Here is a 53,757-nt window from a genome sequence, read left to right on the forward strand (position 1 = left end):
GGGCATTAAATTATTACATTAATAATTCAACTGCTACTGATAGGGGCAATGCCCAGAACTCGGGCCTCTGGGGCACTGCTGTTAACCAGTGCCGCTGTTGGGCCGTCATAGTAAATTCGGCCATCGACGACCAGTAATGTGCGCTCGGCGATGCGGGCGGCATCATCCAGATTATGGGATACCATCAGTAATGTAAGCTGGCGGCTGACACAAACTTGGTCGACTAATTGCAGCATTTCATTACGTAATGCCGGATCCAGTGCAGAAAATGGCTCATCCAGCAGCAAAATAGGCTGGCTGCGCACCAAGCAGCGAGCCAATGCCGCCCGCTGACGTTGACCGCCGGAAAGCTGTGCGGGGAGCCGGTCGAGACACTCCTCCAACCCCACTTGTTGGGCAATTTTGCGCAGCAGCTGCTTTTGCTCAGGATCCAGTTTCAGCCCCGGATGTAAGCCCAACCCAATGTTCTGCTCGACATTCAAATGCGAAAACAGGTTATTTTCCTGAAATAACATAGATACCGGCCTTTGCGCTGGCGGTGTTAGGGTATGGTCTTGATTATTCAACAGCATTTGGCCACTGACCGGCGGCAAAAAACCGGCAATTAAGCCCAGCAGAGTGCTTTTACCCGCGCCACTGGGGCCCAGGATTGCCACTCGCTCACCGGGCTGAATGCGCACATCAAAACGCATCGGTAAGTGGTCGTATAAATAGGTGATTTTCTCAAGCTTTAGCATGGCGGCTCGGCAGTCGTTCAATAAGAGTAAACAGCAGGAAACACAGCAGCAGCAGTAGCAGGGCAGTGACTGCGCCATCCTGGCTGCGATAGGAACCTATCTGCTGATAAAGGTAAAAGGGCAAGGTGCGGAAATGCTCATTACCAAACAGTGCCACCACCCCAAAATCGCCAATGGAGAGAACACAAGCGAAAGCCAGCGCCTGTGCCAAAGGGCGTTTCAGCGCACTTAACTCGATATGACGCAACCGGTGCCAGCCGTGGATATCCAAAGATAAACACAGCGGCGTATAGCGCTCTGCAAGGTCGCGCATCGGGTTATCCAGCACTTTTAATGCATAAGGCACCGCCATCAGTGCATTAGTTAATATCACCAGCGCGTAAGGTGATTGCGGCAAACCCAAGGTGTCGTTAAGCAATAAGAAAAAGCCGGTCGCCAGGACAATGCCCGGCATCGCCAGAATCACCATGCCACTGGCCTCCAGTGCTTGTCCATAGGCGGCGTGTTGGCGCAGTTTCAGCTCGCGGCTGCTCCATAAGAGCATCATGGTTAAAGTGACACACAATAATCCGGCCCCTATGGCGATGGTCAATGAGGTCAAGAAAGCTTGCCACAGTGCCGGTTGCTGTAGCACGGTCAGCATGGTTTTATTACTGCCATCAATCACCACCGCCAACAATGGCGGCACCATCAATAGCAATGCGGCGCTGATTAAGAGAGTATCAGTGAGGCGCGCCCAACCGCTATCTTGCGGATTGCGCCACACTTGCCCTTGAGTATTACCCACCGCGAGCACCGAACTTAGCCGCTGGCTCAGCACCACTAATCCCAGGCAGCAACCCAGTTGGATTAATGCCAGTAATGCAGCGCGCCCCAAGTCATAGTCATAGCTGAGCGCTTGATAAATAGCGAGTTCGATAGTGGTGGCTTGCGGCCCGCCGCCCAAAGACAGCACCGTCGCGAAGCTGGCAAAGCACAACATAAAAATCAGCGCCGCAGTCGGTAAAATTTGGCGGCGCAGGTAGGGCCATTCGACCCAGCGAAAATGTTGCCACCCATTCATGCCCAACTGCGCGGCTAATTGGCGCTGTTCCACAGCAATGCCTTCTAAGGATTGCAATAATAAGCGGGTTGCCAGCGGCATATTAAAGAAAATATGCGCCAGCAAAATTCCTTGCAAACCATAAGGCGAGAAGCGGTAATCCACCCCCAGCCAACTAAACAGCCCCGCCAGCCAACCCTGGCGGCCATAAACTGTCAAAATGCCAAACAGGGCGACCAACACCGGGAGCACCAAGGTCATGGCGCATAAGCGCAGCATCAACTGACGCCCGGGGAAGCGGCGACGGTATAAGGCTCGAGCTAAAAAAATAGCCGGGATGACCGACAGCAAAGCTGACAGCAGCGCCTGCCAAAAAGTAAAGCGGATAACATGCCACAGATAGCTGTCTTGCCACAGGCTATGCCAGTCAGCCGCTGGCGCATGACGCCAAAGTGCAGTGAAGGCCAGCAAGGCGACCCCCACTATCAACCCAGCGGCCAGTAGCCCCGGCCATAGCCACGCGGGGATCAGCGGCTGACGGCGGATTGCCATGTCTGAATCCATTTGCTGCGATTATCTGCCACGTCTTTTGCATCAAATTGCAATGCTGTTTGTGGCACGGTTAGGGTGTCAAAACCGGCGGGAAAATCCATTTTTATCACCGGATACATCCAGTTGCCGGTCGGAATATGATTTTGGAAGGCTGGCGTCACCATAAATTGCATAAAGCGCTGGGCCAGTTCTGGCTGTTTGCTTGAGGCAACCACTCCGGCCACTTCGACTTGCAGATAGTGACCTTCACTAAAGTCAGCCGCTGCGTAATGGTCGTTTTTCTCTTCAATCAGATGATAAGCCGGAGAGGTGGTATAACTCAGCACAAAATCCCCTTCGCCCTTAAGGAATAAACCGTAAGCTTCGCTCCAGCCTTTGGTCACGGTGACGGTTTTTTTCGCCAGTTTTTGCCAGGCTTGTGGGGCTTGGTCACCATAGACTTTTTGCATCCACAGCAGTAAGCCAAGGCCCGGTGTACTGGTGCGTGGGTCTTGATAAATCACTTTCCACGGCTCTTGAGTGTCAATTAATTCTTGCAGGCTTTTCGGCGGATTTTTCACTTTTTCTTTGTTATATACAAAGGCGAAATAGCCATAGTCATAAGGGACGAAAGTTTTATTTTGCCATGCTTCTGGCAAGGTCAGATGACGGGTGTCCACTTGGCTGGGTGCGAATAATCCGGTCTGCTCCGCTGCCTGTACCAGATTGTTATCTAAGCCTAAAACGACGTCAGCTTGGCTATTTTTCCCTTCCATTCGCAGGCGGTTTAGCAGTGAAACCCCGTCTTCCAGCGCGACAAATTTAAGCTGACAATCGCACTCGGCTTCAAAGGCTTTTTTAATTGCAGGCCCTGGCCCCCAGTCGGCGGCAAAGGAATCATAGGTGTAAACCGTCAGTGTCGGTTTTTCAGCAGCAACTGCGGCCGCAGACAGCAAAAACAAGCAGGGAATAATGCGTTTAAACACTTTGCACTCCTTAAAAATAAAGGTGGCAAAGGTATCTGAGGCGGTAGTTAACACCGGAGTCTGTAGGTGCCGGGGTTATCTTTCTCAAATCCCTCCGCCGGTGTTAACCGGATCAGGTTCGACGGGTTTGCTCTCAGCGAAAAAACTTGCTGCGGTTAGGTTTATCCGGTGTTGGGCAGTACTTGTGATCCTCACGTAGCCATAATTTATAAGGTCATGGTGTACGCTCCGGTCACTCCGTGCTGTCCGCCTTCGGTTAAACCTACCTCGCGACGTTTTTGTTTCAGTGTTAATGGAACGAACCAGAATAAATTCCAGGCCCGACCACAACAGTTTTTCCGCACCCCGTTGAGACGGCGCTATTGTAGTGATTAATTTGGGTCGGTGAAAGCAGGTTTATGCTTCCGGCGGGGTAAACCATGCGGATTTGAAATCAAACCAGCCGAGGGTATTCATACGAACTCCGCGCATACTGTGCTGCCCATATAATTCTAGCCAGTGATGGAATAATGGGTGGAATTGATTCTGGCTGACCAGTCGCTGGCTCCAATCCGCCACGGGAAGGGCATTATTACGCCATAATTCAACATCTTGATGTAGTTTTGCATCAAGGCAATATTGCAGCAGCGGCAGTTCATACAAGGTAGCAAACAGAGAAAATTCCAGGGGTAAATAGAAGTTGGCGCTACCAAGCCAGAGATCACTTTGGGCATCCCCTTGATACCATTGCGGGTAATCCAAAATCTGTATTTTTAAGGTCACGCCATGAGCGGCCAGCAATTGAGTCAGTGTCTGGCTGATAGCATCAAACTCTGAATGGTCGCTGTAAAAAGTCAGTGTCAATTCGGCCAGCCCATCGGGTTTGGGTTCCAAAGGGGCGAGCCGATTGTGATGCCAGCGCGGTAACATGCCGTAGGCCGGAGACCAGTAGCGCTGATAAAAAGGGTCAGCATAGCTGAGCAGGGCGACGGGGGTGATGAGTTCACATAGCCAGCGGCGGATCTCTGGGTTACTGGTTTGAGCAGATCGCTGGTCAAACAACAAAAAATAACAGCCTTCTTCCAGCCGACTTTCCAGCTCATTTTTGCTGGTGTCATCTGCCTGCAATTGCACGCCAGAATAAACCAGCTCCTCAGACAGCTCCGGTAATACCCAGATATTTACCTCGTCAATTAATGCGCGGAAACCGAAGTAATTATCAAATGCTTGAATTTTCAATTGGCTGTGGTGATTGCGGATCACGGAATAAGGGCCGGTGCCAATAGGATGGCGGCGAAAGTCGGGTTGATTTTCCCACTCTTGCGGCAAGATCATGGCGTGTACACTGCCCAACAACCAGGGTAGCCAGCTATCTGGGGTGCTGAGATGCACATCAATCACATAGGGGGTTGGTGAGCGCACTGCGGTGATATGTGAAAACAGTGGCTGGGGGATCAAGCGGGTCAAACTGCTAATCACATCCGCCATGTCCAGTTCCCGACCATGATGAAAATGAATCGCCGGGCGCAAATAAAAACGCCAATGCAGCGGGCTCATCGCCTGCCAGTGATGAGATAAATCCGGCTCCAGTTCCCCATTTTCCTCATTTATACGGGTTAGGCCATTAAAAATCTGCCGCACCAGATGGGTTTCTGAGCGGCGCAGAGCCGTGCCGGGTAACAGGTTCTGAAGTGGGCGATAATACAGCACGCGCAGAATATGTTTACCTTGCCGGAAGCTGCGCCCCAGTTGGGATAGCAGCATCTGGCGCACGGCTTTTTTATCGCCGACCAACTGCACTAATTGGTCAACACCCTCTTGCTCCAGTAACTCTTCGGCCCGCTGTTGCTGTAGCGCCAATCCGGAATAGAGGAAGGAAAGTTGTGAGCGCTTACCTCGCCCCGCTTCAGCTTGCCAGCTTAGCCAGCCCTCTTGCTGCATATTGCCCAGTAAGGAACGCACATGCCGACGGGAACAACAGAGTACCTCGGCCAACTCTTGCAAGGTGGTGTCTGTTGGTTGGCCGTTAAAACGTTGCCAAAGGCGAATAAACTGTTGTTGCAGACGAGGGGCTGACATAAAAGAGGAACTCCGCAGCAAATTTCATCAATTTTTCTTTCCCTATATTACGCGGATACTGATTGCCAATGAAAGCGCATTGTTTATCAAAGTCGATTGTTTATCAAAGCCGATTGTTTATAAAAGTCGATTGTTTATAAAAGTCGATTGTTTATCAAAGCCTATTGTTCATGAAAACGTATTGCTCATGAAAACGTATTGTTCATGAAAATAAGTCGCCACCACGATGCCAGTGCCGCCACTGCTTAAGGGAGGAATAAGATGATTTTTAATTTACAGCGCTATTCCACTCACGACGGCCCAGGTATTCGTAGCGTGGTGTTCCTCAAAGGTTGTTCGCTCAGTTGCCGCTGGTGCCAGAATCCGGAAAGCCGCTCACGCAAACCTGAAGTGTTATTTGACTCACGCCTGTGTATTTCGGGCTGTGATTTATGTCAGCAGACTTGCCCACAGGCTATCCAACGCACTGATAATAAACTTGTTATTCAGCGCCAGCGGCTAGATGAAGACGATATTCAGGCGCTGGCAGTGAGCTGCCCCAGTGGCGCAATTACCCTTTGTGGCACCCCGATTGATATTGACGCGACGATGGACACCTTGCTGCGCGATTTGCCATTTTACCGGCGCAGCGGCGGCGGGGTGACGTTGTCGGGTGGCGAACCTTTTATGCAACCGGCAGTGGCCGCTGAATTATTGCAGCGCTGTCATCAACTGGGTATTCATACCGCCGTTGAATCTTGCTTGCATACGCCGTGGCGTTATATCGCGCCTTCTTTGCCGTGGTTGGACTTGATGCTGGCAGATTTGAAGCATACCGATGAAACCCGTTTTCAGCAGTGGACAGGGGGCTCGGCCAAGCGGGTTATGGCTAATTTTCGCCAGTTAGCTGCTGCGGGCACCAACATTACCGTGCGAGTGCCATTGATTCCGGACTTCAATGCTGACCGCCACTCAGTGCGGGGAATTGTCGATTTTGCCGCAGATGAAATTGGCGTAAAAGAAATCCATTTTCTGCCTTATCACACCTTGGGTATCAACAAATATTCACTGCTGGGTGAAGAATACCGGGCAGCAAGCACGCCTTTGGACTCTCCTGACCTGCTGGCCTTCGCGGAAAGTTATGCCCGTGACAAGGGTCTTACTGCAATTTTAAGAGGATGACGCAATGACAACTCTCGATTTGGTAACCTTAAGCGAACGGACAAAACAGCATAAAAACGCGCTAATACATATTGTAAAACCGCCGGTTTGTACTGAGCGGGCTTTGCATTATACCCAGGCTTATCAACAGCATCAGGATAAACCTCTGCCGGTCAGACGTGCGCTGGCGCTAGCTCATCACCTACAGCAACGCACTGTGTGGATTAAGAATGATGAGCTGATTATTGGTAATCAGGCCAGCCAATTGCGTGCCGCACCGATTTTTCCAGAATACACCGTCAGCTGGATTGAGAATGAAATTGATGAGCTGGCCGACCGCCCCGGAGCGGGCTTCTCGGTCAGTGAAGCAGATAAAGCCGTGTTGCATCAGCTGTGCCCTTGGTGGCGCGGTCAGACAGTGCAAGATCGTTGCTATGGCATTTTCACCGATGAGCAAAAAGCCTTACTGGCGACGGGCATCATAAAAGCCGAAGGCAATATGACCTCCGGTGATGCGCATTTAGCGGTTAACTTCCCGCTATTGCTGGAAAAAGGGCTGGATGGCTTGCGGGCTAAAGTCTCCGAGCGCCGTGAACGCCTGCAATTGACCGACTGGAGCGACTTGCATAAAGAGCAATTCCTGAAAGCGATTGATATTTCACTCGCCGCGTTGAGCGAACATATTGAGCGCTATGCGGCGCTGGCACGGCAAATGGCAGTTGAGGAAACTCGCGAATGGCGGCGTGTTGAGTTGCAAGCAATTGCCGAAAACTGCGAGTTAATTGCTCATCAGCCGCCACAAACTTTCTGGCAAGCTTTGCAATTGTGCTATTTCATTCAGCTGATTTTGCAAATTGAATCTAATGGCCATTCGGTGTCCTTTGGCCGTCTGGATCAGTATTTGTACCCCTGGTATCGCCGTGATGTTGAGCTGGAAAATACCCTCAGCCGTGAAAAAGCCATTGAGATGCTGCATAGCTGTTGGCTGAAATTGCTGGAAGTAAACAAGATCCGTTCCGGCTCACACTCTAAGGCCTCGGCGGGCAGCCCGCTGTATCAAAATGTCACTATTGGTGGGCAAAAACTGGTGCAGGGTAAAGCGATAGATGCCGTCAACCCGCTCTCTTATGCCGTGCTGGAATCTTGCGGGCGTTTAAGATCAACTCAGCCCAATCTCAGTGTTCGCTACCATGCCGGTATCAGTGATGATTTCCTTGATGCTTGCGTGCAAGTCATTCGCTGTGGTTTTGGTATGCCAGCTTTCAATAATGACGAAATTGTTATTCCGGAATTTATCAAGCTGGGCGTAGATCCACAGGATGCTTACGATTACGCGGCCATTGGTTGCATCGAAACCGCCGTCGGCGGCAAATGGGGTTATCGCTGTACCGGCATGAGTTTCATTAACTTTGCCAGAGTGATGTTAGCTGCGCTAGAGCAAGGCCGCGATGCTACCTCTGGGCAAGTATTTTTGCCGCAAGAGCTGGGGTTATCTAAGGGTAACTTTGCTGATTTCTCCCAAGTGATGGCGCAATGGGATGCACAGATTCGCTATTACACCCGCAAATCCATCGAAATCGAGTGTGTGGTGGATACCGTGCTGGAAGAAAATGCCCACGATATTGTCTGCTCGGCGCTGGTGGATGATTGCATTGAACGCGGTAAAAGTATCAAACAGGGCGGCGCGCGTTATGACTGGGTTTCTGGTTTGCAAGTTGGGATAGCCAACTTGGGGAACAGTCTGGCGGCAGTGCGCAAGCTAGTTTTTGAGCAACAACTTATTGGCCAACAACAACTGGCGACGGCATTAGCCAATGACTTTGCTGGTGTGAATGGCGAGCAATTGCGCCAGCATCTGATTAATTCAGCGCCGAAATATGGCAATGATGTTGATGATGTCGACCAACTGTTAGTGCGGGCTTACCAAACTTATATTGATGAGTTGAAGCAATATCACAATACCCGATTTGGCCGTGGGCCTATCGGTGGCACCTATTACGCCGGGACGTCGTCGATTTCTGCTAACGTGCCATTTGGTGCGGCAACGATGGCAACGCCAGATGGACGTAAAGCGCATAGCCCGCTGGCCGAAGGGGCAAGCCCGGCGTCCGGTACTGACCACTTGGGGCCGACGGCTGTGTTTAACTCACTGTCGAAGTTGCCGACCGCCTCTATTTTAGGCGGCGTGCTGCTCAATCAGAAACTTAACCCGTCCACACTGGATAACCCGCGTGACCGTGAAAAGCTAATGATGATGCTGCGCACCTTCTTTGAGGAATACCTGGGTTGGCATGTGCAATACAACATAGTATCGCGCGAGACGTTGCTCGAGGCCAAGCAACATCCTGATCGCTATCGTGATTTAGTGGTGAGGGTTGCTGGTTACTCGGCCTTTTTCACCGCGTTATCGCCAGATGCACAAGACGATATTATCGCCCGTACCGAGCACACATTGTAATTTACTGCTGTAGTTAATGTTACAAACGTTCTAAATCTTGCTGAAGTAGAGTGAACCAAAGGACTAAAATTTCTGAGTAATGGTGTTTTTCACCAGCCAGTGGGGCAACCTGCTGGCTTTTTTCTTTTTACTCTGTGGCCTTAGCACCACAGTGTTGTTAGCGGCTTTCACTCACCCGAATCACATACTTATGTATGCTCATCGGGATGAGTTCAATGGCTGCCTGGCTGTGATGCTAATGACTTTGAGTCATACTCTGCGGCCTTAGCACCACAGCTTGTTAGCGGTGATAATTACCTGGGTATAAAATCTCTTCGGCTTGCTATTTATAAAGTTATGTACTTCTGTAGCATAGTCAGTAATCGCTGTTTCTGGCGTTGGAGCCTGGAATGAAATCTGCATTAACATTTTCCCGTCGTATCAATCCGGTATTTTTCGCTTTCTTTGCGGTGGCTTTTCTCTCCGGTATTGCAGGTGCCTTACAGGCCCCGACCTTAAGCTTATTTCTCAGCACTGAAGTCAAAGTGCGCCCGCTGTGGGTGGGGTTGTTTTATACCGTAAATGCAATTGCCGGGATAACCGTCAGTTTTGTGTTGGCAAAACGCTCGGATTTACGGGGTGACCGCCGCAAACTCATTATGGTTTGTTATTTGATGGCGGTGGGAAACAGCCTGTTATTCGCTTTTAATCGTGATTATCTGACCTTGATCACCGCTGGCGTGCTGTTGGCGTCGGTGGCTAACACCGCGATGCCACAGATTTTTGCTTTAGCGCGTGAATATGCCGATAACTCGGCTCGTGAAGTGGTGATGTTCAGCTCCATTATGCGTGCGCAGCTATCATTGGCTTGGGTTATTGGGCCACCGCTGTCATTTATGTTGGCGCTGAATTATGGTTTCACCCTGATGTTCAGCATCGCGGCAGGTATTTTTGTGCTGAGCGCATTGGTGGTGTGGTTTATTTTGCCCTCAGTACAGCGGGCAGAGCCGGTGGCAGATGCGCCGGTGGTCAAGCAGGCCAGTTTGTTTGCGGATAAAGACGTGTTGCTGTTGTTTATTGCCTCAATGTTGATGTGGACGTGCAATACCATGTACATCATTGATATGCCGCTGTATATCACCGCGAACCTCGGGTTACCGGAGCGGCTGGCGGGTTTGTTGATGGGGACAGCCGCTGGGCTGGAAATTCCTATTATGTTGCTGGCGGGTTATTCAGTTAAACGTTTTGGTAAGCGCAAAATTATGTTGTTTGCGGTGCTGGCTGGCGTGCTGTTTTACACCGGCTTGGTGCTGTTTAAATTTAAATCTGCATTGATGTTTTTACAGATTTTCAATGCCATTTTTATCGGCATCGTCGCCGGTATCGGTATGCTCTATTTTCAGGACTTAATGCCGGGCAGGGCTGGGGCGGCAACCACACTGTTTACCAATAGCATTTCCACCGGCGTGATTTTGGCTGGGGTGCTGCAAGGGGTGCTGACCGAAACCTGGGGGCATAACGCGGTGTATATTATGGCGATGGTGTTGGCGATGCTGTCACTTATTATTTGTGCGCGGGTGAGGGAAGCATAGTGCCATGTCGCGCGGCTGATATTTCCCCTGCCAGTATGACAGGGGCGTGACAGTTGCTGTTTATTCAATGGGTTTTAGGCGGGCTACAAAGTGGCGCAGCACTGGGGGCTCGTAGGTGAAGGTTAATCCTTTGATTTCCTCGGCGCGCGATTTGAGTGAAATCAGCGCATCGGCAATATAGTCCATATGGTCATTGGTATAGACCCGGCGCGGGATGGTCAGGCGCAACAGCTCCAATGGCGAGGGTTTCTGTTTGCCGGTTTGCGGATCACGGCCTAGTAGCAATGAGCCGATTTCAACACTGCGGATACCCGCCTCCAGATACCGTGCGTTGTTAAGGGCTGGTGCCGGGAATTGCTCGGCTGGAATATGGGGCAGCAGGATGGTGGCATCAACAAACACGGCATGGCCGCCGGTCGGGTATTGAATCGGAATGCCACCCGCGCGCAGGCGCTCACCCAGATACTCAACCTGGCCGATACGGTAGGTCAGGAAGTCTTCAATCCTGCCCACTGGCGGTCACTCATAGCACCGGTACCGGAGTCGGTCAGTAAATCAATATAGACATCTTCGCTTGGCAGTAAAAAAGGCTTATAACCGGCTTCAATTAAAGCTTTTTCACGATCTTCCCTGTTAGTCATCCGAATATTTTCTACCATTTTAATACGGAAGGGTTCTGGGATACGTTTCATAGTTTATAGCTCCAAATATCCTTTTGATATTTAAAGCCGCAGAGTATTCGCTGCCACTCCAATGACTGGGGATATTAAATTATGGATATAATAGTATTATGGACGATGCTGGCATATATCAGCGAATAATAATCCGCCTTACTATGAAGGCCGCCAAAATAAAAAATAAGTTTTTTAGCCGAAGCTAAATAAGCAGAGGGAAATTAACGCGGGAAATCGTTGGCGAGGCGGTAATCTATATTAAACCCAGCTCGGCTATCGCCGGAGATGCGTGCTTCATAACGCAATATAATGCGTTGCATAGGGCGCCCTCTAAATATGGATGGTGAATTGACAGCATACCGGGGTTTAAAAAATAAAAAGTGACCATCAGCACAAATTATACGCAATAATTTTTATGTTATGGAAACTAATATGCATTCAAATTAATTGGTTGTGAATGCATCATATAACATATTGATTATAATTGAACTTGGTGTTTTTAGAGAAATAACAAAGAAAAAAAGTGGTTTTTTGATTGGGATGTGGGTGGTTTTTTATTGTTAGACCGGAAGCTCCGGCCTAACAATACTTTGCTCACAAAATGCTTTAACCTAATATCGCTAATGATAAAAGTAATTAACGCAGAAATTCGGGCTGTTGTTTTTCGTATGCTGAAATATTATTTTCGTGCTGTAACGTCAGGCCAATACTGTCTAAACCGTTAATCATGCAATGGCGACGGAAACTATCAATTTCGAATGCATAACTTTTCCCACCGGCATTCACAGTTTGCTCTGCCAAATCGACAATAAATTCAATGCCTTCATTGTCTTTAACCAGCTGGAATAAAGTATCAATATCCGCTTCACTTAATGTTACCGGTAATAATTGGTTATTAAATGAGTTGCCGTAAAAGATATCGGCAAAGCTGGGAGCAATGACAACTTTAAAGCCAAAATCTGTCAGTGCCCAAGGCGCATGCTCGCGTGATGAACCGCAACCAAAATTCTCACGAGCTAATAAAATGGTCGCGCCCTGATAGCGAGGTTGGTTTAACACAAATTCAGGATTGGGCACTTTGCCGGCGTCATCCAGAAAGCGCCAGTCATTAAACAAGTGCTGACCAAAACCGGTGCGCGTCACTTTTTGCAAAAACTGTTTTGGGATAATGGCGTCGGTATCGACATTCGCCGCATCTAACGGCACGACCAAACCAATGTGTTGAGTAAATTTTGCCATAGTGGTGTCTCCGGTTAGTGGGTGGCAGCGGGTAAATCGCGGACATCAGCAAAGTGGCCGCTGACAGCAGCGGCAGCCGCCATTGCCGGGCTAACCAGATGGGTACGGCCCCCACGGCCTTGACGCCCTTCAAAGTTACGGTTACTGGTGGAGGCGCAACGTTCGCCGGGTTCCAGACGGTCGTTATTCATCGCCAAACACATGGAGCAACCGGGCAAGCGCCACTCAAAGCCGGCTTCGATAAAGATTTTATCCAAACCTTCGGCCTCTGCCTGTGCTTTTACCGGGCCGGAGCCAGGTACCACAATAGCTTGCACGCCGTTGGCAACTTTACGCCCTTGTGCCACTGCCGCCGCCGCGCGCAAATCTTCAATGCGCGAGTTGGTGCACGAGCCAATAAAGACTTTATCAATTGCCACTTCGGTTAACTTGATACCTGAGCGCAAGTCCATATACGCCAAGGCTTTTTCAGCCGATGCGCGTTCAACCGGGTCACTGAATGATTCTGGCGCGGGGATGATTTGATTAACGGCAATCACCTGACCGGGGTTGGTGCCCCAAGTCACTTGCGGTGCGATATCAGCTGCATCCAAGGTGACGATGGTATCAAATTTGGCGTCAGCATCGGATTGCAAAGTGCGCCAGTAGGCAACGCCTTGTTCCCATTGTTCGCCACTCGGGGCAAATTGGCGGCCTTTCAGATAGTTAAATGTCGTGTCGTCTGGCGCAACTAAACCGGCTTTGGCACCCATTTCAATGGCCATATTGCATAAGGTCATTCGGCCTTCCATGCTCAGCGCTTGAATGGCACTGCCACAGAATTCCACTACATGGCCTGTCCCGCCTGCGCTGCCGGTTTTGCCGATAATCGCCAACACGATATCTTTCGCCGTAATACCTGGGCCGACATCACCATTAACTTCAATTTTCATGGTTTTGGCGCGGCCCTGTTTCAGGGTTTGGGTTGCCAGCACATGCTCAACTTCTGAGGTGCCGATACCAAAAGCTAAAGAGCCAAATGCGCCATGAGTCGCGGTGTGGGAGTCACCACAAACAATGGTCATGCCCGGCAGAGTCATACCTTGCTCAGGGCCAATAACATGTACGATACCCTGAAATGGGTGGTTTAGGTCATACAATGACACACCAAATTCAGCACAGTTCTTGATCAATTCTTGCATCTGAATGCGAGCCATTTCGCCGCTGGCATTAATATCTTTGGTTTGCGTCGAAACGTTGTGATCCATAGTGGCAAAGGTTTTACCCGGCTGACGTACCGGGCGGCCCATGGCCCGTAAGCCATCAAAAGCCTGCGGTGAGGTCACTTCATGGACTAAGTGGCGGTCAATATACAACAATGGGGTTTCATTCGGCGCTTCATGAACAATGTGCGCGTCAAACAATTTTTGATATAACGTTTTACCCATTTTAAACCCCCTCAGCCACGAATTTAGCGATGATATCGCCCATTTCTGTCGTGCCAATGGCTTTGCCATCACCCGCTAAATCAGCAGTACGGTAGCCTTGTTCCAAGGCCTGATTGATTGCGTTTTCAATGGCATCCGCAGCAGTGTCATGACCTAAACTAAAGCGCAACAGCAGGGCCAAAGACAGGATTTGGGCAATCGGGTTGGCAATGTTTTTACCTGCGATATCCGGAGCCGAGCCACCTGCTGGTTCGTATAAACCAAAACCTTGCTCATTTAAGCTGGCTGACGGCAACATGCCCATAGAGCCAGTTATCATGGCGCACTCATCTGACAAAATGTCGCCAAACAAGTTTGAACACAGCAAAACATCAAACTGGGAGGGGTCTTTGATTAACTGCATGGTGGCGTTATCAATATACATATGGGACAGCGCCACATCTGGATAATCTGCCGCGATAGCCGTAACCACTTCACGCCACAGAATCGAACTTTGCAATACATTGGCTTTATCAATAGATGTTACTTTGCCACGGCGTTTACGGGCGGATTCAAAGGCAATGCGGGCAATACGTTCAATTTCAAAGCGGTGATAGACTTCAGTATCAAATGCACGTTCGTGCATCCCTTGGCCTTCACGGCCTTTAGGTTGGCCGAAGTAAATACCGCCAGTTAACTCACGCACACACAGAATATCAAACCCTTTGGCGGCGATATCACTGCGCAGTGGGCAGAAATCTTCTAAGCCCTGATACAGACGAGCTGGGCGTAAGTTGCTGAATAATTTAAAATGTTTACGCAATGGCAATAATGCCCCGCGCTCTGGTTGCTCTGCTGGTGGCAAATGCTCCCATTTAGGGCCGCCCACCGAGCCAAACAAAATGGCGTCAGCTTTCTCACAGCCTTCAACTGTCGTGGTGGGTAATGGGCTGCCTTGGCGATCAATCGCCACACCGCCAACATCATACTCACTGGTTGAAATCTTCATGCCGAAGCGCTGGCGCACTGCATCCAATACTTTATTTGCCTGAGCCATTACTTCAGGGCCAATACCGTCTCCGGGCAAAACGGCAATATGATAAGTCTTAGTCATGTTCACACCATTTCCTGATTATTTTGTTGCAAGCGCTGCTTCTCAATGTCTACCTGATGAGCGCGCCAGATGTTATTTAATACGTTAACCAATGCCTTGGCTGATGACTCGACAATATCAGTTGCCAGACCTACACCATGAAAACGGCGGCCTTTATGGTCAACTACGATATCAACCTGGCCCAATGCGTCTTTACCCTGACCATTGGCCGACAGTTGATATTTCACCAATTCAATTGGGTACTCGGTAATGCGATTGATGGCCTGATACACCGCATCAACCGGGCCATTACCCGTGGCAGCTTCAGATTTGATTTCTTCACCACAAACCAATTTCACTGATGCCGTCGCCATGACGCTGGAACCCGACTGAACACTGAAATAGTCCAGGCGATAATGTTCCGGTTCTTCTTGCTGCTTATTAATGAAAGCTAATGCTTCCAGATCGTAATCAAAGACTTGGCCTTTCTTATCCGCCAGTTTCAAAAACGCGTCGTACAAGGAGTCCAGATTGTAATCTTTATCCTGATAACCCATTTCTTCCATCCGGTGTTTTACCGCCGCGCGGCCTGAGCGAGAAGTCAGGTTCAATTGCACGCCTTTCAAACCGATAGATTCCGGGGTCATGATTTCGTAGTTTTCGCGGTTTTTCAGTACACCATCTTGATGAATACCAGAGGAGTGGGCGAAAGCATTGCTACCGACAATGGCTTTATTTGCAGGTATTGGCATATTGCATATTTTACTGACCAATTGGCTGGTGCGATAAATCTCTTGGTGATTAATGTTGGTATGCACGCCCAACATCTTTTCGCGCACTTTGATGGCCATGATCACTTCTTCCAGTGAACAGTTACCCGCGCGCTCACCCAAACCATTAATAGTGCCTTCAACCTGACGTGCCCCAGCTTGTACTGCGGTGATGGAGTTGGCGACTGACATCCCCAAATCGTCATGGCAATGGACGGAGATAATGGCTTTATCAATATTGGGTACACGCTCATACAAGTCGGTAATGATTCCACCGAACTGATAAGGCGTGGTGTAGCCGACAGTATCAGGAATATTGATGGTTGTGGCACCGGCATTAATGGCGGCTTCTACAATACGGCACAAATTATCAATCGGGGTGCGGCCCGCATCTTCACAAGAAAATTCAACATCGTCAGTATAGTTGCGAGCGCGTTTTACAGAATGTACCGCCATGGCTAACACATCATCAAACGAGCGCTTTAACTTAGATTCAATATGTAAGGTAGATGTCGCCAAAAACACATGGATACGGAATGCTTCAGCAATACGTAAAGCTTCAGCTGCCACATCAATATCTTTATCAACACAACGCGCCAGGGCGCAAACGCGGCTATTTTTGATTTGCTGAGCGATGGTTCGAACTGACTCAAAATCACCTGGGGAGGACACCGGGAAACCGACTTCCATTATATCGACCCCCATTCTTTCCAGGGCCAGCGCGATTTGCAGTTTCTCTTTTACACTCAGACTGGCTTGCAATGCTTGTTCGCCGTCACGCAATGTTGTATCGAAAATAATGACTTGTTGGCTCATGGGTTATTCCTTGTCGTGTTTACATTTGCGCTCAGCGGATAAAAAAAAACCCGCGCATTTGCGCGGGCTTGTTAATCTTGATGACTGAATCAGTTCTGATTTCCATCCACCAACATACCGCGCAACAGAGATGCGTTGAGTAGTAGGCCTAGTAGGAGGGTGGAATTGAACATAATTTTTCAGCTTCTCATTAGTTAAATTATTGCGTTGCCTAAATTGATACGTGAATTCTATGGGTATGTCAACATTTGTTTAAAACGGGGGGTTCAACTGGCTATGACAATACTTGATTCCTTATAACGGCACAAAAAACTTAAAAATTAACTTGTTAAGACTTTTTATCTGCTTAATCAAACTGGGGATTTTGCTTTGTTTGGCATGATACACAAAATGTGGATTATTGTGCTTTTTTGCGATTTTCTGAGCTAACAAACTCTTTACGCCCGGTCTGTTTTGCTATTAGGAGAGATTCTCAGGTTTTCTTATGAGGTGAAAAAAACCGTCATGAAGATTAATAATTAGCCTGATTGACGGTGGGCGAAGTTATTTAAAATCCCACATACAATATATTTATATGTGAATTATTTTTCCTTAGTGGTGACTCTCATTATTTATTTTTATGCTTTAACCACTTTGCCGCTAATTTTTATTAAATTAAGTAAGATATTTGACTTTATTTGTGTTTTTTAAATTAAATTAAGCTCTGATAAGTTTTAAATGAAGAATTTATTATTCATTAATGCCATAGTTGTTAATCTTCTCATTTTGTGATGTGATCATATCCTGAGTTCTATTATTGATTCTTATGATGTGGTGCCTTGGTATTGATAATTTAAATTAATTATATGCATCACGCAGAAAAACATTGCGTATGTTTATTTTTTATATTTTCATCTATGGGTTTTTACTGAATCACCAAATGCATTAAGTGTGTTTTATATTTCACGCTTATACAAGGATGAGACTCTATTTTACCTCTCCGGGGTACTAAAGAGAATATTGGCGTCATTAATAATAAGTATCCAAAGATATTTGAAACAACAATAAGTATCTGTGAGATTTTTATTAATCATGCCATCTGCATAAAGCTTAGTGGAGTTAAGCATGTTTGAACACAACTTAGTAACCGACAATCAAGTCACTAAAAAGGAAGGCAATGATGTTCATCTACGCAGTGTCGACCTCAATTTATTAACTGTTTTCGATGCTGTGATGCAAATGCATAATGTAACACGTGCAGCACAGTCACTTGGTATGTCGCAACCTGCCGTGAGTAATGCGGTAGCGCGCCTAAAAGTGATGTTTAATGACGAATTGTTTGTCCGTTATGGCCGTGGTATTCAACCTACAGCCAGGGCGCGTCAGCTTTTTGGCCCTGTTCGACAAGCTCTGCAATTAGTGCAAAATGAGTTGCCAGGCGCGGGTTTTGAAGCCAAAAATAGTGGGAGAGTATTTAATTTATCTATTTGTAGTCCATTAGATATCAGGTTAGCGGCACAAATAATACAGCGTGTTAAGCAATTAGCCCCCCACGTTCAACTTATTATTAGATCTTATCTTAATGAGAATGTTGAACATCAATTACGTTATCAAGAAACTGAGTTTGTTATAGGTTATACCAAGTTTGAACGTCCAGATTTTCATGATATATCACTGTCCAGTGATGAGTCAGTGTTAGTCGTGGCTAAAAATCACCCGCGCATTGATAATTCAATTACTCAAGAACAACTTCTTTCTGAATTACATGCGGCAGTCTCATTAGACAAAGTGGGTTCTTTCAGCGAACGTTATTATGAATCAGCCATCAGCGCTCAAACTATTGCTTATGAAAGCACTGATATGAACAGTGTACTGAATATTGTATCTCAAACTTGCTTTGTCGCCATTGCTCCCCGCTGGTTGGCAGAAACATACAGTGAGAGCCTTAATCTGAAAATTATTCCGTTACCTTGGGAGGAAGCATGCCGCCCATGTTTTCTCACTTGGCACGAGTCTACTGATAGGGATAAGGGGCACCAGTGGATGAAAGAACTACTTAGCCAATTTAGTACTTCTTCTTAATTATTTTGTTAAGTCCTGTTACTGATATATTATTATGCTCAGTAGCAGGCAATCATGAACACTAAATTTAAAGTTGTCTTTTATATTCGCTTGTTACCTCTTTTAAGCTAAAGATGATTCTCTGCGTTAATTCTCTCCTTAGAAGACTCATTGCCGTATTTTTCACCAAAATCTATTTCAGCTCACACTTCTATACTGAATTTTATTTGCCATAACTCACAGAGTGGGTAGACTGCGCGAAAAAAAGTGAACACATGTAAGCTGAATGCTAACAGGCAGAAAATAGCGATCCACTTTGATGAATAATCTATACCCATAGACTCTAAGGTGCGGGAAGGCGGCAAAAAAAGATAATACCGATGAGCTGACTCAACTCAATGATTCGGATAACAAATCTGCTTACGGCAAATTTGAACACAGTCGATTTATGGGCCGTGTAATGAGAACAGCCAACACACCTGCGTTTGAAAGATATAAGGGTATATAGCGAGCGGCGATTTTATGACACCAGAATTAGATAGATATCACCTTGTGCGCCGTTTGCGCCAACAAATAGGCCAGAGAGCTGACCACATTGCATTTCGTGAATGGTCGCCAGAAGGCGAAAAACAACTTAGTTGGCAGCAAGTTGATACACATGTTACGCAGATTTCAGCTGCATTGTTGTCCTTAGGGGTAGCAATTCAAGAGCGTATTGGGATTTTTGCTAATAACAGTATGGCTTGGTCGTTGGTCGATTTGGCTATTTTACAATTACGTGGTGTGAGTGTGCCTTTGTATGCCACTAATACTACGGCTCAAGCTGCTTATGTTGTTAATGATGCAGATGTGCGTATTTTATTTGTCGGTGGGCAAACGCAATTCGATGTTGCTATTAAGTTAAAGTCGCTGTGCCCGCAACTGATTAAAATTATTGTGTTAGATCCCCTAGTCGATCTCCGTGGTTGTGAGTTCGCCCAGCATTTGGCTGATTTTGAGCAACAACCAGATGCTGTCCAACAGCATCTATTGAGCGCGCGTATCGATGCTTGTGATTTAAATGACTTATTCACACTGATTTACACCTCTGGCACCACGGGTGAGCCTAAAGGTGTCATGCTGGATTACCGTAATATGGCTGCCCAGCTCTATTTACATGACCAGCGCTTAACGCTAACAACAGACGATATTTCTCTGAGTTTCCTGCCATTATCCCATGTGTTTGAGCGCGCCTGGAGCTTTTATGTGATGCACACCGGCGCGCAAAATGTGTATATCAGCGACACCAATTGGGTGCGCCCCGCAATGCAGGCGGTACAACCGACAGTAATGTGTGCGGTTCCCCGCTTCTACGAAAAAGTCTTCAGTGCCATTAATGACAAAGTTGCCCTGGCAAAATGGCATCGGCAAAAGTTGTTCCGTTGGGCTGTCGGTTGTGGCGAACGTAAATTCAAAAGTGTGCAAGATGGGCAAGCATTATCGCCGTTATCCGAGCAACTGTATAAGCTGGCTAATCGCCTGGTATTGAGCAAGTTACGCGGCATATTGGGCGGGAAAGTGCGCTTTTTACCGGCAGCTGGCGCGCGATTAGACGACAATATTATTCTGTTCTTCCAAGCGATTGGCATTAATATTAAGTACGGTTATGGCATGACTGAAACTTGCGCCACGGTTTCTTGTTGGGAAGAGAAAGACTTCCGTTTCGGTTCTATCGGTAAGCCATTACCAGGGATAGAGGTGCGTTTGGGCGCTGAAAACGAAATTCAGGTGCGCGGCCCAATTGTGATGCGTGGCTATTTTAATAAGCCGCAAGAGACTGCCGAATCCTTTACCGAAGATGGTTGGCTCAAAACCGGCGATGCTGGAGCTTTAGATTCTCAGGGTAATTTATTTATCACTGAGCGATTAAAAGATTTGATGAAAACTTCCGGCGGGAAGTATATCGCACCGCAAATGATTGAAGGCACATTGGGTCAGGATCGTTTTATCGAGCAGGTCGCTATTATTGCCGACACCCGCAAATTTGTTTCGGCGCTGATTGTGCCGTGCTTTGAATCACTGGAAGAATATGCCCGCTCAATCAATCTGAAATACCACGACCGGTTTGAACTTTTGCGCCATAGTCATATTGTGAGTTTATTTGAGCAGCGGCTCAAAGATATGCAAAAAGAGTTGGCTAAATTCGAGCAAGTTAAGCGTTTTACTCTGTTACCGCAGGCATTCACTATGGAAACCGGTGAATTGACGCCAACGATGAAATTGCGCCGTAAAATCATTCTCCAGCGTTATCAGAATGAAATTGATTCTATGTACCGCGAGTAATTATCGACATTTAGCCGTGAGGTTGATGACAAACCGATATTTTCAATTTTTTTCAGCCGGGGCGGCGGTATTGATGTGTGCTTCGGCCGCTTACCCTCTAGTCAGTATTGTCAGTAGCCTGAGTGACGGCGTGTCGCTATCCGAAAATACACGCCGTCGCTGCCTTTCTAACCAACGCCGCTTGGTTTTTACCTCTTTCTGCGTAGTCGCCATTATTTTACTGTCATTAATGAATAAAAAAATCCGGCCTGATTTAGTTCTATATTTATCTATTAATGCGACGTTAAGAGCGCGGTTATTAATGTTTAGGCAGTGTTTTATTTTATTTGATGGGAGAAATTCAGAGTGTGTCCCGCCGAATTGCCTTTAGTGTAGAGAATTGCTGTTTGCCTGCCAGAAATTCTGACGTTATGTTAATAAGTTAGTTACATTAATAAACATTCGAACTATAACAAACAAACAAAGAATAGGAATAGGGTGCGAAGTGCCTTTCCTACCGGGTTTCGTGGAAATGATTTCCCGTTATCTAATGAGCAAACTTAGCCTGGAGGCAAAACCCATGGAGATGTTGTCAGGAGCCGAGATGGTTGTCCGATCGTTAATCGATCAGGGCGTTAAGCATGTATTCGGTTATCCCGGCGGGGCCGTACTTGATATCTACGATGCCCTGCACAGGGTCGGTGGTATCGATCACGTGCTGGTGCGCCACGAACAAGGTGCGGTTCATATGGCCGACGGTTATGCGCGAGCCACTGGCGAGGTGGGCGTTGTATTAGTGACTTCTGGCCCCGGTGCGACCAATGCGATTACCGGTATTGCGACGGCGTATATGGATTCCGTGCCTATGGTAGTGCTGTCTGGTCAGGTACCTAGCTCATTAATTGGCTACGATGCATTCCAAGAATGTGACATGGTGGGGATCTCCCGCCCGGTCGTCAAACACAGCTTTTTAGTCAAACGCACTGAAGATATTCCGACTGTGTTGAAAAAAGCCTTCTATTTGGCGTCAACCGGTCGCCCAGGCCCCGTCGTTATTGACCTACCAAAAGATATTGTTGGCCCTGCGGTCAAAATGCCTTACGCCTATCCAGAACAGGTTAGCTTGCGCTCTTATAATCCGACGGTGCAAGGCCATCGCGGGCAGATTAAACGCGCACTGCAAACTATTCTGGCGGCTAAACGGCCTATTATGTATGTCGGTGGTGGGGCGATTAATGCCGCCTGTCATGAAGAATTACTGACATTGGCTGAAAAGCTGAATTTACCGGTAACCAGTTCTCTGATGGGATTGGGGAGCTTCCCTGGCACCCATCGCCAAAGCGTCGGGATGCTGGGAATGCATGGCACATTTGAGGCCAATATGGCCATGCATAATACGGATCTTATTTTTGCTGTTGGCGTGCGTTTTGATGACAGGACGACCAATAATCTGGCGAAATACTGCCCAGATGCGACCGTGCTGCATATTGATATCGACCCGACTTCAATCTCTAAAACTGTGACGGCAGATATCCCGATTGTCGGCGATGCCAAACAAGTATTAACCCAGATGCTGGAGTTGTTGGCGCAGATTGATTGCGTGCAAGATTTTGATAGCCTGCGTGATTGGTGGCAATCCATCGAACAGTGGCGCGCCCGTGATTGCCTGAGTTACAGCAAAGACAGTGGCAAAATCAAGCCACAGGCCGTGATTGAAACACTGCACCGTCTAACCAAAGGTGATGCATATGTCACATCGGATGTTGGCCAGCATCAAATGTTCGCGGCACTTTATTATCCGTTTGATAAGCCGCGTCGTTGGATAAATTCCGGCGGGCTTGGCACTATGGGCTTTGGTTTGCCGGCCGCACTGGGGGTTAAACTGGCTCTACCGGATGAGACCGTGGTGTGTGTCACCGGAGATGGCAGTATCCAGATGAATATTCAGGAGTTATCAACTGCACTGCAATATAATCTGCCGGTATTGGTTTTGAACCTGAATAACCGTTACCTCGGCATGGTGAAACAGTGGCAGGATATGATTTATTCGGGCCGCCATTCACAGTCTTATATGGATTCTCTCCCCGATTTCGTCAAATTGGCAGAAGCCTACGGCCATATTGGGGTGTCTATTCGTACGCCGGATGAGCTTGAAAGCAAACTGGCCGATGCCTTGAAACAATTATCCGAGACTAACCGTCTGGTATTTGTGGATGTGACTGTTGATGAAACCGAGCATGTTTACCCGATGCAAATCCGCGGTGGTGGCATGGACGAAATGTGGCTTAGTAAAACGGAGAGGACATAATTATGCGCCGCCGGATTTTATCAGTTCTGCTGGAAAACGAATCAGGTGCCCTCTCAAGAGTTGTGGGCCTGTTTTCTCAGCGCGGTTATAACATTGAAAGTTTAACAGTAGCGCCGACCGACGATCCCACGCTATCTCGAATGACCATCCAAACCGTTGGGGATGCTAAAGTTCTGGAACAGATTGAAAAACAACTGCATAAGCTGGTGGATGTTTTGCGCGTGAGTGAGTTGGTTGCCGGTTCACATGTCGAGCGCGAAATCATGCTGGTGAAACTGCAGGCCAGCGGCTATGGGCGTGAAGAAGTGAAGCGCTGCGCGGAAATCTTCCGTGGGCAAATTGTTGACGTCACCGCCACACTTTATACCGTCCAGCTTGCTGGCACGAGCGACAAACTGGATGCATTTTTAAATGCAGTCCGTGAAGTGGCTGAAATTGTTGAAGTTGCTCGATCTGGTATTGTCGGTGTTTCCCGTGGTGACAAAATAATGCGTTAACCAAGGCAATTATACCGACTTGTCTCAAATTATCAGGCTCAGCAGCTATGTTGAGCTTTTTTTTTCTTATTATTTAACCTGAATAGCGTTATGTGGCGGTTAAAGCGGTTGCTCAATAGCAAATTCTGCTGTTAGATCATATTCATGGTTAAATTATGTCTATATGCTTCTAGACCTAGCCTACAACATCATTTTATTAGGTTTATAAGGGGTTAATGTGAAACTGGATGAAATCGCGCGTCTTGCGGGCGTTTCGCGTACAACGGCCAGTTATGTCATTAATGGCAAAGCGAAACAATACCGGGTCAGCGATAAAACAGTAGACAAAGTTATGGCCGTTGTCAGGGAACATAACTATCACCCAAATGCCGTTGCGGCAGGATTACGTGCGGGCAGAACTCGGTCGATTGGTCTGGTTATCCCGGATCTGGAAAATACCAGCTACACCCGCATTGCTAATTATCTGGAACGTCAGGCCCGCCAGCGTGGTTATCAACTATTGATTGCCTGCTCTGAAGACCAACCTGATAATGAAATGCGCTGCATTGAACACTTGCTACAGCGCCAGGTGGACGCCATCATTGTTTCCACGGCCTTGCCCCCTGAGCATCCTTTTTATCAGCGCTGGGCTAACGACCCACTGCCAATAATTGCCCTCGATCGGGCGCTTGATCGTGAGCATTTCATCAGTGTAGTGGGGGCTGACCAAGAAGACGCCCAGATGTTGGCACAAGAGCTGCGCTCTTTCCCTGCGGAATCCGTTTTGTATTTGGGTGCGCTGCCAGAGCTCTCGGTCAGCTTCCTGCGGGAGATGGGATTTCGTGAGGCGTGGAAAGATGATCCCCGCAAAGTCGATTATCTGTATGCCAACAGCTACGAGCGCGAAGCTGCCGGAGTGCTGTTCGCTGAATGGTTGAAGAGCCACCCAATGCCACAGGCTTTGTTCACAACCTCATTCCAGCTATTACAGGGCGTTATGGATGTCACTTTAAAACAAAGTGGGCGTTTGCCGAGTAATCTGGCGATTGCCACTTTTGGTGATAATGAGTTGCTGGACTTCCTCGAATGCCCTGTGCTGGCGGTTGCACAACGCCACCGGGATGTTGCCGAGCGCGTGCTGGAACTGGTATTAGCCAGTTTGGATGAGCCCCATAAACCGAAACCGGGATTGACACGGATTCGCCGCAACCTGTTCCGCCGTGGCAGTTTGAGCCGCAGATAAGCCCTGTATTCAAGAGCCAGAGCCTAAGATTATTGTTATTTAAGCTTTATACCCAATAATTTCAAGGTGTAGAACAGCGCTTGCGCTAGCCCGCAGGGTGAACCTCAGGGATGAGGTTCATTAATCCCGATGAGCTTACTTCAGTGATTCGGGTCATTACGCGTCGCCAACACGCCTGCGCTTTGCAACATGACGGGTATATCAAACATAGCCCGCGACACGAAACAACCTCCGGCAATACTCAAGAAAATAGCCATAAGCCACCCCCATTGCCATTGAAACTACGGCGTTACTCGCGACCGCTGTGGTTATTTGCTCTATATCCGCCCCGACAGACCATAAAATAATGGCATAAACTGGCGACTGGAAGCTGACATAGGCCAGTAAGTCAGCCAGGTTTCTTGCCCAACTATGCTTACCCGCATAGCGATGTGCCGCACGGATGAATGCATCCCGGTACAAGCCGTAGGGCCAGGCAATAAGGATGTTGACTGGAATTGAAACCAGCCGGGAAGACAGTGACTGCTGGAATGTCATACCAGAGACAACTATTTCAATTATCATGCCGATGACAAAGCAATACACCACAAGTGCAAAAGTATCGGCTGCTGCACTACGCAGACGGGACCCAGTTGAAAACATTGTCATTAACTCCCTCATTGGGGGAAAAATCTGTTAAAACGCCTGCTCGCAAGATTATTAGCAGTGTTTATATGCTGATCATTATTTAAATTTCAGGTGATTGTATTGTTGTTTTGCTTTCTTGCTAGTTTACAGTGCTATTGTTTGTAATATAACCAGCTCGAAATTTTTATTTTTAACATTTGCTCGGTTTTTATACTTTGTCCTGCGAGGAATTGGGCTTTTCGTGGTTTTTTAAATGGCGCTTAAGGTGATTTTCATTTAAAAACAAATAGTTGTGTTTTTGTGTATGATGACGGAGAAGTCCGATGCAATCTAAGGCGCTATTTATAATTGCAGGTAAGAAAAATACTAATTTGTAGTATTTTTCTAATTTAAGATTTATCTGTCTGAAGATATTCATATTTCAGTTATGTCTGAAATATGCGCCAATAATTTATTTCAAAATAGATTAATCCTGACCGCTTAATTGAAGTAAAATGTTCCGCCGATAACGCTTGTTAGCGTTAAGGGTATTATTGTGTTGCTATGAATTTTGCTGCCGATTTCCTCTGCTTTTCCTTAGGATACGCCAGTAGCCGTGGGTTTTGTGCTCAGGCTGTCTAATTTTAAGTCGTGCAATTTTTATACTGAAAATGAGACATTCCTTGCAGAAGGAAATAATGGGTCATTTAATTTATTATTTATTATTTATTTAAGTAGCTAGATATTAGTGGTGGAAAAATAGCCCGTTTATCATGACGTTAATTTCTATTTCAACCGCGAAAATTGCCTCTTATACGAGATATATCTCAAAAACGGCCCATAAATATTGTCAAAGCGCATCCGCTCTGGCTTGACAAGGTTTTCATACCATCCGTAAACTCTTTAAAGTGGGAATTTGTGGGGTAAAGTGGCAAATTAGGTCATGAAGGGGTAACTCAGTCATGTTTCGTGGGGCAACGATGGTTAACCTCGACAGCAAAGGGCGGCTCGCCGTACCTACCCGATATCGGGATTTGCTGAATGAGGAATCGCACGGCCAGATGGTCTGTACCATAGACCTTCACCAAGCATGCCTGTTGCTTTATCCACTCCCTGAATGGGAAATCATTGAACAAAAACTCTCCAAGCTGTCGAGCATGAACCCAGCCGAACGTCGAGTTCAGCGTTTGCTGTTAGGGCATGCCAGTGAATGTCAGATGGACAGTGCCGGGCGGTTATTGATTGCAGGGACATTGCGTCAACACGCCGGGCTAAATAAAGAAGTGATGCTGGTTGGGCAGTTCAACAAGTTTGAACTGTGGGATGAACAGACCTGGTATCAACAAGTCAAGGATGACATTGACGCAGAACAGTCCACTCAGGAACCTCTATCTGAGCGGCTACAGGACTTATCGCTATAAGCATGGTTAATAACAACAAAGTGGTTGATAACAACTACAAACACACAAGCGTATTGCTGGATGAGGCGGTTAATGGCCTGAACATCCGTGATAACGGCATCTATATTGACGGAACTTTTGGCCGTGGTGGCCACTCGCGTCTGATTTTGTCCCAACTTGGGCCAGAAGGGCGCCTGATTGCAATTGATCGTGACCCACTCGCAGTTGAAGCTGCAAAGTCCATTACCGATCCCCGTTTTTCTATCGTACACGGCCCCTTCTCTGAGTTGGCGCATTATGTGCGGGAGCTGGATTTAGTTGGCCGCATTGATGGAGTATTGCTGGATTTAGGTGTTTCATCGCCGCAGTTAGATGATCCTGAACGTGGGTTTTCTTTCATGCGCGACGGGCCGCTGGATATGCGGATGGATCCTACGCGTGGGTTATCTGCCGCCGATTGGCTGATGAAAGCCAGTGCTGAGGATATTGCTTGGGTGCTAAAAACCTTTGGTGAAGAGCGTTTTGCCAAGCGTTTGGCCAGGGCCATTGTTGAGCGTAACCTCACGCAACCTATGACCCGCACTAAAGAGCTGGCTGACTTGATTGCTAATGCCAGCCCATTTCGCGATAAGCACAAGCATCCGGCAACCCGTAGCTTCCAAGCTATTCGTATCTATATCAACTCCGAATTAGAAGAGATCGAGCGCGCGCTTGATGGTGCACTTGAAGTTTTGGCACCTGAGGGCCGTTTATCTGTTATTAGCTTCCATTCGCTTGAAGACCGCATTGTGAAAAACTTTATCCGTCATCACAGCCGTGGGCCACAGGTTCCGGCCGGGTTGCCATTGACGGAAGCACAATTACGAAGCATGGGTGGGCGCACTTTAAAATCTGTCGGCAAAATGATGCCACCAGATGCAGAAGTCGCCGAAAACCCACGGGCGCGTAGCTCGGTTTTACGTTTTGCCGAGAGGATTAAAGAGTGATAGGCAATGAACGCCACGGTCTGGTTGGGGTCATCGGCGGAGATTTACTTCGCAATTCGAAGATCCCGCTAATTTTACTGATTGCGGTGTTGGTGTCTGCCATTTTTGTTGTAACCACCGCTCACCGTACTCGCTTGCTGACTGCGGAGCGCGAACAGTTGGTTCTGGAGCGGGATGCGCTGGATATTGAATGGCGCAACTTGATTCTGGAAGAGAATGCACTGGGTGACCACAGCCGTGTCGAAAGTATCGCAACCGACAAGCTGAAGATGCAACATGTTGATCCGTCACAAGAAAATATTGTGGTTCAGCAATAGGTTTTTCTAATAAATAAAGGAATTTGTCGCCACCATGACTCTGAGTAGCCAAGGTAACGCATGAAAGCAGCGCGCCCCGGGAAGTTAAAGCGCCAGGAAGAACAAGCCAGCTTTATAAGCTGGCGTTTTGCGTTGCTGTGCGGCTGTATTTTGCTGGCATTGGTCGGGTTGATGCTGCGTACAGCATATCTGCAAGTGATTAACCCCGATAAGCTGGTGCGTGAGGGCGACATGCGCTCGTTAAGGGTGCAGGAAGTCCCAACTGCACGAGGCATGATAAGTGACCGCTCCGGTCGCCCACTGGCTGTCAGCGTGCCGGTCAATGCGGTTTGGGCGGATCCTAAAGAGCTCACCGAACGCGGCGGTATTACGCTAGATACGCGCTGGAAAGCCCTGTCTGATGCATTAGATATCCCGCTAGACCAATTGGCCACCCGCATTAATGCCAATCCAAAAGGGCGTTTTGTTTATTTGGCTCGTCAGGTCAACCCCGCCATTGGCGACTACATCCACAAGCTGAAATTACCCGGCATCTATTTGCGTCAGGAATCTCGTCGTTACTATCCGGCAGGTCAGGTGATGGCGCATATCATTGGTGTGACTAACATTGATAGCCAAGGTATTGAAGGCGTTGAAAAAAGTTTTGACCGCTGGCTCACGGGGCAACCGGGTGAGCGCACGGTACGTAAAGACCGCTATGGGCGCGTTATCGAGGATATCTCCTCAGTTGATAGCCAGGCGGCTCACAATTTGGTGTTGAGTGTCGATGAGCGCTTACAGGCGCTGGTATACCGCGAACTGAACAATGCGGTGGCATTTAACAAAGCAGAATCGGGCACCGCTGTATTGGTAGATGTTAATACCGGCGAAGTCTTGGCGATGGCGAATAGCCCGTCTTACAACCCGAATAACTTGACCGGAACGCCGAAAGACGCCATGCGTAACCGGGCGATAACCGATATTTTTGAACCCGGCTCGACAGTTAAGCCAATGGTAGTCATGACGGCATTGCAGCACGGCGTAGTGAAAGAAAATAGCGTGCTGAATACCTTGCCGTACTTTGTTAACGGCCATCAAATCAAAGATGTGGCCCGTTATGCAGAGCTATCTGTGACCGGGATTTTGCAGAAGTCGAGTAACGTCGGTGTTTCTAAGCTGGCGTTAGCGATGCCATCCTCAGCCCTGGTAGATACTTACTCAAGGTTTGGGTTTGGGAAAGCGACCAATTTGGGGTTGGTCGGAGAAAGCAGTGGCTTATATCCTAAAAAACAACGGTGGTCTGACATAGAGAGGGCCACCTTCTCTTTCGGCTACGGGCTAATGGTAACACCGTTACAACTAGCGCGAGTCTATGCAACCATCGGCAGCATGGGGATTTATCGCCCGCTGTCGATTACCAAAGTTGACCCGCCAGTGGCCGGTGAGCGCATCTTCCCAGAACCGCTGGTACGCACCGTGGTTCATATGATGGAAAGTGTGGCATTACCCGGCGGTGGGGGCACCAAAGCGGCCATCAAGGGCTATCGCATCGCCATTAAAACCGGTACCGCTAAGAAAGTCGGGCCAGATGGCAAGTATATGGACAGATACCTCGCTTACACCGCCGGCGTAGCGCCCGCGAGTAACCCTAGATTTGCTCTGGTTGTGGTCATCAATGACCCGCAGGCAGGGAAATATTACGGTGGTGCGGTTTCTGCACCGGTGTTCGGTGCCATCATGGGCGGCGTATTGCGTACCATGAACATTGAGCCAGATGCATTACCCACTGGTGATAAAAGCGAATTAGTGATTAATACAAAAGAGGGTTCAGGTGGCAGATCGTAACTTGCGCGACTTACTCGCTCCTTGGGGGCTAGACGTCCCGGAGCGTGCGCTACGGGAAATGACATTAGACAGCCGTGTTGCCGCTGCCGGGGATTTGTTTGTCGCTATTGTCGGCCATCAGACGGACGGGCGTCGTTATATCCCGCAAGCCATCGCACAAGGTGTGGCGGCAGTGGTTGCTGAAGCCGATGGTGTAGCTCCGGACGCCAGCATGGTCGAGATGCATGGCGTTCCTGTTATTTATCTGCGTAATTTAAATCAGCACTTATCCACCTTAGCTGGGCAATTTTACCATCAGCCAGGGGCGGCATTAAGTTTGGTCGGTGTGACCGGAACTAACGGCAAAACCACCACCACCCAGTTGCTGGCGCAATGGAGTCAGGCACTGGGCGAAACCAGTGCGGTGATGGGAACCGTGGGTAATGGTTTATTAGGGCAGGTTATCCCAACAGAAAATACCACCGGTTCAGCCGTTGATATTCAACATTTATTGCGCAATTTGGTTGACCAAGGGGCCACATTCGCGGCGATGGAAGTTTCTTCCCACGGCTTGATTCAAAACCGTGTTGCTGCTTTGCCGTTTGCTGCCGCAGTCTTCACTAACTTAAGCCGTGACCATCTGGATTATCACGGCAATATGGCCAGCTACGAAGCGGCAAAATGGCTGCTGTTTTCCACCCATCAAGCCGAACACAAAATTATTAATGCTGATGACGCAGTAGGTCGCCGCTGGTTAAGTCAGTTGCCGCAAGCGGTGGCTGTCAGCATGGAAGGCAATATACCAACTGGGTGGCAAGGCCCGTGGTTATCTACCCGTGAGGTTCACTATCACGACAATGGTGCCAGCATCGCTTTTGACTCCAGCTGGGGTGAAGGTCAGTTAGAAAGCCGCCTGATGGGAGCGTTTAACGTCAGTAACCTGTTGGTGGCACTGTCAACATTGCTGGCGCTTGGTTACCCGCTAACACAATTACTTGCCGCCGCACCTCATTTGCAGCCGGTGTGCGGGCGTATGGAAGTGTTTAACGCGCCGGGTAAACCGACGGTGGTGGTGGATTATGCTCACACCCCAGATGCCTTGGAAAAAGCGCTGGCGGCTGCCCGTTTACATTGTAAAGGTCAGTTGTGGTGTGTGTTTGGTTGCGGCGGCGATCGCGACAAAGGTAAGCGCTCACTTATGGGCGGTATCGCGGAACAGTTGGCTGACCGAGTCGTGGTCACTGACGATAATCCGCGCAGCGAAGAGCCTCAGGCGATTGTTGCCGATATTCTTAGTGGTTTACTGGATGCCGGGCGCGCGCAAGCCATTCATGGCCGAGCCGAAGCCGTGACCAGCGCCATCATGCAAGCCAAAGAAGACGATGTCGTGCTGATTGCTGGCAAAGGACATGAAGATTATCAACTTGTTGGCAATCGCCGTCTGGATTACTCCGACCGTGTGACTGTCGCCCGCTTGTTGGGGGTGATGGCATGATTAAGGTCTCCCTGCCATTTTTGTCCACCTTGCTTAATGCTGAATATATTATTAGCGATACACAGCGCAACAACATAGAAATAACCGAAGTAACGATTGATACCCGTCAAGTCACTGGGGGGTGTTTGTTTGTGGCGCTGAAAGGCGAGCGTTTTGATGGACATGATTTTGCAGAAAATGCAGTTGCCGCAGGTGCCGGAGCTTTGCTGGTAAGTAAACGCTTACTGGTGGGGGCGCCACAACTGGTGGTTAAAGATACCCGTCTGGCGCTGGGGCAACTGGCTGCCTGGGTTCGTCAGCAAGTGCCTGCTCGGGTAGTTGCTTTGACCGGCTCTTCGGGAAAAACCTCGGTAAAAGAAATGGTGGCCGCGATTTTGCGCCAGTGCGGCAAGGTGCTGTATACCGCCGGTAACTTCAATAATGATATCGGTGTGCCACTAACCCTGCTGCGTCTGACTCCCGAGCATGATTTTGCTGTTATTGAACTGGGTGCTAACCACGTGGGCGAAATTGCCTACACCACAGATTTAAGCCGTCCAGAAAGTGCCTTGGTGAATAATTTATCTGCCGCACATTTGGAAGGCTTTGGCTCGCTAGCCGGTGTAGCGCAAGCCAAAGGTGAGATTTTTGCCGGATTGCCCGCTAATGGCACTGCCATCATCAATGCTGACAGTAACGATTGGCCGCATTGGCAGGAAACTTTGCATCATAAGCGGGTGTGGCGTTTTTCATCTCAAGCTGGAGAAGATATTGATTTCTTTGCCAGCGAGGTGCGCATTACTGCGCAAGCGACACATTTTACCCTGCATTCACCTTTCGGCACCCAGGCCATCGAACTGCCACTGCCGGGCCGACATAACATTGCCAATGCCTTAGCCGCAGCGGCGTTAGCCATGTCGGTTGGCGCAGATTTAGCCGCAGTTCGCCAAGGTCTGACACAGTTACAGGCTGTGCCGGGTCGCTTATTCCCCATCCAACTTGCGGTTGGCAAGCTGTTACTGGATGACAGCTACAATGCCAATGTGGGCTCCATGACGGCCGCCGCCCAAGTGCTGGCCGAAATGCCGGGTTACCGAGTTATGGTGGTCGGCGATATGGCAGAGCTGGGCGATACCGCGATTGATTGCCACCGTCAGGTGGGAGAAGCGGCAAAACACGCGGGTGTCGATAAAGTGCTGAGTGTCGGCAAATTAAGCCAAACCCTGAGTGATGCGAGCAGTTGTGGCGAACATTTTCAAGATAAAGATACCTTGGCAGCCCGAGTGAGTGAATTGCTGCTCGAACATCCCATTATCACTGTTTTAATTAAAGGTTCACGTAGCGCCGCCATGGAAAATGTCGTGCGTGCGTTACAGGAGAAAGCATCATGTTAGTTTGGTTGGCTGAATACTTAGTGAAATTTTACTCGGGCTTTAACGTCTTTTCCTATTTGACGTTCCGCGCCATTGTCAGTTTGTTGACGGCATTGATTATTTCATTGTGGATGGGGCCGCACCTGATTTCTTACTTACAGAAATTACAGATTGGCCAAGTAGTACGTAATGATGGGCCAGAGTCACATTTCAGCAAACGCGGCACGCCAACGATGGGCGGCCTGATGATTCTGTTCTCCATCACTATTTCGGTTCTGATGTGGGCGTATCCCTCCAACCCGTATGTCTGGTGCGTGCTATTTATTCTGGTGGGTTATGGGATTGTTGGTTTTATCGATGACTACCGCAAAGTGGTTCGCAAAGACACTAAAGGCTTGATTGCCCGCTGGAAATATTTCTGGCAGTCAGTGATTGCGTTGGTGGCCGCTTTCGCCATGTACAGCATTGGTAAAGATACTCCCGCCACTGAGCTGGTCGTGCCCTTCTTCAAAGACATTATGCCGCAGTTGGGGCTGCTCTATATCCTGCTGGCTTACTTCGTGATTGTCGGTACCAGTAATGCGGTTAACCTGACTGACGGGCTGGATGGCTTGGCAATTATGCCAACCGTCTTCGTCGCGGGCGGTTTTGCCTTGGTGGCTTGGGCGACGGGTAACATGAACTTTGCCGCTTATCTGCATATTCCTTATCTGCGCCATGCCGGTGAGCTGGTGATTGTCTGCACCGCGATTGTCGGGGCCGGGCTGGGCTTTTTGTGGTTTAACACCTATCCGGCACAAGTATTTATGGGCGATGTCGGCTCATTGGCATTAGGTGGCGCACTGGGCACCATCGCGGTATTGCTGCGCCAAGAGTTCTTATTAGTGATTATGGGCGGGGTCTTCGTGGTTGAAACGCTGTCGGTAATCTTGCAAGTCGGTTCCTTTAAGTTACGTGGGCAGCGAATTTTCCGCATGGCTCCGATTCATCATCATTACGAACTTAAAGGCTGGCCAGAACCACGGGTTATCGTGCGCTTCTGGATTATTTCGCTGATGCTGGTGCTGATTGGCCTGGCGACGCTGAAGGTACGGTAACTATGATTGATAAAGTGGTTGATTATCAAGGTAAAAAAGTTGTCATCATCGGGCTGGGGCTAACCGGCCTTTCCTGCGTTGATTTCTTTATAGCACGTGGTGTGACGCCGCGTGTCATGGATACCCGTATCAATCCTCCGGGCCTGGATAAGTTACCTGCCAGTGTTGAGCGCCATGTTGGTTCTCTGGATCAGCAGTGGTTACTGGATGCTGACTTGATTGTTGCCAGCCCAGGTATTGCTCTGGCACATCCTGCCTTAAGCGCTGCCACAGAAGCGGGTGTCGAGATTGTCGGCGATATCGAGCTGTTCTGTCGTGAAAATCAAGCGCCGCTGGTAGCAATTACCGGCTCTAATGGTAAAAGCACCGTGACCACGTTGGTCGGGGAAATGGCCAAAGCTGCAGGGTGGCAGGTGGGGGTCGGGGGCAATATTGGCGTTCCGGCGCTCTCATTATTGCAGCAAGAAAACCAATTGGTGGTCTTGGAGTTGTCCAGTTTTCAACTGGAAACCACCTCAAGTTTACGCGCCAGTGCTGCCACTATATTGAATGTTACTGAAGATCATACTGACCGTTATCCGTTCGGTTTGCAGCAATATCGCGCAGCTAAACTGCGAGTCTATGAAAACGCTAAAGTTTGTGTTGTGAATGCCGATGACGCGCTCACCATGCCAATTCGTGGCGCGGATAGCCGCTGTATCAGCTTTGGTGTGGATGTCGGTGATTATCATTTGAATAAGCAGCAGGGCGAAATCTGGCTGCGAGTGCGCGGCGAGAAAGTCTTAAATACTCGGGAAATGAAATTAACCGGGCGTCATAACTACACCAATGCGCTAGCCGCACTGGCGCTGGCTGATGCTGTTGGTATTCCGCGTTCATCCAGTTTGACCGCGTTGACGACATTTACCGGTTTGCCACACCGTTTCCAATTGGTATTTGAGCACAATGGCGTGCGCTGGATTAATGACTCAAAAGCGACCAACGTGGGCAGCACTGAAGCCGCATTGGATGGCCTACAGGTCGATGGCACTTTGCACCTGTTGCTAGGGGGAGACGGCAAGTCTGCTGACTTCTCCGGGTTAACCCGCTTCTTGCAAGGCGACCATATCAAGATTTACTGCTTTGGCCGTGACGGTGAGCAACTGGCGCAATTGCGCCCGGAAGTTTCCCAACTGACCGAAACCATGGAGCAGGCGATGGTGTTGTTGGCGAAAACCGTGATACCGAGGGACATGGTGTTACTGTCACCCGCTTGCGCCAGTTTGGACCAATTTCGCAGCTTTGAGCAGCGCGGTGATGAGTTTGCTCGTTTGGCAAGGGAGTTGGGCTGATGCGTATGCCGGGGCTGGGGCTGTTTAATACCGTAAAACACTATGTGATGGGGTCGCGGGAGAGCGACACCACCAGCATGATACTTTACGACAGAACCTTGCTGTGGCTGACATTCGGTTTGGCGATTATCGGTTTCGTGATGGTGACCTCGGCATCAATGCCAATTGGTCAGCGTCTGGCCAGTGACCCTTTCCTGTTTGCTAAACGTGATGCGCTGTATCTGGCATTGGCATTCTGTTTATCGCTGGTCACTTTGCGTATCCCGATGGCCGTCTGGCAGCGCTACAGTAATGTGATGTTATTGCTTTCAATTGTGATGCTGCTGGTGGTGTTAGTGGTGGGGAGCTCAGTCAACGGGGCATCGCGCTGGATTGCTTTGGGGCCGCTGCGTATTCAGCCCGCTGAGTTGTCGAAATTATCACTGTTTTGTTATCTGGCCAGCTATCTGGTGCGCAAAGTTGAAGAAGTTCGCAGTAACTTCTGGGGCTTTTGCAAGCCGATGGGCGTGATGGTCATTTTGGCCGTGCTACTGCTGGCCCAGCCCGATTTAGGTACCGTGGTGGTGTTGTTTATCACCACCTTGGCGATGTTGTTCCTGGCTGGCGCAAAAATGTGGCAGTTTTTGGCGCTGATCGGCTCCGGTGTTTTTGCCGTGTGTTTGCTGATTGTTGCCGAACCTTACCGTATGCGCCGTGTAACATCATTCTGGAACCCGTGGGCCGATCCCTTTGGTAGCGGTTACCAGCTAACCCAATCACTGATGGCCTTTGGGCGCGGTGAGTTCTGGGGACAGGGTCTGGGGAATTCAGTGCAAAAACTGGAGTATTTACCGGAAGCACATACCGACTTTATTTTCTCGATTTTAGGCGAGGAACTCGGGTATTTCGGTGTGGTTATTGCATTGTTAATGGTATTCTTCGTCGCTTTTCGTGCTATGTCCATTGGGCGTCGCGCCTTAGAGATTGATCAGCGATTTTCTGGCTTTTTGGCCTGCTCGATTGGCGTCTGGTTTAGTTTCCAGGCTCTGGTTAACGTTGGGGCTGCCGCTGGGATGTTGCCGACTAAAGGTTTGACATTGCCACTGATAAGTTACGGTGGTTCGAGCCTGATTATTATGTCAACCGCGATTGTATTGTTGTTGCGTATTGATTTTGAAACACGTTTGGCAAAAGCCCAAGCCTTTGTAAGGAGTGCCCGATGAGTGGCAAGACCAAGCGTTTAATGGTGATGGCGGGTGGCACTGGGGGGCATGTCTTCCCCGGTTTGGCCGTGGCACATCATCTGATGGCGCAAGGCTGGCAGGTGCGTTGGTTAGGCACCGCAGACCGAATGGAAGCGTCATTGGTACCTAAGAATGGCATTGAAATTGATTTTATTCAGATTTCTGGTTTACGCGGCAAGGGGTTAATGGCCCAACTGACCGCACCGGTGCGAATTTATCGCGCAGTGCGTCAGGCGAAGAAAATCATGCGTGATTACCAGCCGGATGTGGTGCTGGGCATGGGGGGATATGTTTCCGGCCCAGGTGGTTTGGCCGCATGGCTGTGTGGCATTCCGGTGGTTTTACATGAGCAGAACGGGATTGCCGGTTTGACTAACCGCTGGCTTGCCAAAATCGCAAAAAAGGTTTTACAGGCGTTTCCCGGCGCGTTTCCCCAGGCAGAAGTAGTAGGAAACCCGGTTCGCACCGATGTTTTGGCATTGCCACTACCGGCTGAGCGCTTTAATGGTCGTCAAGGGCCGGTTCGCGTATTAGTGATTGGTGGGAGCCAAGGGGCGCGAGTATTAAACCAAACTCTGCCGCAAGTCGCCGCAACACTGGGCGAGCAGATAACGCTTTGGCATCAAGTGGGGAAAGGCGCGTTGCCCGAGGTGTTACAAGCTTATCAGCAGGTAGGGCAGGGCGATAAACACCAGATTGTTGAATTTATCGATGATATGGCTGCGGCCTATGCTTGGGCTGATGTGGTGGTTTGTCGTTCAGGTGCTTTGACGGTAAGTGAAGTGGCTGCTGCGGGTTTACCGGCAATTTTTGTGCCTTTCCAGCATAAAGACCGCCAGCAATATTGGAATGCTTTGCCGCTGGAAAAAGCGGGTGCCGCCAAGATTATTGAGCAACCGCAGTTTACGGCGCAAGCGGTTAGCAGCCTGTTGGCGCAGTGGGATCGTGCAACTTTATTGGCGATGGCGGAACAGGCACGGCAGGTCGCTATCCCAGATGCCACTGAACGTGTGGCTGCGGTAGTGGTCGCTGCCAGTAAGTGACAGTGAAATAGATAATGAACAGCTGGCAGTGAATGCGGGCTGTGAATATGTAACAGACAAAAAAGTGAAGAGAAAAGTGAATACACAGCAACTGGCGAAACTACGTACTATCGTGCCCGAGATGCGCCGCGTCCGGCACATTCACTTTGTTGGCATCGGTGGTGCTGGCATGGGTGGTATCGCTGAAGTGTTGGCCAACGAAGGTTATCAAATTAGTGGTTCAGATTTGGCACCCAACCCGGTAACTCAGCATTTGGCTTCATTGGGCGCACAGATTTATTTTCATCATCGGCCAGAAAACGTACTGGATGCCAGTGTGGTGGTAGTTTCAACGGCAATCTCTGCGGATAACCCAGAAATTGTCGCCGCTCGCGAGGCGCGTATTCCGGTGATCCGCCGCGCGGAGATGCTGGCAGAACTGATGCGTTTTCGCCACGGAATTGCGGTGGCGGGTACTCACGGAAAAACAACCACCACCGCAATGGTTTCCAGCATTTATGCCGAAGCTGGCTTGGATCCCACCTTTGTGAATGGCGGTTTAGTGAAAGCAGCCGGCACCCATGCGCGATTAGGTTCCAGCCGCTATCTGATTGCAGAAGCCGATGAAAGCGATGCGTCATTTTTACATTTGCAGCCGATGGTGGCGATTGTCACTAATATCGAAGCCGACCATATGGATACCTATCAGGGCGACTTCGGTAACTTAAAGCAGACATTTATTAACTTTTTGCACAACTTGCCATTCTATGGCCGTGCCGTGATGTGTATTGATGATCCTGTGGTGCGTGAGTTGTTACCGCGCGTGGGCCGCCATATCACCACTTATGGTTTCAGTGATGATGCCGATGTGCAAATTGCCAGCTATCGTCAGGAAGGCCCTCAGGGGCACTTCACACTGAAGCGGTTGGATAAGCCATTGATGACAGTGACCTTGAATGCTCCGGGGCGTCACAATGCGCTGAACGCGGCTGCTGCGGTAGCTGTGGCGACCGAAGAAGGCATCGAAGACGATGACATCTTGCGTGCGCTAGCCGGGTTCCAAGGGACAGGCCGCCGTTTTGATTTCCTCGGCAACTTCCCGCTGGCACCGGTCAACGGCAAAGAAGGCAGCGCGATGTTGGTCGATGACTATGGCCATCACCCGACCGAGGTGGACGCCACCATCAAAGCCGCACGTGCCGGCTGGCCGGATAAACGCATTGTGATGATTTTCCAGCCGCACCGTTATACCCGTACTCGTGATCTGTATGACGATTTTGCCAATGTGTTATCGCAAGTTGATGTTTTATTGATGTTGGATGTGTATGCCGCCGGTGAACCGCCAATCCCAGGGGCTGATAGCCGCTCATTGTGCCGAACTATTCGTAACCGTGGCAAAGTAGACCCGATTTTAGTTTCAGACAGTGAAACTGTGCCAGAAGTGTTGGCGCAAATGCTGGATGGCGATGACCTGATCCTGGTTCAGGGCGCGGGTAACATTGGTAAAATTGCCCGTAAATTGGCTGAGCTTAAATTGCAGCCACAGACAAAAGACGAGGAACATCATGGCTGAGAAAGTTGCTGTACTGCTGGGTGGCACCTCCGCTGAACGCGAAGTTTCATTGCTCTCAGGTCAGGCTGTTTTAGCGGGCTTACGAGAAGCGGGTATTGATGCTCATGGTATTGATACTAAAGACTTTCCGGTAACCGAGCTTAAAGCTCAGGGGTTTGATAAAGTCTTTATTGCGCTGCATGGCCGTGGTGGCGAAGACGGTACCTTGCAAGGTGTGTTGGAGTTTTTGCAACTGCCTTACACCGGTAGTGGTGTCATGGCTTCAGCACTCACAATGGACAAATTGCGCACTAAATTAGTGTGGCAAGCGTCCGGTTTGCCGATTTCGCCCTATGTGGCGCTAAATCGTCAACAGTTTGAAACACTTTCGTCAGAGGAATTATCTGCATCTGTCGCTAAGCTTGGCCTGCCACTAATTGTAAAACCAAGCCATGAAGGCTCCAGTGTTGGCATGAGCAAGGTTGATAAAATCAGTGAGTTGCAAGGTGCCTTGGTTGAAGCTTTCCGCCACGACACGGATGTATTGATTGAGAAATGGTTGAGCGGGCCGGAATTCACGGTCGCTATCCTTGGTGACGAAGTTTTACCCTCTATCCGCATTCAGGCGCCCGGCGTGTTTTATGACTATGAAGCTAAATATTTGTCTGATGAGACTCAGTACTTTTGCCCAAGCGGCCTGAGTGCCGAGCTGGAACAACAGTTGGCGGCATTGTCATTACAGGCTTATCAAGCTTTGGGTTGCAGCGGCTGGGGGCGGGTTGATGTCATGCAAGATAGCGATGGCAGTTTCTACCTGCTGGAAGTGAATACGTCACCGGGCATGACCAGCCACAGCTTAGTGCCGATGGCTGCACGCCAGTCAGGGTTGAGTTTCTCCCAGTTAGTGGCCCGAATTTTGACGTTGGCTGACTGATATGTCGCAAGCTGCCCTGAATGCGCGCGAGCGAGCGGCTGAAAAGAGCGAAGCCCGGCGCAGTAACGGAGGCCAGTTGGCAGGAATGATTTTCCTGTTGATGGTTCTGGGTACCATCCTCTGGGGGGGATGGGTTGTAGTGGGTTGGATGAAAGATGCTAGCCGACTGCCACTGTCGAAATTGGTGTTGACCGGTGAGCGCCATTACACCACCAATGATGATATTCGCCAGGCAATTTTGGCATTGGGCGCACCCGGTACTTTCATGACGCAGGATGTCAATATTATCCAGCAACAGATTGAAAGATTACCTTGGATTCAGCAGGCTAGCGTGCGCAAACAGTGGCCGAATGAGCTGAAAATCCATCTGGTGGAGTATGTGCCCTTTGCCCGTTGGAATGATTTGCATATGGTTGATGAACAAGGCCGGCCATTCAGTGTGCCGTCCGAGCGCATCGGCAAACAAAAATTGCCATTATTGTATGGCCCGGAAGGCAGTGAACAGGATGTTTTGGAAGGCTACCGGGCAATAAACAAGGTGTTAGCGGCCAACAAGTATCAGCTGAAAATGGTGGCGATGAGTGCCAGACATTCTTGGCAATTGGCCTTAGATAATGATGTTCGGCTAGAGCTGGGACGGGATGACCGGATGGGACGTTTACAGCGTTTTATCGAGTTGTATCCGCTGTTGCAACAGCAGCCAGATAAACGGGTCAGTTATGTTGATTTGCGATATGAAACAGGGGCTGCAATAGGTTGGGCTCCGGTATTTATCGGCAGTCAGGGTGGTGAACCACTCATAAATGACCAGCAGAACAGTAATCCGCAACAGAATCAGGCACAGGCAAAACAACAATGATCAAGTCGACGGACAGAAAACTGGTAGTAGGTCTTGAGATCGGAACGGCAAAGGTCTCCGCATTGGTAGGGGAAGTTCTGCCCGATGGCATGGTCAATATTATTGGGGTTGGCAGTTGTCCATCCCGCGGCATGGATAAGGGTGGGGTTAACGACCTTGAGTCGGTAGTGAAATGCGTACAGCGCGCTATCGATCAGGCTGAGTTAATGGCAGATTGCCAAATTTCATCTGTTTATCTGGCATTATCGGGTAAACATATCAGCTGCCAGAATGAAATAGGGATGGTTCCTATTTCAGAGGAGGAAGTTACACAGGAAGATGTAGAGAACGTAGTGCATACCGCGAAGTCGGTACGTGTACGTGATGAGCATCGTATCTTGCATGTTATTCCACAGGAATATGCCATCGATTACCAGGAAGGCATTAAAAATCCTGTTGGACTTTCCGGTGTGCGGATGCAGGCCAAGGTACACCTGATTACCTGCCATAACGATATGGCCAAAAATATCGTTAAAGCGGTGGAACGTTGTGGTCTTAAAGTTGACCAACTGATTTTCGCCGGTTTAGCCGCAAGTTATGCAGTATTGACCGAAGATGAACGCGAGCTAGGTGTCTGTGTGGTCGACATCGGCGGTGGCACCATGGATATGGCGGTTTACACGGGTGGGGCGTTGCGCCATACCAAAGTTATCCCTTACGCCGGGAACGTGGTCACCAGCGACATAGCTTATGCCTTCGGGACTCCGCCAACAGATGCGGAAGCGATTAAAGTTCGACACGGCTGTGCGCTCGGGTCGATTGTCAGCAAGGACGAAAGTGTAGAAGTGCCAAGTGTTGGCGGACGCCCTCCCCGTAGTCTGCAAAGACAGACACTCGCAGAGGTTATAGAACCACGCTACACCGAGTTGCTGAATTTAGTTAATGACGAGATTTTACAATTGCAGGAGCAACTACGTCAGCAAGGCGTGAAGCATCATCTGGCAGCAGGTATCGTGCTGACAGGCGGGGCGGCACAAATTGATGGTTTGGCTGAATGCGCTCAACGGGTATTTCATGCCCAGGTTCGTATCGGTCAACCGCTCAATATCACCGGGCTGACGGACTATGCACAGGAACCTTATTACTCCACTGCTGTTGGGTTGTTGCACTATGGTAAAGAATCTCATCTCAGTGGTGAGTCAGAAGTAGAAAAACGTGCCTCAGTGGGCAATTGGTTTAAACGTATCAATAGCTGGCTGAGAAAAGAGTTTTAATGTTTCAACAAAGAGATCATGCTGAACATATTTTTTGATCTCGAAGCGACAGGCACAAAACGGAGAGAAACTATGTTTGAACCTATGGAACTGACCAATGACGCGGTGATTAAAGTCATCGGCGTCGGTGGTGGCGGTGGTAATGCTGTCGAACACATGGTGCGCGAGCGCATCGAAGGTGTTGAATTCTTTGCCGTTAATACAGACGCTCAGGCGCTACGTAAGACGGCTGTTGGCCAAACCATCCAAATTGGTAGCGGTATTACCAAAGGTTTGGGTGCTGGCGCAAACCCAGAAGTGGGTCGTAATTCCGCTGAAGAAGACCGTGAAGCTCTGCGTGCAGCTCTTGAAGGCGCAGATATGGTCTTTATCGCCGCAGGTATGGGCGGTGGTACGGGTACGGGTGCTGCTCCTGTGGTTGCTGAAGTGGCAAAAGAACTGGGTATTCTGACAGTTGCTGTGGTTACTAAGCCTTTCAATTTCGAAGGCAAGAAACGCATGGCATTTGCTGAGCAGGGTATTGCTGAATTGTCCAAGCATGTAGACTCACTGATCACTATTCCGAACGATAAGTTGTTGAAAGTTCTGGGTCGTGGCATCTCATTACTGGATGCATTCGGTGCGGCTAACGACGTATTGAAAGGCGCTGTTCAGGGTATCGCCGAGCTGATTACCCGCCCAGGTCTGATGAACGTTGACTTTGCTGACGTGCGCACCGTGATGTCTGAAATGGGTTATGCCATGATGGGCTCAGGTGTTGCTTGTGGCGAAGATCGTGCAGAAGAAGCTGCAGAAATGGCGATTTCCAGCCCGTTGCTGGAAGATATCGACCTGTCTGGTGCTCGTGGCGTACTGGTCAACATCACTGCTGGTTTCGATTTGCGCTTGGATGAATTCGAAACTGTGGGTAATACTATCCGTGCATTTGCGTCCGACAATGCGACCGTGGTTATCGGTACATCGTTAGACCCAGAAATGAACGACGAACTGCGCGTAACTGTGGTTGCGACCGGTATCGGCATGGATAAACGCCCTGAAATTACGCTGGTTACCAACAAGCAAACACAGCCTGTAATGGACCATCGTTACCAGCAGCATGGCATGTCTCCTTTACCTCAGGAAGTTAAACCTGCGGCTAAAGTGGTCAATGACCCAACTGCTCAAACTAATAAAGAGCCCGATTATTTAGATATCCCGGCATTTTTGCGTAAGCAAGCCGATTGATTTCTGAAAATATTGGAATCTCCGCTCTTTGTGCTAAACTGTCCCGCCGATCTTATTATAAACTTGGTCGGTAGGATGGATAACATTGCGAGATAAAACGATGATCAAACAAAGGACTTTAAAACGTATTGTTCAAGCGACTGGCGTCGGTTTGCATACCGGTAAGAAAGTCACGCTGACAATGCGACCCGCGCCGGCTAATACCGGGGTCATCTATCGTCGCACTGACTTGAATCCACCGGTTGATTTTCCGGCAGATGCAAAATCCGTGCGTGATACCATGCTCTGTACTTGCCTGGTCAACGAGCATGACGTGCGTATTTCTACTGTTGAGCATCTCAACGCTGCTTTGGCAGGGTTAGGGATTGATAACATTATTATTGAAGTTAACGCTCCCGAAGTACCCATTATGGATGGTAGTGCCAGTCCATTTGTGTACTTGCTGCTGGATGCAGGTATCGAAGAGTTAAACTCTGCGAAGAAATTCCTGCGTCTGAAAGAGACTGTACGGGTTGAAGACGGTGATAAATGGGCTGAATTGTCTCCATTCAATGGATTCCGTTTAGATTTTACCATTGATTTTAATCACCCGGCGATTGACTCAAGTACTCAGCGCTACCGTTTAGATTTCTCGGCTGATTCATTCGTCCGTCAAATCAGCCGCGCGCGTACTTTTGGTTTCATGCGTGATATCGAATATCTGCAGTCCCGTGGTTTGTGCCTGGGCGGTAGTTTCGATTGTGCCATCGTGGTAGATGATTACCGCGTGTTGAACGAAGATGGCCTGCGCTTCGAAGATGAATTTGTTCGTCACAAAATGCTGGACGCCATCGGCGACCTGTTTATGTGTGGTCACAATATTATTGGCGCATTTACTGCGTACAAATCTGGCCATGCACTAAATAACAAGTTATTGCAGGCTGTGTTAGCTAAACAAGAAGCTTGGGAATTCGTGACGTTCCAAGACGAAGCTGAAATGCCATTGGCGTTCAAAGCACCGTCTACAGTATTAGCTTACTAAGTTTATTTATTATCATCACTTTTGGTTGCGTTGGCACTCTCTCCGGCCAACGCAGCCAATCGTTCCAATATTGTCCTCAATTTTTCAGGGCTACGGCTCGCTAATCCTCTTAATTCCTTAGCGCTTTCTAAACTTAACTGACGTAATGGCGGCGATTTCTCAGGATTTTGCGAGGATTTTACGGCATCTTGTGTAATGTTATGCCCCTTCGCCATCAACGACGGATTAATCCTGATGTCGATTGAAGACAATGATGGTAGAATTTGCGCTCGTAGTGCAGAGAGTAAAGCCGGCTGTTCGTAACGTAAGCGCATTAACCAGCTGGCGTTAGCGGTTTCTAGCACTAAAACACTTTGTCGATAGTTAGCGACGCGGCACCACGGCTGCAATTGTGAAGGGAGCAATCCTTTTACCGCACGGTTGAGTTTTAACAGTGCTGTAGCGCGTTGTTGTACGTTATGCAGAGGTCCATTTTCCGCTGCAATCGCATCATCGAACAAAACATCTAATAATTGTGGGCGGTTTACACGCATTGACAAGGCTCCGGCGGATTTTAAACTCGTGATCGGTATTCTAAATCGTTGGCGACAATTTGGCAGACGTTATTTCTGGCCGCATCTCCTGTTGGGGATGGTAGCGGCGAGTCTTGGCGTGCCATCAAATCTGTCTGGCTCTCCTGATCAAGCTGCCATACCGAATACATCATCAAGCCAAAGCCGTCAGAATTACGGTGCGACAAACTTTAACAGTTTGGCATTGTTGCATGATATGCATCGTCGCCCTTCATTCAGCGTAGACTACTGGCAACAGCATGCACTGCGCACGGTTATTCGTCACCTTTCATTTGCACTGGCACCCCAAGCGGCATATGCGCGGGTGCAGGAAGTTGCAGAGACTGAACTGGTCGAGCCATCACAAATTCAGCAGCTTGCTTTACTGGATTCACTGAATGCGCTCCTGACTCATGAGTTCAAGCCACCCACCATCATTCGCTATACTGAGCAGGTTAATCAGCCGGTTCTTTCGTTACATAAACCCGGACTCTGGCTTGCACAAGTGCAAGGTATTCGTGCCGGGCCTGCCAAATTAAGCTAATTATTCTTTTGGTTTACTCCAATTTTATACAACCTTTGGCCGCCGGTTTGGTGGTCTTGTAAGAGATATTAAGAATCATGCTAATTAAATTATTAACCAAAGTTTTTGGCAGCCGTAACGATCGTACTCTGCGCCGTATGCGCAAAGTGGTTGAGCTTATCAACCGCATGGAACCTGAAGTTGAAAAACTGACAGATGCTGAATTACGTGCCAAAACGGACGAGTTCCGTGAGCGCCTGGCAAAAGGTGCAGTGCTGGAAACCTTGATCCCCGAGGCTTTTGCTGTGGTGCGCGAGGCAAGTAAACGCGTGTTTGGTATGCGTCACTTCGATGTCCAGCTGCTAGGCGGTATGGTACTGAACGAACGATGCATCGCAGAAATGCGTACCGGTGAAGGTAAGACGTTGACGGCAACTCTGCCAGCGTATTTGAATGCGTTGAGTGGCCGTGGTGTTCACGTGGTAACCGTCAACGACTATTTGGCTCAACGTGACGCCGAAAATAACCGCCCGTTATTTGAGTTCTTGGGCCTGAGTGTGGGTATCAACTTGCCGAATATGACGGCACCGGCTAAGCGCGCTGCTTATGCTGCGGATATCACTTACGGTACTAACAACGAATACGGTTTTGACTACCTGCGCGACAATATGGCGTTCAGCCCGGAAGAGCGTGTGCAGCGCAAACTGCATTATGCGCTGGTGGATGAGGTTGACTCCATCTTAATCGATGAAGCCCGTACCCCGCTGATTATCTCCGGCCCGGCTGAAGATAGTTCCGAGATGTATATTCGGGTTAACAAACTGATTCCAAAGCTGATTCGTCAGGAAAAAGAAGATTCAGATACCTTCCAAGGTGAAGGCCACTTCTCTGTGGATGAAAAATCACGTCAGGTTCATTTAACTGAACGCGGTTTGATTTTGATTGAAGAGATGTTAGTGGAAGCGGGCATCATGGAAGAGGGAGAATCTCTGTATTCTCCGACTAACATCATGTTAATGCACCACGTAACTGCTGCTCTGCGTGCCCACGTATTGTTTACCCGTGATGTCGACTACATCGTGAAAGACGGTGAAGTTATCATTGTTGATGAACACACCGGCCGTACCATGCAAGGCCGCCGTTGGTCAGATGGTTTGCATCAGGCTGTGGAAGCAAAAGAAGGCGTAGAAATTCAGAACGAAAACCAGACGCTGGCTTCGATTACTTTCCAGAATTACTTCCGTCTCTATGAAAAACTGGCAGGTATGACAGGGACTGCGGATACTGAAGCATTCGAATTCAGTTCCATTTATAAGCTCGATACCATTGTCGTACCTACTAACCGCCCAATGATCCGTAAGGATCTACCTGATTTGGTCTATATGACTGAGCAGGAAAAAATTGGTGCAATTATTGAAGATATTCGTGAGCGTACTGCGAATGGCCAGCCAGTATTGGTGGGGACTATCTCGATTGAGAAGTCTGAAGTGGTTTCTGCGGAGTTAACCAAAGCGGGTATTGAACATAAAGTTCTGAACGCCAAGTTCCATGCCATGGAAGCGGAAATTGTTTCACAAGCCGGTCAGCCAGGTGCGGTAACCATCGCAACCAACATGGCGGGTCGTGGTACAGATATCGTATTGGGTGGTAGCTGGCAGAGTGAGATTGCGCTGCTGGAAGACCCAACCGAAGACCAAATTGCTGCCATTAAAGCGGCATGGCAAATCCGCCATGATGCGGTACTGGCATCAGGTGGTTTGCATATTATTGGTACTGAGCGCCATGAATCGCGCCGTATTGATAATCAGCTACGTGGTCGTGCTGGTCGCCAGGGTGATGCCGGTTCTTCACGTTTCTACCTGTCAATGGAAGATGCTTTGATGCGTATTTTTGCCTCTGACCGTGTGTCTGGCATGATGCGTAAATTGGGTATGAAACCGGGCGAAGCTATTGAGCACCCGTGGGTGACTAAAGCTATTGCAAACGCACAGCGTAAAGTTGAAAGCCGTAACTTCGATATTCGTAAACAGTTACTTGAATATGATGATGTGGCGAGCGACCAGCGCCGGGCTATCTACAGCCAGCGTAATGAACTGTTGGATGTGTCTGATGTTAGCGAAACCATCAATAGTATCCGCGAAGACGTTTTCAAAACGGTAATCGACAGCTATATCCCAACTCAGTCTCTGGAAGAAATGTGGGATGTCGAGGGCTTAGAACAGCGCCTGAAAAATGATTTCGATCTGGATATGCCGATTGCTCAGTGGCTGGAAGATGAGCCACAACTGCATGAAGAAACATTACGCGAACGAATTCTGCAACAAGCTATCGAAGTTTATCAGCGCAAAGAAGAAGTTGTTGGCCTGGAAATGATGCGCAACTTTGAAAAAGGTGTGATGCTGCAAACGCTTGATTCCTTGTGGAAAGAGCATTTGGCTGCGATGGATTACTTGCGCCAGGGTATCCATTTGCGTGGTTACGCGCAAAAAGATCCTAAGCAGGAATACAAACGTGAATCTTTCGCCATGTTTGCAGCGATGCTGGAATCGCTGAAATATGAAGTCATCAGCGTGCTGAGCAAAGTACAGGTGCGGATGCCAGAAGAGGTGGAAGCCCTGGAAGTTCAGCGCCGTGATGAGGCTGAACGTTTAGCTAAACAGCAACAACTGAGTCATCAGTCTGATAACAGTGCTTTGATGTCGCAAGAAGAAGCTAATGTTGCCGCCAGCCTTGAGCGCAAAGTGGGTCGTAATGACCCGTGCCCATGCGGTTCTGGTAAGAAATACAAACAGTGCCACGGTCGCCTACAGTAATATTCTAGGTTAGGGTTGATGCACTAAAAATGAGGGCGGCATAAAAACCGCCCTTTATTTTGGCTCTTTTTTGTCAGTCTATTTTAGGACAATTAAATAGGGGCAGCCTAAATCCGCATTTATGCCCCTTTCAGGAGACAGAGAATTGAAACATTTACAGATTGCTGTGGGGATTATTCGTAATTCACAGCAGGAAATTTTCATTACCCAACGTGCTGCTGATGCCCATATGGCCGGTTTTTGGGAGTTTCCCGGTGGTAAGCTTGAGCAAGGTGAGACACCAGAGCACGCCTTAAGGCGGGAGCTGTTGGAAGAGACGGGGATTGTGGTGCAAACTGCAGTTTTACTTAAAACCCTTGAGCACACTTTTAGTGATCGTCTAGTGACATTGAGTTTCTATATGGTTGAAGCTTGGGAGGGCGAACCTTTTGGCCGCGAAGGGCAACCGATGCGCTGGGTGAAGCAATCTGCATTATTGGCACCCGAGTTTCCACCCGCCAATGCTGCAATTATCGAATTACTAACGGCGAATTGCTAACGACGAATGACTCACGGCGAATGACTAACTGAATAGTAACGCCGTGCCGTGAGGCTGATTGATATTGAGTATGACGGGAATGGAGCAGGTTATTTGCTCCATTCTAGTAAGATAAAGGTAACAGCTCGGTCAGTGTAGAGGGTCTTCTTCACTCCATTCATCACTATCAGATAGTTCGCCACTACTTGGTATACGTTTTTCTTCATCAGCCCACTCACCTAAGTCAATAAGTTGACAACGTTTGCAGCAGAATGGGCGATAAGGGCTTTGTTCACCCCAAATAACAACTTTTCCACATGTAGGGCAGTTAACCTCGATTTCTTCAGTTTCCATGTTTTCTCCTAAAATCTTTCCAACATCAGCTGGCTGATAGCAAACTCAGCAACAGGCTAATTCAAATGACAAACGCGCTGGCACGGTACCATTTTCACTGTCGAGAGGTAAGAAGCGAATAGCGTAGCGTGTTTTATGTCCAGAAATCTGCGGGTAAAGTTGCGGCTCCAGCGGTAGACGTAACCTGAGTAAATCAGCGCCTTCAGCATTGTCTTGAAAGAAGCCATTTAAGCTAATTTGTGCGCGCAGTGGGCCAGATTGGCGGATTAAATCTAAAATCATGGTCAGAGACTGATTCAGTGGGTTCAGGCTTACCAGTAAATTTGCAATATGTTGGTTGCGCTGTTCCTGTGGCTGGTGCAGCCAGGTATGTAAAGTCGGTAAATCAAAACTACAACAGCCACCGGGGATGCTCAGGCGCTGTCGCACCACACTGATTAAACGGTCTTCTTTTAATGATTGCCCAATACGTGGCGCAGACATCAATACTGATGCCCGGCTTTTTAACTGACTACGCAGTGAGTCCACCAGTGACAAATCCACACCGGGGAGATCGGCCCATTGCTGTAATTTTTGTTGTTGGCGCTCTAGCTCTTTCAGCAAATCGGTGCGAACTTCACCGCGCTCAAGGACATCAATTAAATCAGATGCGGTACGGAAAAATGTTAATGCATTGGCAATATTGTCTAACGTACGCTGGTTTTCTAATTGTTGTAATAAAAACTCCATTCTCAGCCAGGTGCGCATTTTTTCATTAAGCGGATGTTCAAAAAGTATTGTTGAGGTGAGGTCACTCATCGATGTAGATCCTGTTGGGCCGCAACTGCTAATTTTAAATACTGTTGGTGTAATGAAGCAACTTGCGGGGCTATCACTAATGGATCGCCGCTATTGTCAATAATATCATCAGCACAGGCCAGGCGCTGTTGCCGCGAAGCCTGTGAGGCTAAAATATATTCTGCCTGTTGGCGAGTAATGCCATCTCTCGCCATTGTTCGCGCGAGTTGTATTTCAGGTGCTACATCTACCACTAACACACGATTGGCACGGTGGTGTAAATCATTTTCAACCAGCAGGGGGACAACCCAAAGTACGTAGGGTTTATCAACACCAGCAATCTGACGCTGGGTTTCCTGTTGAATCAGCGGATGCAGCAAGGAATTTAACCATGCTTTTTCCTGCGACTCACTGAAAATTTTTTCCCGTAACGCTGCTCGGTTCAATGTTCCATCGGCTTGCAAGATAGTTTCACCATAGCGGGACGCGATAGCCGCTAAAGCAGGCATCCCCGGTTCAACCACCTGACGAGCAATAATATCTGCATCAACCAAGGGAACACCGAGATCGGCGAATGCATTTGCTACTGTACTTTTACCGCTGCCAATGCCACCGGTGAGAGCCACAATATAGGTCATTGCCTCGCCTTGCATCCTGTTAATGAGAGCCGAATTGTATCTGAAAGCAGGTGGGGAGGCATAGTATGGTATGCATTCTGTTTGAACTACGAGGGAAAATAAGCGAAGTGGGCACCTTCATAAATGAACTGTCGGCACTCTTCAGCTAATTTGTGGGATTGTAGCGTAAATAAAGGTGTATTCGCAGTCTTGCCGTAGAATTATTCATGCGTATGATAGCTTCACTGGGATGGCGTGATTTACGCCCGATCACTTTTTGCGATCTATCGCCAATAACCAGGAAATAATAAGCCATGCGTATTGAAGAAGGTTTGAAATTAGGATTTAAAGATGTGTTAATCCGCCCTAAACGTTCAACACTGAAAAGTCGTTCTGAAGTAGAACTAGAGCGCCAGTTTACTTTTAAACATTCAGGTTGGAACTGGTCTGGTGTACCTATCATCGCCGCTAATATGGATACTGTTGGCACCTTTCGCATGGCAGAAGTTCTGGCCTCTTTCGATGTTCTTACCGCGGTTCATAAACACTACACTGTTGAACAGTGGGGCGAATTTGTACAACGGGTTCCTGAATCTGTATTACGCCATGTCATGGTTTCCACCGGGACTTCCTCTGCTGATTTCGACAAAATGAAGCAAATTTTGGCGTTATCACCGGCATTAAAATTTATTTGTATCGATGTTGCTAACGGCTACTCAGAGCATTTTGTTTCTTTCCTGCAAAAAGCGCGCGAAGCATGCCCAGATAAAGTCATTTGTGCTGGTAATGTGGTAACCGGTGAAATGGTAGAAGAGCTTATTCTTTCCGGTGCTGACATTGTTAAAGTCGGGATTGGGCCTGGTTCAGTCTGTACTACTCGAGTGAAAACTGGGGTTGGCTATCCACAACTATCAGCAGTTATTGAATGCGCTGATGCCGCACATGGTTTGGGCGGGCAGATTGTCAGTGATGGCGGTTGTTCATCCCCAGGTGATGTGGCTAAAGCTTTTGGCGGCGGCGCTGACTTTGTGATGTTGGGCGGTATGCTGGCCGGGCATGATGAGTGTGAAGGTTCTGTGGTTGAAGAGAATGGCGAGAAGTTCATGCTGTTTTACGGTATGAGCTCTGAATCTGCGATGAAACGCCATGTTGGTGGCGTTGCTGAATACCGTGCCGCAGAAGGCAAGACGGTTAAATTACCATTACGTGGCTCTGTGGATAATACTGTCCGCGATATCATGGGTGGTTTGCGTTCAGCTTGCACTTATGTCGGGGCTTCGCACTTAAAAGAACTGACTAAACGCACAACATTTATTCGCGTAGCTGAGCAAGAAAATCGGGTGTTTGGTAGCAACTAATCCCCAGTTTCTGGCAACGTCGACAACCAAAAAACATGCGGTTAACCGTGCATAAATACGGTTAATCCACTTGCTGGCTCTGCCATAGGTTGGTACTTTTCAGCCTTATAATGCCCGGTGAATTTCATCGGGCGTTTTGTATTGTAGCGACAGATACGCCCGCCTTGTGTTGTAGATATCCACCGATTGTTTGGCCCTCCTTCATGACGGCCCATTATCACCTCCTATCTGCACATGACCAAAAAATACCAATACAGTGTTAAAAACTAAATGGGGCATTTAAGATAAAGTATTCATTGAGTTACTGAGTAACGCATCATGCATATCATCCTCTGAAAACGACTGACTCAGGGCGGAATATAAAAGTAAGAGCAGGTTTAAATAAAAGCATTTAAATTAACGATATTCCATACCTATTCATGTTGAAAAGTAGCTATAAGATTCATAGGCATTATTCTTAGCAAGAATATTTTTCAAATAATATGTAACAAAAAACAGGATGCGATTTATAAGATCAGAATCATCTATATCGAGTGTAATAACAAATGAAATTTCAAAAAAACGAAAAGGAAAAAGGAAGAGGTTGGCTTGAATAAAGTGACTGTGATCTGTTTTTTTAAGGGACTTATTGTTCTATTTTATTTTCCGTTATTCTACTTATCATGAGAATTATCCTACCCGACAAGGGAAATATCCGAACCTTTAATGGCACTAGTATTGGATAAGATACCGGCGTATACCCATTCCTCAGCCTGATGGTAAATTGTAGCATAATCGATACTCCGCTGGGTTCGGCCAATGTTTCCTGCAATATTAGACAGTTGATACCGTGAGTGCTTCTGAGGATAATAATCGCCATAAAAAGGGACATGCTTTGTTCCTTCAACCAATATGAGTTTTTAGTGCATCATTCTGTATTATTTTCAATATCTTAGATTGCATTAACTACTTATATTAATGCAATAAAGCATATTTATTTGGGAAATCTCCTACAGATATAAAGATGTGTCTCATTTTGGAATGTCATTCAACACCATATGATATGAAACTAATAGCTTATTTTAATTATTTTATTATTAATCGCGTTCTTATATTTGATGCTTAATTATTGATTTGGTTTTACTATTTGTAATGATAAGTCATAGGGTGGTTACCCATGACTATCTAAGGTTCTTTTATTACACCAATGCTAGCCCATGCATTATGTTAACAATATAATTCTGGGGGGTGAGAACCGATAACATTAATACAATATAGTGTCTTATCCTACCCATGCCCTTACGCCTGGAAGAGAGATTTTAGCCACATCAAATAAAAGAACGTTCACCAAAGGTGAATATACTTCCATGCTAAATACTAATCGTCATAAACCTCGCAACTATGTTTTGAGGTTTAAACGCCCATTGCTCACTGTAATCCTCAGTTCTCTAACGGCTACGGCCTATGCCGGCTCATGTACCTCAGGCGCTGGTGGAACCTATTTTTGTTCAGACTCAGCAGTAGCCGGAACCGACATAACGCAGGTCTTGGATGGGGGGGCGTCGCCGCTGGATGTGACCACTTTGCCAGATTTCAGCATTGTGACCAGCACGGGCGATGCGTTAACACTAAATGGTACCGGTGGGGTGAACTTTACCGACAATAACTCTGCCATCATCACCGGTGCAGAGGACGGTATTGATGCTCGTAACAACACTTCTGGGGACCTGTCAATTACGACTACCGGTGCCGTCACTGGTTCAAGCTCGGTAGGTATTTCGGCCATGAACACGGGTAGCAACCTGACCATAAATGCCGGTGATGTTTCCGGTGGTTCTCACGGTATTGTTGCTAGCAATTCCGGCAGCGGAGCCTTGTCAATCAGCACTACTGGCGCAGTTACT

Annotated in this window: 44 protein-coding genes and 2 pseudogenes; 29 read left to right on the top strand and 17 right to left on the bottom strand. The window is 48.4% G+C overall.

Features of this window, described 5'->3' with window-relative positions; genetic code table 11:
- Positions 1–26: 26 nt before the first annotated feature.
- The 4 genes from thiQ to sgrR form a co-directional block, all read right to left on the bottom strand.
- Positions 27–737: a thiamine ABC transporter ATP-binding protein ThiQ gene (thiQ, locus tag YROHD0001_RS03285; protein WP_032817794.1), complete on the bottom strand. Its 711-nt coding sequence runs from the start codon at positions 735–737 to the stop codon at positions 27–29.
- Positions 724–2,331 carry a thiamine/thiamine pyrophosphate ABC transporter permease ThiP gene (gene thiP / locus YROHD0001_RS03280; protein ID WP_032817796.1) on the bottom strand — a complete coding sequence of 536 codons (1,608 nt, stop codon included), beginning with the start codon at positions 2,329–2,331 and terminating at the stop codon, positions 724–726. The genes thiQ and thiP overlap by 14 nt, the downstream gene beginning before the upstream one ends.
- Positions 2,307–3,296 (bottom strand): thiamine ABC transporter substrate binding subunit, encoded by a 990-nt coding sequence (gene thiB, locus YROHD0001_RS03275; protein ID WP_032817835.1) that lies wholly within the window; start codon positions 3,294–3,296, stop codon positions 2,307–2,309. The genes thiP and thiB overlap by 25 nt, the downstream gene beginning before the upstream one ends.
- Positions 3,297–3,692: 396 nt before the next feature.
- Positions 3,693–5,354, bottom strand: a complete 1,662-nt coding sequence (gene sgrR / locus YROHD0001_RS03270; protein WP_004716085.1) for an HTH-type transcriptional regulator SgrR — start codon at positions 5,352–5,354, stop codon at positions 3,693–3,695.
- A gap of 261 nt (positions 5,355–5,615) precedes the next feature.
- Here sgrR and YROHD0001_RS03265 point away from each other — a divergent pair, with 261 nt between their 5' ends.
- The 3 genes from YROHD0001_RS03265 (at position 5,616) to YROHD0001_RS03250 (ending at position 10,523) form a co-directional block, all read left to right on the top strand.
- Positions 5,616–6,515 (top strand): glycyl-radical enzyme activating protein, encoded by a 900-nt coding sequence (locus tag YROHD0001_RS03265; protein WP_004716086.1) that lies wholly within the window; start codon positions 5,616–5,618, stop codon positions 6,513–6,515.
- Between the two features lie 4 nt (positions 6,516–6,519).
- Positions 6,520–8,952, top strand: a complete 2,433-nt coding sequence (locus YROHD0001_RS03260; protein ID WP_004716087.1) for a formate C-acetyltransferase/glycerol dehydratase family glycyl radical enzyme — start codon at positions 6,520–6,522, stop codon at positions 8,950–8,952.
- A 389-nt stretch (positions 8,953–9,341) separates the two neighbouring features.
- Positions 9,342–10,523, top strand: coding sequence for a sugar efflux transporter (locus tag YROHD0001_RS03250; protein ID WP_004716089.1), 1,182 nt, complete (start codon positions 9,342–9,344; stop codon positions 10,521–10,523).
- Between the two features lie 60 nt (positions 10,524–10,583).
- Here the strand turns inward: YROHD0001_RS03250 and YROHD0001_RS19370 are convergent.
- The 7 genes and pseudogenes from YROHD0001_RS19370 to leuA all read right to left on the bottom strand — a co-directional run.
- Positions 10,584–11,033, bottom strand: a pseudogene (locus tag YROHD0001_RS19370) (beta-eliminating lyase-related protein); the annotation flags it as partial.
- Entirely contained in the window at positions 11,012–11,215 is a 204-nt protein-coding gene (locus tag YROHD0001_RS20970; protein WP_050413252.1) for a hypothetical protein, read from the bottom strand. The pseudogene YROHD0001_RS19370 and the gene YROHD0001_RS20970, both read right to left, overlap by 22 nt.
- Positions 11,216–11,418: 203 nt before the next feature.
- On the bottom strand, positions 11,419–11,517 hold the full coding sequence (locus YROHD0001_RS0118510; RefSeq protein WP_032817798.1) for a hypothetical protein: 99 nt from the start codon (positions 11,515–11,517) through the stop codon (positions 11,419–11,421).
- A gap of 316 nt (positions 11,518–11,833) precedes the next feature.
- Positions 11,834–12,436 (bottom strand): 3-isopropylmalate dehydratase small subunit, encoded by a 603-nt coding sequence (gene leuD, locus YROHD0001_RS03245; protein ID WP_004716091.1) that lies wholly within the window; start codon positions 12,434–12,436, stop codon positions 11,834–11,836.
- Positions 12,437–12,450: 14 nt separating this feature from the next.
- Positions 12,451–13,863 (bottom strand): 3-isopropylmalate dehydratase large subunit, encoded by a 1,413-nt coding sequence (gene leuC / locus YROHD0001_RS03240; protein WP_004716092.1) that lies wholly within the window; start codon positions 13,861–13,863, stop codon positions 12,451–12,453.
- Position 13,864: 1 nt separating this feature from the next.
- Complete coding sequence (gene leuB / locus YROHD0001_RS03235; protein ID WP_004716093.1) at positions 13,865–14,956, bottom strand: 3-isopropylmalate dehydrogenase; 1,092 nt, start codon at positions 14,954–14,956, stop codon at positions 13,865–13,867.
- 2 nt (positions 14,957–14,958) lie between these two features.
- The gene (gene leuA, locus YROHD0001_RS03230) at positions 14,959–16,521 is read right to left on the bottom strand and encodes a 2-isopropylmalate synthase (protein WP_004716094.1); all 1,563 of its coding nucleotides are present in this window, start codon (positions 16,519–16,521) and stop codon (positions 14,959–14,961) included.
- Positions 16,522–17,625: 1,104 nt separating this feature from the next.
- Here leuA and leuO point away from each other — a divergent pair.
- The 5 genes from leuO to cra all read left to right on the top strand — a co-directional run bounded on the left by leuO (position 17,626) and on the right by cra (position 24,889).
- On the top strand, positions 17,626–18,582 hold the full coding sequence (gene leuO / locus YROHD0001_RS03225; protein WP_004716097.1) for a transcriptional regulator LeuO: 957 nt from the start codon (positions 17,626–17,628) through the stop codon (positions 18,580–18,582).
- A 501-nt stretch (positions 18,583–19,083) separates the two neighbouring features.
- The gene (locus tag YROHD0001_RS03220; protein ID WP_004716098.1) at positions 19,084–20,883 is read left to right on the top strand and encodes an AMP-dependent synthetase/ligase; all 1,800 of its coding nucleotides are present in this window, start codon (positions 19,084–19,086) and stop codon (positions 20,881–20,883) included.
- Positions 20,884–21,442: 559 nt separating this feature from the next.
- Positions 21,443–23,170 carry an acetolactate synthase 3 large subunit gene (gene ilvI, locus YROHD0001_RS03215; protein ID WP_032817800.1) on the top strand — a complete coding sequence of 576 codons (1,728 nt, stop codon included), beginning with the start codon at positions 21,443–21,445 and terminating at the stop codon, positions 23,168–23,170.
- Positions 23,171–23,172: 2 nt separating this feature from the next.
- Positions 23,173–23,667, top strand: coding sequence for an acetolactate synthase small subunit (gene ilvN / locus YROHD0001_RS03210; RefSeq protein WP_004716100.1), 495 nt, complete (start codon positions 23,173–23,175; stop codon positions 23,665–23,667).
- Between the two features lie 217 nt (positions 23,668–23,884).
- A complete protein-coding gene (cra, locus tag YROHD0001_RS03205; RefSeq protein ID WP_004716101.1) occupies positions 23,885–24,889 on the top strand; it encodes a catabolite repressor/activator in 1,005 nt (334 codons plus the stop codon).
- Positions 24,890–25,090: 201 nt separating this feature from the next.
- Here cra and YROHD0001_RS03200 read toward each other — a convergent pair whose 3' ends face one another.
- Positions 25,091–25,531, bottom strand: a complete 441-nt coding sequence (locus YROHD0001_RS03200; RefSeq protein ID WP_032817837.1) for an L-alanine exporter AlaE — start codon at positions 25,529–25,531, stop codon at positions 25,091–25,093.
- A 926-nt stretch (positions 25,532–26,457) separates the two neighbouring features.
- Here YROHD0001_RS03200 and mraZ point away from each other — a divergent pair.
- The 16 genes from mraZ (at position 26,458) to lpxC (ending at position 44,364) form a co-directional block, all read left to right on the top strand.
- On the top strand, positions 26,458–26,916 hold the full coding sequence (mraZ, locus tag YROHD0001_RS03195; RefSeq protein WP_004716103.1) for a division/cell wall cluster transcriptional repressor MraZ: 459 nt from the start codon (positions 26,458–26,460) through the stop codon (positions 26,914–26,916).
- Positions 26,917–26,918: 2 nt separating this feature from the next.
- Positions 26,919–27,881, top strand: a complete 963-nt coding sequence (gene rsmH, locus YROHD0001_RS03190; protein ID WP_004716104.1) for a 16S rRNA (cytosine(1402)-N(4))-methyltransferase RsmH — start codon at positions 26,919–26,921, stop codon at positions 27,879–27,881.
- A complete protein-coding gene (gene ftsL, locus YROHD0001_RS0118515; RefSeq protein WP_032817802.1) occupies positions 27,878–28,198 on the top strand; it encodes a cell division protein FtsL in 321 nt (106 codons plus the stop codon). Before rsmH ends, ftsL begins: the two co-directional genes overlap by 4 nt.
- 60 nt (positions 28,199–28,258) lie before the next feature.
- Positions 28,259–30,022, top strand: a complete 1,764-nt coding sequence (locus YROHD0001_RS03185; protein ID WP_004716106.1) for a peptidoglycan glycosyltransferase FtsI — start codon at positions 28,259–28,261, stop codon at positions 30,020–30,022.
- Positions 30,009–31,496, top strand: coding sequence for a UDP-N-acetylmuramoyl-L-alanyl-D-glutamate--2,6-diaminopimelate ligase (gene murE / locus YROHD0001_RS03180; RefSeq protein WP_032817804.1), 1,488 nt, complete (start codon positions 30,009–30,011; stop codon positions 31,494–31,496). The genes YROHD0001_RS03185 and murE overlap by 14 nt, the downstream gene beginning before the upstream one ends.
- Positions 31,493–32,869 carry a UDP-N-acetylmuramoyl-tripeptide--D-alanyl-D-alanine ligase gene (gene murF / locus YROHD0001_RS03175; protein WP_032817807.1) on the top strand — a complete coding sequence of 459 codons (1,377 nt, stop codon included), beginning with the start codon at positions 31,493–31,495 and terminating at the stop codon, positions 32,867–32,869. The genes murE and murF overlap by 4 nt, the downstream gene beginning before the upstream one ends.
- Positions 32,863–33,945 (top strand): phospho-N-acetylmuramoyl-pentapeptide-transferase, encoded by a 1,083-nt coding sequence (gene mraY / locus YROHD0001_RS03170; protein ID WP_032817810.1) that lies wholly within the window; start codon positions 32,863–32,865, stop codon positions 33,943–33,945. The genes murF and mraY overlap by 7 nt, the downstream gene beginning before the upstream one ends.
- 14 nt (positions 33,946–33,959) lie before the next feature.
- Positions 33,960–35,276: a UDP-N-acetylmuramoyl-L-alanine--D-glutamate ligase gene (gene murD, locus YROHD0001_RS03165; protein ID WP_032817840.1), complete on the top strand. Its 1,317-nt coding sequence runs from the start codon at positions 33,960–33,962 to the stop codon at positions 35,274–35,276.
- A complete protein-coding gene (gene ftsW / locus YROHD0001_RS0118520; RefSeq protein ID WP_032817813.1) occupies positions 35,276–36,478 on the top strand; it encodes a cell division protein FtsW in 1,203 nt (400 codons plus the stop codon). The genes murD and ftsW overlap by 1 nt, the downstream gene beginning before the upstream one ends.
- Entirely contained in the window at positions 36,475–37,542 is a 1,068-nt protein-coding gene (gene murG, locus YROHD0001_RS03160; RefSeq protein WP_032817815.1) for an undecaprenyldiphospho-muramoylpentapeptide beta-N-acetylglucosaminyltransferase, read from the top strand. Before ftsW ends, murG begins: the two co-directional genes overlap by 4 nt.
- Before the next feature lie 76 nt (positions 37,543–37,618).
- Complete coding sequence (murC, locus tag YROHD0001_RS03155; protein WP_032817817.1) at positions 37,619–39,094, top strand: UDP-N-acetylmuramate--L-alanine ligase; 1,476 nt, start codon at positions 37,619–37,621, stop codon at positions 39,092–39,094.
- The gene (locus YROHD0001_RS03150; protein WP_032817819.1) at positions 39,087–40,007 is read left to right on the top strand and encodes a D-alanine--D-alanine ligase; all 921 of its coding nucleotides are present in this window, start codon (positions 39,087–39,089) and stop codon (positions 40,005–40,007) included. The genes murC and YROHD0001_RS03150 overlap by 8 nt, the downstream gene beginning before the upstream one ends.
- Position 40,008: 1 nt before the next feature.
- Positions 40,009–40,866 carry a cell division protein FtsQ gene (gene ftsQ, locus YROHD0001_RS03145; protein WP_004716114.1) on the top strand — a complete coding sequence of 286 codons (858 nt, stop codon included), beginning with the start codon at positions 40,009–40,011 and terminating at the stop codon, positions 40,864–40,866.
- Complete coding sequence (gene ftsA, locus YROHD0001_RS03140; protein ID WP_002210431.1) at positions 40,863–42,119, top strand: cell division protein FtsA; 1,257 nt, start codon at positions 40,863–40,865, stop codon at positions 42,117–42,119. The genes ftsQ and ftsA overlap by 4 nt, the downstream gene beginning before the upstream one ends.
- A 72-nt stretch (positions 42,120–42,191) precedes the next feature.
- A complete protein-coding gene (gene ftsZ / locus YROHD0001_RS03135) occupies positions 42,192–43,343 on the top strand; it encodes a cell division protein FtsZ (RefSeq protein ID WP_004389003.1) in 1,152 nt (383 codons plus the stop codon).
- A 100-nt stretch (positions 43,344–43,443) separates the two neighbouring features.
- The gene (gene lpxC, locus YROHD0001_RS03130; RefSeq protein WP_004389005.1) at positions 43,444–44,364 is read left to right on the top strand and encodes a UDP-3-O-acyl-N-acetylglucosamine deacetylase; all 921 of its coding nucleotides are present in this window, start codon (positions 43,444–43,446) and stop codon (positions 44,362–44,364) included.
- Between the two features lie 2 nt (positions 44,365–44,366).
- On the opposite strand, the gene YROHD0001_RS03125 is transcribed toward lpxC, so the two are convergent.
- The gene (locus tag YROHD0001_RS03125; RefSeq protein ID WP_004716115.1) at positions 44,367–44,897 is read right to left on the bottom strand and encodes a DUF721 domain-containing protein; all 531 of its coding nucleotides are present in this window, start codon (positions 44,895–44,897) and stop codon (positions 44,367–44,369) included.
- 28 nt (positions 44,898–44,925) lie between these two features.
- Here YROHD0001_RS03125 and secM point away from each other — a divergent pair, with 28 nt between their 5' ends.
- The 3 genes from secM (at position 44,926) to mutT (ending at position 48,789) form a co-directional block, all read left to right on the top strand.
- On the top strand, positions 44,926–45,459 hold the full coding sequence (gene secM, locus YROHD0001_RS03120; protein ID WP_032817821.1) for a secA translation cis-regulator SecM: 534 nt from the start codon (positions 44,926–44,928) through the stop codon (positions 45,457–45,459).
- Positions 45,460–45,536: 77 nt separating this feature from the next.
- Positions 45,537–48,251: a preprotein translocase subunit SecA gene (gene secA / locus YROHD0001_RS03115; RefSeq protein WP_004716118.1), complete on the top strand. Its 2,715-nt coding sequence runs from the start codon at positions 45,537–45,539 to the stop codon at positions 48,249–48,251.
- A 145-nt stretch (positions 48,252–48,396) separates the two neighbouring features.
- Positions 48,397–48,789: an 8-oxo-dGTP diphosphatase MutT gene (mutT, locus tag YROHD0001_RS03110; protein WP_032817823.1), complete on the top strand. Its 393-nt coding sequence runs from the start codon at positions 48,397–48,399 to the stop codon at positions 48,787–48,789.
- Between the two features lie 129 nt (positions 48,790–48,918).
- On the opposite strand, the gene yacG is transcribed toward mutT, so the two are convergent.
- From yacG to coaE, 3 genes are read right to left on the bottom strand one after another with little or no spacing between them, the layout of a single operon-like run.
- Entirely contained in the window at positions 48,919–49,122 is a 204-nt protein-coding gene (gene yacG / locus YROHD0001_RS03105) for a DNA gyrase inhibitor YacG (RefSeq protein WP_004716121.1), read from the bottom strand.
- Between the two features lie 45 nt (positions 49,123–49,167).
- Entirely contained in the window at positions 49,168–49,920 is a 753-nt protein-coding gene (gene zapD, locus YROHD0001_RS03100) for a cell division protein ZapD (protein ID WP_032817826.1), read from the bottom strand.
- Entirely contained in the window at positions 49,917–50,537 is a 621-nt protein-coding gene (coaE, locus tag YROHD0001_RS03095) for a dephospho-CoA kinase (protein WP_032817828.1), read from the bottom strand. Before coaE ends, zapD begins: the two co-directional genes overlap by 4 nt.
- Before the next feature lie 293 nt (positions 50,538–50,830).
- On the opposite strand from coaE, the gene YROHD0001_RS03090 reads away from it, so the two are divergent.
- Positions 50,831–51,874, top strand: a complete 1,044-nt coding sequence (locus YROHD0001_RS03090) for a GMP reductase (RefSeq protein WP_004716124.1) — start codon at positions 50,831–50,833, stop codon at positions 51,872–51,874.
- Positions 51,875–51,915: 41 nt separating this feature from the next.
- Here YROHD0001_RS03090 and YROHD0001_RS20520 read toward each other — a convergent pair whose 3' ends face one another.
- Positions 51,916–52,089: a hypothetical protein gene (locus YROHD0001_RS20520; protein ID WP_157131859.1), complete on the bottom strand. Its 174-nt coding sequence runs from the start codon at positions 52,087–52,089 to the stop codon at positions 51,916–51,918.
- 1,131 nt (positions 52,090–53,220) lie between these two features.
- Between YROHD0001_RS20520 and YROHD0001_RS0118530 the strand changes: the two are divergent.
- A pseudogene (locus YROHD0001_RS0118530) lies at positions 53,221–53,757 on the top strand (hypothetical protein); the annotation flags it as partial.

This window comes from Yersinia rohdei ATCC 43380 (assembly GCF_000173775.1).
GTDB classification, from domain to species: domain Bacteria; phylum Pseudomonadota; class Gammaproteobacteria; order Enterobacterales; family Enterobacteriaceae; genus Yersinia; species Yersinia rohdei.

What these genes read in the sequence shown, in the direction of transcription:
- thiQ (WP_032817794.1), bottom strand. Translation starts at nt 737, where the DNA reads ATGCTAAAGCTTGAGAAAATCACCTATTTATACGACCACTTACCGATG.
- thiP (WP_032817796.1), bottom strand. Translation starts at nt 2,331, where the DNA reads ATGGCAATCCGCCGTCAGCCGCTGATCCCCGCGTGGCTATGGCCGGGG.
- sgrR (WP_004716085.1), bottom strand. Translation starts at nt 5,354, where the DNA reads ATGTCAGCCCCTCGTCTGCAACAACAGTTTATTCGCCTTTGGCAACGT.
- YROHD0001_RS03265 (WP_004716086.1), top strand. Translation starts at nt 5,616, where the DNA reads ATGATTTTTAATTTACAGCGCTATTCCACTCACGACGGCCCAGGTATT.
- YROHD0001_RS03260 (WP_004716087.1), top strand. Translation starts at nt 6,520, where the DNA reads ATGACAACTCTCGATTTGGTAACCTTAAGCGAACGGACAAAACAGCAT.
- YROHD0001_RS03250 (WP_004716089.1), top strand. Translation starts at nt 9,342, where the DNA reads ATGAAATCTGCATTAACATTTTCCCGTCGTATCAATCCGGTATTTTTC.
- YROHD0001_RS20970 (WP_050413252.1), bottom strand. Translation starts at nt 11,215, where the DNA reads ATGAAACGTATCCCAGAACCCTTCCGTATTAAAATGGTAGAAAATATT.
- YROHD0001_RS0118510 (WP_032817798.1), bottom strand. Translation starts at nt 11,517, where the DNA reads ATGCAACGCATTATATTGCGTTATGAAGCACGCATCTCCGGCGATAGC.
- leuD (WP_004716091.1), bottom strand. Translation starts at nt 12,436, where the DNA reads ATGGCAAAATTTACTCAACACATTGGTTTGGTCGTGCCGTTAGATGCG.
- leuC (WP_004716092.1), bottom strand. Translation starts at nt 13,863, where the DNA reads ATGGGTAAAACGTTATATCAAAAATTGTTTGACGCGCACATTGTTCAT.
- leuB (WP_004716093.1), bottom strand. Translation starts at nt 14,956, where the DNA reads ATGACTAAGACTTATCATATTGCCGTTTTGCCCGGAGACGGTATTGGC.
- leuA (WP_004716094.1), bottom strand. Translation starts at nt 16,521, where the DNA reads ATGAGCCAACAAGTCATTATTTTCGATACAACATTGCGTGACGGCGAA.
- leuO (WP_004716097.1), top strand. Translation starts at nt 17,626, where the DNA reads ATGTTTGAACACAACTTAGTAACCGACAATCAAGTCACTAAAAAGGAA.
- YROHD0001_RS03220 (WP_004716098.1), top strand. Translation starts at nt 19,084, where the DNA reads ATGACACCAGAATTAGATAGATATCACCTTGTGCGCCGTTTGCGCCAA.
- ilvI (WP_032817800.1), top strand. Translation starts at nt 21,443, where the DNA reads ATGGAGATGTTGTCAGGAGCCGAGATGGTTGTCCGATCGTTAATCGAT.
- ilvN (WP_004716100.1), top strand. Translation starts at nt 23,173, where the DNA reads ATGCGCCGCCGGATTTTATCAGTTCTGCTGGAAAACGAATCAGGTGCC.
- YROHD0001_RS03200 (WP_032817837.1), bottom strand. Translation starts at nt 25,531, where the DNA reads ATGTTTTCAACTGGGTCCCGTCTGCGTAGTGCAGCAGCCGATACTTTT.
- mraZ (WP_004716103.1), top strand. Translation starts at nt 26,458, where the DNA reads ATGTTTCGTGGGGCAACGATGGTTAACCTCGACAGCAAAGGGCGGCTC.
- rsmH (WP_004716104.1), top strand. Translation starts at nt 26,919, where the DNA reads ATGGTTAATAACAACAAAGTGGTTGATAACAACTACAAACACACAAGC.
- YROHD0001_RS03185 (WP_004716106.1), top strand. Translation starts at nt 28,259, where the DNA reads ATGAAAGCAGCGCGCCCCGGGAAGTTAAAGCGCCAGGAAGAACAAGCC.
- murF (WP_032817807.1), top strand. Translation starts at nt 31,493, where the DNA reads ATGATTAAGGTCTCCCTGCCATTTTTGTCCACCTTGCTTAATGCTGAA.
- mraY (WP_032817810.1), top strand. Translation starts at nt 32,863, where the DNA reads ATGTTAGTTTGGTTGGCTGAATACTTAGTGAAATTTTACTCGGGCTTT.
- ftsW (WP_032817813.1), top strand. Translation starts at nt 35,276, where the DNA reads ATGCGTATGCCGGGGCTGGGGCTGTTTAATACCGTAAAACACTATGTG.
- murG (WP_032817815.1), top strand. Translation starts at nt 36,475, where the DNA reads ATGAGTGGCAAGACCAAGCGTTTAATGGTGATGGCGGGTGGCACTGGG.
- YROHD0001_RS03150 (WP_032817819.1), top strand. Translation starts at nt 39,087, where the DNA reads ATGGCTGAGAAAGTTGCTGTACTGCTGGGTGGCACCTCCGCTGAACGC.
- ftsQ (WP_004716114.1), top strand. Translation starts at nt 40,009, where the DNA reads ATGTCGCAAGCTGCCCTGAATGCGCGCGAGCGAGCGGCTGAAAAGAGC.
- ftsA (WP_002210431.1), top strand. Translation starts at nt 40,863, where the DNA reads ATGATCAAGTCGACGGACAGAAAACTGGTAGTAGGTCTTGAGATCGGA.
- ftsZ (WP_004389003.1), top strand. Translation starts at nt 42,192, where the DNA reads ATGTTTGAACCTATGGAACTGACCAATGACGCGGTGATTAAAGTCATC.
- lpxC (WP_004389005.1), top strand. Translation starts at nt 43,444, where the DNA reads ATGATCAAACAAAGGACTTTAAAACGTATTGTTCAAGCGACTGGCGTC.
- YROHD0001_RS03125 (WP_004716115.1), bottom strand. Translation starts at nt 44,897, where the DNA reads ATGCGTGTAAACCGCCCACAATTATTAGATGTTTTGTTCGATGATGCG.
- secA (WP_004716118.1), top strand. Translation starts at nt 45,537, where the DNA reads ATGCTAATTAAATTATTAACCAAAGTTTTTGGCAGCCGTAACGATCGT.
- yacG (WP_004716121.1), bottom strand. Translation starts at nt 49,122, where the DNA reads ATGGAAACTGAAGAAATCGAGGTTAACTGCCCTACATGTGGAAAAGTT.
- zapD (WP_032817826.1), bottom strand. Translation starts at nt 49,920, where the DNA reads ATGAGTGACCTCACCTCAACAATACTTTTTGAACATCCGCTTAATGAA.
- coaE (WP_032817828.1), bottom strand. Translation starts at nt 50,537, where the DNA reads ATGACCTATATTGTGGCTCTCACCGGTGGCATTGGCAGCGGTAAAAGT.
- YROHD0001_RS03090 (WP_004716124.1), top strand. Translation starts at nt 50,831, where the DNA reads ATGCGTATTGAAGAAGGTTTGAAATTAGGATTTAAAGATGTGTTAATC.
- YROHD0001_RS20520 (WP_157131859.1), bottom strand. Translation starts at nt 52,089, where the DNA reads ATGGGCCGTCATGAAGGAGGGCCAAACAATCGGTGGATATCTACAACA.